Source organism: Ancylobacter sp. 3268 (assembly GCF_031456575.1).
GTDB lineage: Bacteria > Pseudomonadota > Alphaproteobacteria > Rhizobiales > Xanthobacteraceae > Ancylobacter.
This window is the reverse complement of record NZ_JAVDUX010000006.1, coordinates 217296-272526: the sequence shown is the minus strand read 5'-3', so window position 1 is coordinate 272526 and position 55231 is coordinate 217296. Positions and strand designations below refer to the sequence as shown.

Annotated in this window: 51 protein-coding genes and 2 riboswitches (2 of these 53 only partly in view); of the genes, 29 read left to right on the top strand and 22 right to left on the bottom strand. The window is 69.1% G+C overall.

What is annotated here, in order from left to right; all coding sequences use genetic code 11:
- A protein-coding gene (locus J2X65_RS11290) for a glutamine amidotransferase family protein (RefSeq protein ID WP_310201008.1) crosses the window boundary here: on the bottom strand, positions 1-495 show its 5' portion. It extends 387 nt beyond the left edge of the window; 495 of the gene's 882 nt are visible here — the first part of the coding sequence; the start codon lies at positions 493-495; the stop codon falls past the left edge of the window.
- A gap of 133 nt (positions 496-628) precedes the next feature.
- Entirely contained in the window at positions 629-1237 is a 609-nt protein-coding gene (locus J2X65_RS11285) for an XRE family transcriptional regulator (RefSeq protein ID WP_246547313.1), read from the bottom strand.
- A 212-nt stretch (positions 1238-1449) separates the two neighbouring features.
- Between J2X65_RS11285 and sthA the strand changes: the two genes are divergently transcribed.
- Positions 1450-2844 carry a Si-specific NAD(P)(+) transhydrogenase gene (gene sthA, locus J2X65_RS11280; protein ID WP_310201007.1) on the top strand — a complete coding sequence of 465 codons (1395 nt, stop codon included), beginning with the start codon at positions 1450-1452 and terminating at the stop codon, positions 2842-2844.
- 223 nt (positions 2845-3067) lie between these two features.
- Complete coding sequence (locus J2X65_RS11275) at positions 3068-4420, top strand: MFS transporter (protein WP_310201006.1); 1353 nt, start codon at positions 3068-3070, stop codon at positions 4418-4420.
- A 271-nt stretch (positions 4421-4691) separates the two neighbouring features.
- On the opposite strand, the gene folD is transcribed toward J2X65_RS11275, so the two are convergent.
- The 6 genes from folD to J2X65_RS11245 all read right to left on the bottom strand — a co-directional run bounded on the left by folD (position 4692) and on the right by J2X65_RS11245 (position 11727).
- Entirely contained in the window at positions 4692-5564 is an 873-nt protein-coding gene (gene folD, locus J2X65_RS11270) for a bifunctional methylenetetrahydrofolate dehydrogenase/methenyltetrahydrofolate cyclohydrolase FolD (RefSeq protein WP_310201005.1), read from the bottom strand.
- A 32-nt stretch (positions 5565-5596) separates the two neighbouring features.
- The gene (gene purU / locus J2X65_RS11265) at positions 5597-6472 is read right to left on the bottom strand and encodes a formyltetrahydrofolate deformylase (protein ID WP_310201004.1); all 876 of its coding nucleotides are present in this window, start codon (positions 6470-6472) and stop codon (positions 5597-5599) included.
- Between the two features lie 124 nt (positions 6473-6596).
- Complete coding sequence (locus J2X65_RS11260) at positions 6597-7193, bottom strand: sarcosine oxidase subunit gamma family protein (RefSeq protein WP_310201003.1); 597 nt, start codon at positions 7191-7193, stop codon at positions 6597-6599.
- Positions 7194-7244: 51 nt separating this feature from the next.
- Entirely contained in the window at positions 7245-10217 is a 2973-nt protein-coding gene (locus J2X65_RS11255; protein ID WP_310201002.1) for a sarcosine oxidase subunit alpha family protein, read from the bottom strand.
- Positions 10214-10477, bottom strand: a complete 264-nt coding sequence (locus J2X65_RS11250; RefSeq protein ID WP_310201001.1) for a sarcosine oxidase subunit delta — start codon at positions 10475-10477, stop codon at positions 10214-10216. Before J2X65_RS11250 ends, J2X65_RS11255 begins: the two co-directional genes overlap by 4 nt.
- Positions 10477-11727: a sarcosine oxidase subunit beta family protein gene (locus J2X65_RS11245; RefSeq protein WP_310201000.1), complete on the bottom strand. Its 1251-nt coding sequence runs from the start codon at positions 11725-11727 to the stop codon at positions 10477-10479. The genes J2X65_RS11250 and J2X65_RS11245 overlap by 1 nt, the downstream gene beginning before the upstream one ends.
- 390 nt (positions 11728-12117) lie before the next feature.
- On the opposite strand from J2X65_RS11245, the gene J2X65_RS11240 reads away from it, so the two are divergent.
- Positions 12118-13095, top strand: coding sequence for a LysR family transcriptional regulator (locus J2X65_RS11240; RefSeq protein WP_310200999.1), 978 nt, complete (start codon positions 12118-12120; stop codon positions 13093-13095).
- A gap of 11 nt (positions 13096-13106) precedes the next feature.
- Here the strand turns inward: J2X65_RS11240 and J2X65_RS11235 are convergent, their stop codons facing one another.
- The 4 genes from J2X65_RS11235 to J2X65_RS11220 form a co-directional block, all read right to left on the bottom strand.
- Positions 13107-14318 carry a beta-ketoacyl-[acyl-carrier-protein] synthase family protein gene (locus tag J2X65_RS11235; protein ID WP_310200998.1) on the bottom strand — a complete coding sequence of 404 codons (1212 nt, stop codon included), beginning with the start codon at positions 14316-14318 and terminating at the stop codon, positions 13107-13109.
- Positions 14318-14587, bottom strand: coding sequence for an acyl carrier protein (locus J2X65_RS11230; protein ID WP_310200997.1), 270 nt, complete (start codon positions 14585-14587; stop codon positions 14318-14320). Before J2X65_RS11230 ends, J2X65_RS11235 begins: the two co-directional genes overlap by 1 nt.
- A gap of 138 nt (positions 14588-14725) precedes the next feature.
- Positions 14726-16204: a GH1 family beta-glucosidase gene (locus tag J2X65_RS11225; protein WP_310200996.1), complete on the bottom strand. Its 1479-nt coding sequence runs from the start codon at positions 16202-16204 to the stop codon at positions 14726-14728.
- Between the two features lie 19 nt (positions 16205-16223).
- Positions 16224-17627: a GntP family permease gene (locus J2X65_RS11220; protein WP_310200995.1), complete on the bottom strand. Its 1404-nt coding sequence runs from the start codon at positions 17625-17627 to the stop codon at positions 16224-16226.
- A 107-nt stretch (positions 17628-17734) separates the two neighbouring features.
- Between J2X65_RS11220 and J2X65_RS11215 the strand changes: the two genes are divergently transcribed.
- Together J2X65_RS11215 and J2X65_RS11210 are read left to right on the top strand one after the other, a co-directional pair.
- Complete coding sequence (locus J2X65_RS11215) at positions 17735-19018, top strand: cellulase family glycosylhydrolase (protein WP_310200994.1); 1284 nt, start codon at positions 17735-17737, stop codon at positions 19016-19018.
- An 11-nt stretch (positions 19019-19029) separates the two neighbouring features.
- A complete protein-coding gene (locus tag J2X65_RS11210) occupies positions 19030-19560 on the top strand; it encodes a dihydrofolate reductase family protein (protein WP_310200993.1) in 531 nt (176 codons plus the stop codon).
- A gap of 69 nt (positions 19561-19629) precedes the next feature.
- Here the strand turns inward: J2X65_RS11210 and J2X65_RS11205 are convergent, their stop codons facing one another.
- Positions 19630-19905, bottom strand: a complete 276-nt coding sequence (locus J2X65_RS11205) for a metal-sensitive transcriptional regulator (RefSeq protein ID WP_310200992.1) — start codon at positions 19903-19905, stop codon at positions 19630-19632.
- A 72-nt stretch (positions 19906-19977) separates the two neighbouring features.
- Between J2X65_RS11205 and J2X65_RS11200 the strand changes: the two genes are divergently transcribed.
- A complete protein-coding gene (locus J2X65_RS11200; protein ID WP_404977690.1) occupies positions 19978-22488 on the top strand; it encodes a heavy metal translocating P-type ATPase in 2511 nt (836 codons plus the stop codon).
- A 49-nt stretch (positions 22489-22537) separates the two neighbouring features.
- Here J2X65_RS11200 and J2X65_RS11195 read toward each other — a convergent pair whose 3' ends face one another.
- The 3 genes from J2X65_RS11195 to J2X65_RS11185 form a co-directional block, all read right to left on the bottom strand.
- On the bottom strand, positions 22538-23293 hold the full coding sequence (locus J2X65_RS11195) for an SDR family NAD(P)-dependent oxidoreductase (protein WP_310200991.1): 756 nt from the start codon (positions 23291-23293) through the stop codon (positions 22538-22540).
- 340 nt (positions 23294-23633) lie between these two features.
- Positions 23634-24935 carry a D-amino acid dehydrogenase gene (locus J2X65_RS11190; protein WP_310200990.1) on the bottom strand — a complete coding sequence of 434 codons (1302 nt, stop codon included), beginning with the start codon at positions 24933-24935 and terminating at the stop codon, positions 23634-23636.
- Positions 24936-25015: 80 nt separating this feature from the next.
- Positions 25016-25141, bottom strand: a riboswitch (glycine riboswitch).
- A 1-nt stretch (position 25142) separates the two neighbouring features.
- Positions 25143-25246, bottom strand: a riboswitch (glycine riboswitch).
- 102 nt (positions 25247-25348) lie between these two features.
- On the bottom strand, positions 25349-26254 hold the full coding sequence (locus J2X65_RS11185; RefSeq protein WP_310200989.1) for a MipA/OmpV family protein: 906 nt from the start codon (positions 26252-26254) through the stop codon (positions 25349-25351).
- Positions 26255-26394: 140 nt separating this feature from the next.
- Here J2X65_RS11185 and J2X65_RS11180 point away from each other — a divergent pair, with 140 nt between their 5' ends.
- The gene (locus J2X65_RS11180; protein ID WP_310200988.1) at positions 26395-27273 is read left to right on the top strand and encodes a LytTR family DNA-binding domain-containing protein; all 879 of its coding nucleotides are present in this window, start codon (positions 26395-26397) and stop codon (positions 27271-27273) included.
- On the opposite strand, the gene nadC is transcribed toward J2X65_RS11180, so the two are convergent.
- From nadC to nadA, 3 genes are all read right to left on the bottom strand, one after another.
- Positions 27228-28154 carry a carboxylating nicotinate-nucleotide diphosphorylase gene (nadC, locus tag J2X65_RS11175; RefSeq protein ID WP_310200987.1) on the bottom strand — a complete coding sequence of 309 codons (927 nt, stop codon included), beginning with the start codon at positions 28152-28154 and terminating at the stop codon, positions 27228-27230. The genes J2X65_RS11180 and nadC overlap by 46 nt on opposite strands.
- A 115-nt stretch (positions 28155-28269) precedes the next feature.
- A complete protein-coding gene (locus tag J2X65_RS11170) occupies positions 28270-29829 on the bottom strand; it encodes an L-aspartate oxidase (protein ID WP_310200986.1) in 1560 nt (519 codons plus the stop codon).
- A gap of 153 nt (positions 29830-29982) precedes the next feature.
- On the bottom strand, positions 29983-31044 hold the full coding sequence (gene nadA, locus J2X65_RS11165) for a quinolinate synthase NadA (protein WP_310200985.1): 1062 nt from the start codon (positions 31042-31044) through the stop codon (positions 29983-29985).
- Positions 31045-31327: 283 nt separating this feature from the next.
- Here nadA and J2X65_RS11160 point away from each other — a divergent pair, with 283 nt between their 5' ends.
- Together J2X65_RS11160 and J2X65_RS11155 are read left to right on the top strand one after the other, a co-directional pair.
- Positions 31328-32545: a glycosyltransferase gene (locus J2X65_RS11160; protein WP_310200984.1), complete on the top strand. Its 1218-nt coding sequence runs from the start codon at positions 31328-31330 to the stop codon at positions 32543-32545.
- Between the two features lie 76 nt (positions 32546-32621).
- The gene (locus J2X65_RS11155) at positions 32622-33050 is read left to right on the top strand and encodes a GNAT family acetyltransferase (RefSeq protein ID WP_310200983.1); all 429 of its coding nucleotides are present in this window, start codon (positions 32622-32624) and stop codon (positions 33048-33050) included.
- Between the two features lie 294 nt (positions 33051-33344).
- Here the strand turns inward: J2X65_RS11155 and J2X65_RS11150 are convergent, their stop codons facing one another.
- Positions 33345-34364, bottom strand: coding sequence for an NrtR DNA-binding winged helix domain-containing protein (locus J2X65_RS11150; protein ID WP_310200982.1), 1020 nt, complete (start codon positions 34362-34364; stop codon positions 33345-33347).
- Between the two features lie 114 nt (positions 34365-34478).
- Between J2X65_RS11150 and J2X65_RS11145 the strand changes: the two genes are divergently transcribed.
- The 11 genes from J2X65_RS11145 to J2X65_RS11095 all read left to right on the top strand — a co-directional run bounded on the left by J2X65_RS11145 (position 34479) and on the right by J2X65_RS11095 (position 45133).
- Positions 34479-35312 (top strand): aldo/keto reductase, encoded by an 834-nt coding sequence (locus J2X65_RS11145; protein WP_310200981.1) that lies wholly within the window; start codon positions 34479-34481, stop codon positions 35310-35312.
- The gene (locus J2X65_RS11140; protein WP_310200980.1) at positions 35309-36079 is read left to right on the top strand and encodes an ABC transporter ATP-binding protein; all 771 of its coding nucleotides are present in this window, start codon (positions 35309-35311) and stop codon (positions 36077-36079) included. The genes J2X65_RS11145 and J2X65_RS11140 overlap by 4 nt, the downstream gene beginning before the upstream one ends.
- Positions 36076-36687, top strand: a complete 612-nt coding sequence (locus J2X65_RS11135) for an energy-coupling factor transporter transmembrane component T (protein WP_310200979.1) — start codon at positions 36076-36078, stop codon at positions 36685-36687. The genes J2X65_RS11140 and J2X65_RS11135 overlap by 4 nt, the downstream gene beginning before the upstream one ends.
- A 46-nt stretch (positions 36688-36733) precedes the next feature.
- Entirely contained in the window at positions 36734-37291 is a 558-nt protein-coding gene (locus J2X65_RS11130) for a biotin transporter BioY (RefSeq protein WP_310200978.1), read from the top strand.
- A 61-nt stretch (positions 37292-37352) separates the two neighbouring features.
- Positions 37353-38795, top strand: coding sequence for an AMP-binding protein (locus tag J2X65_RS11125; protein WP_310200977.1), 1443 nt, complete (start codon positions 37353-37355; stop codon positions 38793-38795).
- 110 nt (positions 38796-38905) lie between these two features.
- The gene (locus J2X65_RS11120; RefSeq protein ID WP_310200976.1) at positions 38906-39688 is read left to right on the top strand and encodes a DeoR/GlpR family DNA-binding transcription regulator; all 783 of its coding nucleotides are present in this window, start codon (positions 38906-38908) and stop codon (positions 39686-39688) included.
- Between the two features lie 189 nt (positions 39689-39877).
- The gene (locus tag J2X65_RS11115; RefSeq protein ID WP_310200975.1) at positions 39878-40828 is read left to right on the top strand and encodes an aldo/keto reductase; all 951 of its coding nucleotides are present in this window, start codon (positions 39878-39880) and stop codon (positions 40826-40828) included.
- 92 nt (positions 40829-40920) lie between these two features.
- Positions 40921-42648, top strand: a complete 1728-nt coding sequence (gene ade, locus J2X65_RS11110; RefSeq protein ID WP_310200974.1) for an adenine deaminase — start codon at positions 40921-40923, stop codon at positions 42646-42648.
- A gap of 25 nt (positions 42649-42673) precedes the next feature.
- Positions 42674-43081 carry a nuclear transport factor 2 family protein gene (locus J2X65_RS11105; protein WP_310200973.1) on the top strand — a complete coding sequence of 136 codons (408 nt, stop codon included), beginning with the start codon at positions 42674-42676 and terminating at the stop codon, positions 43079-43081.
- A gap of 112 nt (positions 43082-43193) precedes the next feature.
- The gene (locus J2X65_RS11100; RefSeq protein WP_310200972.1) at positions 43194-43919 is read left to right on the top strand and encodes a lysophospholipid acyltransferase family protein; all 726 of its coding nucleotides are present in this window, start codon (positions 43194-43196) and stop codon (positions 43917-43919) included.
- A complete protein-coding gene (locus J2X65_RS11095) occupies positions 43916-45133 on the top strand; it encodes an FAD-dependent oxidoreductase (protein ID WP_310200971.1) in 1218 nt (405 codons plus the stop codon). The genes J2X65_RS11100 and J2X65_RS11095 overlap by 4 nt, the downstream gene beginning before the upstream one ends.
- Before the next feature lie 6 nt (positions 45134-45139).
- Here J2X65_RS11095 and J2X65_RS11090 read toward each other — a convergent pair whose 3' ends face one another.
- Together J2X65_RS11090 and J2X65_RS11085 are read right to left on the bottom strand one after the other, a co-directional pair.
- Positions 45140-45541, bottom strand: coding sequence for a DUF1398 family protein (locus tag J2X65_RS11090; RefSeq protein WP_310200970.1), 402 nt, complete (start codon positions 45539-45541; stop codon positions 45140-45142).
- A gap of 30 nt (positions 45542-45571) precedes the next feature.
- Positions 45572-46033: a MarR family transcriptional regulator gene (locus tag J2X65_RS11085; protein ID WP_310200969.1), complete on the bottom strand. Its 462-nt coding sequence runs from the start codon at positions 46031-46033 to the stop codon at positions 45572-45574.
- A gap of 292 nt (positions 46034-46325) precedes the next feature.
- Between J2X65_RS11085 and J2X65_RS11080 the strand changes: the two genes are divergently transcribed.
- The 9 genes from J2X65_RS11080 to J2X65_RS11040 all read left to right on the top strand — a co-directional run.
- On the top strand, positions 46326-47255 hold the full coding sequence (locus tag J2X65_RS11080; RefSeq protein ID WP_310200968.1) for a LysR family transcriptional regulator: 930 nt from the start codon (positions 46326-46328) through the stop codon (positions 47253-47255).
- A gap of 147 nt (positions 47256-47402) precedes the next feature.
- The gene (locus J2X65_RS11075; RefSeq protein ID WP_310200967.1) at positions 47403-48572 is read left to right on the top strand and encodes an ABC transporter substrate-binding protein; all 1170 of its coding nucleotides are present in this window, start codon (positions 47403-47405) and stop codon (positions 48570-48572) included.
- A gap of 154 nt (positions 48573-48726) precedes the next feature.
- Positions 48727-49767 carry an ABC transporter ATP-binding protein gene (locus J2X65_RS11070; protein WP_310200966.1) on the top strand — a complete coding sequence of 347 codons (1041 nt, stop codon included), beginning with the start codon at positions 48727-48729 and terminating at the stop codon, positions 49765-49767.
- Entirely contained in the window at positions 49764-50711 is a 948-nt protein-coding gene (locus J2X65_RS11065) for an ABC transporter permease (protein ID WP_310200965.1), read from the top strand. Before J2X65_RS11070 ends, J2X65_RS11065 begins: the two co-directional genes overlap by 4 nt.
- A gap of 228 nt (positions 50712-50939) precedes the next feature.
- Complete coding sequence (locus J2X65_RS11060) at positions 50940-51746, top strand: ABC transporter permease (RefSeq protein ID WP_310200964.1); 807 nt, start codon at positions 50940-50942, stop codon at positions 51744-51746.
- 27 nt (positions 51747-51773) lie between these two features.
- Positions 51774-53213, top strand: coding sequence for a gamma-aminobutyraldehyde dehydrogenase (locus J2X65_RS11055; RefSeq protein ID WP_310200963.1), 1440 nt, complete (start codon positions 51774-51776; stop codon positions 53211-53213).
- Between the two features lie 95 nt (positions 53214-53308).
- Positions 53309-53896, top strand: a complete 588-nt coding sequence (locus J2X65_RS11050) for a 5'-methylthioadenosine/S-adenosylhomocysteine nucleosidase (protein WP_310200962.1) — start codon at positions 53309-53311, stop codon at positions 53894-53896.
- Complete coding sequence (locus J2X65_RS11045) at positions 53863-54237, top strand: hypothetical protein (protein ID WP_310200961.1); 375 nt, start codon at positions 53863-53865, stop codon at positions 54235-54237. Before J2X65_RS11050 ends, J2X65_RS11045 begins: the two co-directional genes overlap by 34 nt.
- A gap of 152 nt (positions 54238-54389) precedes the next feature.
- Positions 54390-55231 carry the 5' portion of an efflux RND transporter periplasmic adaptor subunit gene (locus J2X65_RS11040; RefSeq protein WP_310200960.1) on the top strand. 259 nt of this gene lie beyond the right edge of the window, so 842 of the gene's 1101 nt are visible here — the first part of the coding sequence; the start codon lies at positions 54390-54392; the stop codon falls past the right edge of the window.

The following is a 55231-nucleotide window of genomic DNA, read 5'->3' as shown; positions in this document are numbered from 1 at the left end:
GCACTGGTCGGGGCCGGTGGAGAAGGGGTGGGCGCCATCGGTGGTCACCGCGCTTTCGGTCGCCATGCGGGTGTGGCCGATGGCGTGGGTGCCGCTCATCGTCTCCAGCTTGAAGCGCTTCGCCACGTCGGCCGGCAGCCCGACCTCCTTGTAGAGCTCCATGCGGCTGCCGGCGCCGACCACGCTGATCTGCGGGAAGCGCGCGGCGATGGCAGCGCGGGCCGCAGCCTCGTCGGCCGTCGGCACGGTAAGCACCGCATGGGTATCGCGCGTCGTCGCCGGATAGCCGAGCGCCGTGCCGATGGCGGCGAAATCGCTGCCGGCCGGACCGCGCAAAGTGAGCTTCACCGTGCCGTCCGCACCCGCTCCATAGACGGCGAAGCCGGCCGAATCCGGCCCGCGACTGCACATGACGTCCAGCATTTCCGCCAGCATGGCGCCAAGCTGCGGCTCCAGCTTCGGATCCTTGATGAAGAGCCCGACAATCCCGCACATGAAGCGCGTCTCCCCGCAAACCATCTCGCTTGTTCGTGGCGGAGATGTACGAAGAAGTCGGACCGGCGTCAATGGATCGAGAATAAATTTTTCCTGTGAGGAAATCTTCGGCGGGGATGGCCGGCGCGGGCGTTCACAGCGGATCGCGCGGGTAGATGATGATCGACAGATAGGTCATCGGCCGCACCAGCAGTTCCTCCGGCCCATGGGTGGCGGCGCTGTCGAACATCAGCGAATCGCCCGGCCGCAGGTGATAGGTGCGGTCGCCGTGGCGGTAGTTCACCTCGCCGGAGAGCATGTGGATGAATTCCACCCCGGCATGGCGGAAGCCGGTATAGGGCACAGCTTCCTCGGAGAGGGTGATGAGATAGGGCTCGACCGCCACCTCGCCGCCCAGCGCATGGCCGAGCAGCTCATATTGATGCCCGACCTTGGTGCCGCGCCGCTCGATATGCACCCCCTGGCCGGCGGGCACGAAGGAACAGTCGCGCTTTTCCTCAAAGCCGGAGAACAGCGAGGAGATCGGCACGTTCAGCACCGAGGAAATCGCCTGCAGCGTGCCGAGCGAGGGCGAGATCAGCCCGTTCTCGATCTTGGAGAGCATGCCGACCGAGATGCCGGCGGCGCTGGCGAGATCGGAGACGGTGAGGTCCAGCTCGCGGCGGATGGCGCGCACCTGCAATCCGAGCGCCTGTTCCAGCGTGCGCTCATTGGTGGCCGGTGCCCCCGATCCGGTACGCAGATCCTCCCCGCCGACGGTCTCCGCTGCGGCAGCCTCCTTGCTGCCGTCGCCTTCCGCCTGCCGCCGCTGTCCCGCCAAGGCCTGTCTCCCTCACGCTCGTCCGGTCTCGTTTTTAGCCGGGAAATGTCGGCGCGAAAACGCGGAACGTCATACCGGCTTGGCATTCATCGTGCATTCACCGGAGGCGAGGCCTGCAGGAGCGGCGGTGAGCCATGCATGATTATGAGATGATCGTCATCGGCAGCGGCCCCTCGGGCCGTCGTGCCGCCGTGCAGGCCGCCAAGCTCGGCAAGTCGGTGCTGGTGGTCGAGAAGGGCCGCCGGGTCGGCGGCGTCTCGGTCCACACCGGCACCATACCGTCTAAGACGCTGCGCGAGACCGTGCTCAATCTTTCCGGCTGGCGCGAGCGCGGCTTCTACGGCCGTTCCTACCGGGTGAAGCAGGATATCGGGGCGTCCGATCTGCTGGCCCGGCTGCACAAGACCCTCGACCATGAGGTCGACGTGCTGGAGCATCAGTTCAGCCGCAACGGCGTGAAGACCGCTCGTGGCGCGGCGCGCTTCGTGTCGCCCTATGATATCGAGATCACCAGCGAGACCGGCGAGCACACCACCGTCTCCGGCGGGAATTTCCTCATCGCCGTCGGCACCCGCCCGTTCCGGCCGGACTACGTGCCGTTCGACGGCCTCAATGTCTTCGACAGCGACGAGATCGTCGAGCTGCCGCGCCTGCCGCGCAGTCTCGCGGTGATCGGCGCCGGGGTGATCGGCGTCGAATACGCCACCATCTTCAGCGCGCTCGACGTGCAGGTGACGCTGATCGAGCCGCGTAGCTCGTTCCTCGACTTCATCGACAAGGAACTGATCGAGGAATTCACCCACGAATTGCGCGACCGCAACGTCGCGCTGCGGCTCGGCTCGAAGGTCGCCGCCATCGAGTTCGGCAATGACGGCCGCCCGATCTGCCGGCTGGGCGACGGGCGCACCGTCATCACCGAGATGCTGCTGTTTGCCGCCGGCCGCGTCGGCGCCACCGACACGCTGAACCTCGGCGCGGCCGGCCTCGACGTCGATCATCGCGGCCGGCTGCAGGTCGATCCGAAGACCCTGCAGACCTCGGTGTCGCATATCTATGCCGCCGGCGATGTCATCGGCTTTCCCAGCCTCGCCTCCACCTCGATGGAGCAGGGGCGCGTCGCCGCCTGCCACGCCTTCGGGCTGGAGCCGCCGCCGCCGCCGGAATTCTTCCCCTACGGCATCTATTCGGTGCCGGAAATGTCGACGGTCGGCATGAGCGAGGAGGAGGTGCGCAAGCGGGCGATCCCGTATGAATGCGGCATCGCTCGCTTCCGCGAGACCTCGCGCGGCCACATTATGGGGCTCAACACCGGCATGATGAAGATGATCTTCTCGGTGAAAACCCGTCGGCTGCTCGGGGTGCATATCGTCGGCGAGGGGGCTACCGAGCTGATCCACATCGGCCAGGCGGTGCTGAACCTCAAGGGCACCATCGACTACTTCATCGAAAACACCTTCAACTATCCGACGCTGGCCGAGGCCTACAAGATCGCCGGCCTCGATGCCTGGAACCGCATGTCGCGGGCGTGACCGGCACGGGTGCATCGGGTGGGCGCAAGAATATGTCGTCCCTCTCGGCCTATTCGACCATAGAATTATAAGCGGAGCCGTGTCGGAGGTTCATTCCTCCGGCGGCTGGGTATATGACGGGCGTCAATCGCGTCGGGCGCGGATCGACGCCTGTCCCCCGCCCCGCTTTCGTCTGGCGCCGTGCCTCCTGATGGGCCGCGCCACCCACGGAGCCTTTTCGACCATGTCCCTAGCCGCTACCGCGGAGCGGGCCGATCCGGCCGTCGCCAATCCGCGCTCCCGCGTCATTCTCGCCAGCCTGATCGGCACCACGATCGAGTTCTATGATTTCTACGTCTACGCCACCGCGGCGGTGCTGGTATTCCCGCATCTGTTCTTCCCGGCCGGCGACGACACCGCAGCGCTGCTCGCGTCGCTCGGCATCTTCGGCGCGGCGATGGTCGCGCGTCCGCTCGGTGCGATCTTCTTCGGCCATCTCGGCGACAAGCGCGGCCGCAAGGCGACGCTGGTCGGCGCGCTGCTGACCATGGGCATCGCCACCTTCCTCATCGGCGCGCTGCCGACCTATGAGATGGCCGGTTGGATCGCCCCGGCGCTGCTGGTCGTCATGCGGCTTGCCCAGGGTTTTGCGCTCGGCGGCGAATGGAGCGGCGCGGCGCTGGTCGCCACCGAGAACGCCCCGCCCGGCAAGCGCGCCGTCTATGGCACCTTCCCGCAGCTCGGCGCGCCGATCGGCTTCATCGTCGCCAACGGCCTGTTCCTGATCATCGCGGCGCTGCTGCCCTCCGACGACCCATCGCGGCCCTCGCAGGCCTTCCTGGAATGGGGCTGGCGCATCCCGTTCCTGTTCTCGATCGTCATGGTGATCGTCGGCCTGTGGGTGCGGCTCAACCTTGTCGAGAGCGCCGCCTTCGAGAAGACCGTGCAGAAGGGCAAGGTCACCCGCCTGCCGCTCGCCAGCGCCTTCAAGAACCACTTCCGCGAGATCGTGCTCGGCACCTTCTACATGCTGGCGACCTATGTGCTCTTCTACCTGATGACCACCTTCTCGCTCAGCTATGGCCGCGCCGCTCCCGGCGGCCCGGTGCCGGGCCTCGGCTATGACTACACCACCTTCGTGCTGATGATGATCGGCGGCGTGGTGTTCTTCGGCATCTTCACCCTGCTCTCCGGCCCATGGGCCGATCGCTGGGGCCGCCGGCGCACGCTGATCTGGATCACGCTCGGCATCATCGCCTTCGGCTTCCTGTGGGTGCCGATGCTCGCCGCCGGCCCGGTCGGGGTGATGGCGTGGCTGATCCTCGGCTTCACGCTGATGGGCATGACCTTCGGCCCGATGGGCGCGCTGCTGCCGGAGCTGTTCCCGGCCAATGTGCGCTACACCGGCTCCGGCATCTCCTACAATGTGTCGTCGATCCTCGGCGCGGCGGTGGCGCCGTTCATCGCGGTGATGCTGTGGCGCTATGGCGGCGGCTCGCCGTTCTGGGTCGGCGTCTACCTGTCGTCGATGGCCTTCATCACGCTCATCGCGCTGCTGCTCGGCCCGGAGACCAAGGACGTCGACATCGAGTATTGAGGCGCCGCCCGCCGGAATGAGAACGCCCGCGCCGGGAAACCGTCGCGGGCGTTTTCATGGGGCTGGATACAGGCCGGCGATAGGTGGCCTGTCTTTCCTCTCCCCGGTGGGGAGAGGTGGCCCCGCAAAGCGGGGTCGGTGAGGCGGACGCCATCGGGAAGCTGAGAAGACCCCTTACCCCACCTTTCTCCCCACGCGGAGAGGGAGGCTTGGAACCCGGCGACGTGGTTCTGTGTGGGACCAGGAGAGGGGTCGTCTGTTCCGCTTCCCCTCAGTCCCCCACCAGCCGGCGCGCCGCCGTCAGCGTGTTCTGCAGCAGGCAGGCGATGGTCATCGGCCCGACGCCGCCCGGCACCGGGGTAATCAGCCCGGCGATGCCCTGCGCCTCGTCGAAGGCGACGTCGCCGACGAGGCGGGTCTTGCCGCCGCCGGCATCCACCCGGTTGATGCCGACATCGATCACCGTCGCCCCCGGCTTGATCCAGCTGCCGCGGATCATCTCCGGCCGCCCGACCGCCCCGACGAGGATGTCGGCGCGCCGGCATTCCTCGGGTAGATCCTTCGTGCGCGAATGGGCGATGGTGACGGTGCAGTCCTCGCGCAGCAGCAGTTGCGCCAGCGGCTTGCCGACGATGTTGGAGCGCCCCACCACCACCGCGCGCAGCCCGGCGAGGCTGCCGAGATGGTGCTTCAGCAGCATCACGCAGCCGAGCGGCGTGCAGGGCACCAGCGCGTCGAGCCCCACCGCGAGGCGGCCGGCATTCACCACATGGAAGCCATCGACGTCCTTTGCCGGGTCGATGGCGGAGAGTACCTTCTGCGCATCTATATGGGCAGGCAGCGGCAGTTGCACGAGGATGCCGTGCACCGCCGGATCGGCGTTCAACGACGCGACCAGCGCCAGCAGCTCCGCTTCGCCGGTGGCGGCGGGGAGCTTGTGCTCGAAGGAGGCCATGCCGGCCTCCAGCGTCTGCTTGCCCTTGTTGCGCACATAGACCGCGCTTGCCGGGTCCTCGCCGACCAGCACCACGGCGAGGCCGGGAGTGATGCCGGTGGCGGCGCGGAAGTCGGCGACCTCGCCGGCGATCCGTTTGCGCAGCTCTTCCGCGAAGCCCTTGCCGTCGATGATGCGGGTCTCGACCATGTCGTCCTCGTAAAGCGTCCGTCGCGCAACAATCAGTCCCGGAAGACCACGGTCTTGTGGCCGTTGGTCAGCACCCGGTCGTCGAGATGCCAGGCGAGCGCGCGGGCGAGCACCCGGCGCTCGATGTCGCGGCCCTTCCGCACCAGCGCCTCGGCCGAATCCTGGTGGGTGATACGCTCGACGTCCTGCTCGATGATCGGACCTTCGTCGAGGTCGGAGGTGACGTAATGCGCAGTCGCCCCGATCAGCTTGACCCCGCGCGCATGCGCCTGGTGATAGGGCTTGGCGCCCTTGAAGCCGGGCAGGAAGGAGTGGTGGATGTTGATGCAGCGTCCCGACAGCTTGGCCGACAGCCCGTCGGAGAGCACCTGCATGTAGCGGGCGAGCACCGCGACCTCCGAGCCGGTCTTCTGGAACAGCTCCCAGAGCTGGGCCTCCTGCTCCATCTTGGTCGCCTTGGTGATCGGCAGGTAATGGAACGGGATGCCGTCGAAATCGAGATGGGCGTACGTCTCGCGCGGGTAGTTGGCGGCGATGGCGGTGATCTCCATCGGGATTTCGCCGATGCGCCAGCGATAGAGCAGGTCGGCGAGGCAGTGGTCGAACTTGGAGACCAGCAGCATCACCTTCTGCTTCTGCGAGCGCGCGCGCAGCCGCCAGCTCAGGCTGAACGTATCGGCCACGGCAGCGAAATCGGCCTTCAGGCTGGCCAGGGTGCTCTCGCCCGCGACGCGCTCGAAGGAGACGCGCATGAAGAAGCGGCCGCTCTCGGTGTCGTCGAATTGCTGCGCCTCGAGGATGTTGCAGCCATGTTCGAACAGAAAATTGGCGACGCCGGCGACGATGCCGGGGCGGTCCGGGCAGGAGAGGGTGAGAATGTAGCTCTCGGCAGCGGTAGCGTCAGTCATGGCGGTTCTCGTCGGCTCGCCGTTCTGCGCCCGGCGCCGCGGGTTTCGGCGGCTCGGGCGAAGGCGTTTCGGCGCGGGTTTTAGGGGAGATGCGGCTGGGAGGGAAGCGCGCTTCGCGCCGCCCTCAACCTCGATGGACGAGTTCAAGCCCGAATTCGGCGCCGGAGGCGACGACGAAGCGGGCAAAGGCCACGGCGTAGCTGCGTCCGGCGAGGAAGACGAAGCGCTCGTCGCCCGGCTCGCGCCAGAAGGTGGTGTTGACATGCGCGACATTGCCGGTCGCCGCTGTGCCGGCCGGAAACACCGCCGGATCGAGGTCAAGGGTCACGCCCTTGGCGAGCAGGTCGCGCGCATGCGGGCCGGATAGCTCGAACCCGATCATGGCGTCGGTCTGCTCGGTGATCGCCGCATGCGCGGCGAGCGCCGCGAGGCGGGCCTGCAGGTCTTCCGGCGTCTCGGCGAGGAGAAGCCAGCGGCCCGGGCCGGTGCCGATGGCGCTGAGGCCATCGGCGCGGGAGAGGCGCGGCGCGTCGGCAAGGTCGAGGCCAAGCTCCACCCGCGCCGCCGCGCTCAGTGCCGCACCGGCGCCGTGGCGGGCGGCGAGGGTGGCGAGCGCCGGCGGATCGAAGAGCCGGGCGGTGACGCCATGCTTGCCGGCCGGGCCGTAATGGCCGTCCGGCGGCATCTGCGTGACCGGAAGGACGTCGAGCGCGGATGTCATGGACAGGGCCTCCGGACGGGCAGGAAGTCGGCGGGCGGAAGAGGGGCGAGGTCAGCCACGCAGCCGCTCCCCGTTCGGATCGATGAAGCCGGGCGCACAGACCTCCACCTCGAAATCGCCGCCGCGCACCGGGTCATAGGCCCGCACCCGCTCGCCGATCCGCGCCGGGCCGTTCTTCAGCAGCCCGAGGCCGATCCAGTGGCGCAGATGCGGCGAATGGGCGACCGAGGTCATGTAGCCCTCGTCATGCGCCATGTCGGCCGGCGCGCCGGGGGAGAGGAAGTGCGCCCCCGCCCGCAGCCGCTGCGACCGATCGACCGGCTTGAAGCCGACGAAGCCCGGCCGCTCGGGATCTTTGAGCCCGGGCCGCGCCGCCATGATGCGGCCGATATAGTCCTTCTTGGTCGAGGCCATCTTGCCGAAGCCGAGATCGGCGGCGCTGGTCTGGCCGGAGAGCTCGTTGCCCGAGACATGTCCCTTCTCGATGCGCATCACGCCCAGCGCCTCGATGCCATAGGGGGTGATGCCGAACTCCGCCCCCGCCGCCATCAGCGCCCGCGCCAGGGCCTCGCCCTGCCGGGCCGGCACCGCGATCTCATAGCCGAGCTCGCCGGAGAAGGAGAGGCGGAACAGCCGCGCCTTCACCCCGCCCATCGCCGTGCCCTCGATCGCGCCCATGAAGGGCAGCCCCTCATTGGAGACATCGACGCCGGCATCCACCACGCGCGCCAGCACCTCCCGCGCGCGGGGGCCGGCGAGGGCGATCTGCGCCCATTGCTCGGAGACAGAGGCCAGCGTCACATCGAGTTCCGGCCACAGCACCTGCAGGCAGAATTCGAGATGCTGGTACACCTTGGCGGCATTCGCCGTGGTGGTGGTCATCACATAGTGCTCGGGCGCGAGCCGCGCGGTGGTGCCGTCGTCCATGACGAGGCCGTCCTCGCGCAGCATCACGCCGTAGCGCGCCTTGCCGACCGCCAGCGTCGAGAAGGTGTTGATGTAGACGCGGTCGAGGAAGGCGCCGACATCCGGTCCCTGCAAGTCGATCTTGCCGAAGGTCGAGACGTCGATCAGCCCCACCGAGGCCCGCACCGCCAGCACCTCGCGGTTCACCGTGGTGAGCCAGTCGGTCTCGCCGGCCTTCGGGAAATACTGCGCCCGCAGCCATGCGCCGGTCTCGATGAACACCGCGCCCTGTTCAGCCGCCCATTGATGGGTGGGAGTGAGACGCGTCGGGCGGAAATCCTTGCCGCGATGGTGGCCGGCGAGCACGCCGAGCGACACCGGCGTGTAAGGCGGGCGGAAGATGGTGGTGCCGGTCTCCATGATGCTCGCGCCGGTCAGCTCGGCCATGATGGCGAGGCCGTTGACGTTGGAGGTGCGGCCCTGGTCGGTCGCCATGCCCAGCGTGGTGTAGCGCTTCATCAGCTCCACCGCGCGAAAGCCTTCCTTGTAGGCGATGCCGAGATCCTTGGCGGTGACGTCGTTCTGCTGGTCGACGAAGGCCGGCCCCCTGGAACCCTGCACATGCCAGAACGCGGTGATGCCGGCCGGGGTGTCCCCCGTGGCCGGCAGGTCGGGGAGGGCGGTCGCAAAGCCGAGGTCGCCGGCCGCCTCGGCACCCTGGCGCGCGCCCTCCGCGAGGATGTCGCCGAGCCCGTAGGTGCCGCGCGCGGCGCCGGCGACGCTCAGCCCCGGCGGGGTGCGGCCCGGCACGAAGGCGGCGATGTCGTCGCGCCACACCGGCTTGCCGCCGTGATGGCAGGTGAGGTGCACGCTCGGCGACCAGCCGCCGGACATGGCGAGCGTGTCGGCGGCAATTCGCCCGCCGCGCCCGCCGGTGCGGATGGCAAGGCCGGTCAGCGCGCCGCCAAGCGGCTGGCCGGTGGTGCCGGTGACCTGCGTGTCGGTCCGCACGTCGATGCCGAGCGCCTTCGCCCGCGCGGCCAGCGCCGGGGCGACCTCGCGGCGGATGTCGACGAGCGTGGTGACGTTGACCCCGGCCGCCTTCAGCTCGAAGGCCGAACTCCAGGCGGAATCGTTATTGGCGAAGAAGGCGACGCTCTTGCCCGCCGCCACGCCATAGCGATTGGCATAGGTGCGGGCCGCGCCAGCGAGCATGACGCCCGGCCGGTCATTGCCGCCGAACACGATCGGCCGCTCGGTGGCGCCGGCGCACAGGATGGCGCGCTTGGCGACGATCTTCCACAGACGCTGGCGCGGCTGGAACGGCGCGGGTGTGGGCAGGTGGTCCGACACCCGCTCCACCGCGCCATATTCGCCGTCATAGACGCCGAAGACGGTGGTGCGGGTCATGATCCGCACATTGGGCAGGCTCGCCAGTTCCGCCACGGTCTTCGCCGCGAACACATGGCCCGGCTGACTGTCGATGCCGACCGCCTCGGAATTGAGCTGGCCGCCGGGCAAGAAATCCTCGTCGGCGAGGATGACGCGGGCGCCCGCCCGGCCGGCGGCCAGCGCCGCCATCAGCCCCGCCGGGCCGGCGCCGATGACGAGCACGTCGCAGAAGGCATGGGCCTTCTCGTAATGGTCGGGGTCGTCGCCCTCGGCGGCGCGGCCGAGGCCGGCGGCGCGGCGGATCATCGGCTCGTAGACGCTCTCCCAGAGCTTCGCCGGCCACATGAAGGTCTTGTAGTAGAAGCCGGCGCCGAGGAACGGCGCCACCAGCCCGTTGAGGCTGAGCACGTCCAGCGCCAGCGAGGGCCAGCGGTTCTGGCTGGCGGCATCGAGTCCGTCATAGAGTTCGGCGACGGTGGCGCGGGTATTGGGCTCGCGCCGGGAGCCCGAGCGCAGCTCGACCAGCGCGTTCGGCTCCTCCGGCCCGGCGGTGAGAATGCCGCGCGGCCGGTGATATTTGAACGAACGGCCGACGAGGCGCACCCCGTTCGCCAGCAGCGCCGAGGCGAGGGTATCGCCGGCGAATCCCCGATAGGCCTTGCCGTCGAAGTGGAAGCCGAGCGTGCGGGAGCGGTCGACGAGACCGCCAGAGGGGAGGCGGCTCATGTCGCGCTTCCCGCCAGGTCGGCGCCGGCGATCGCATGGGTGACGGTGTCGCGCGCGACCTTCACCCAGCGGCGGCAGCCGGCCGAATGATACCACCATTCGCTGTGCGCCCCGGCGGGGTTGTCGCGCAGATAGACGTAGTTGTGGAAGCGGTCCTCCGCATCCGGCGCGGCGGGGTCGGGGCGGGTGAGCGTGGCGTCGCCGAGATAGGCGAATTCGCTGGCGTCGCGCGGGCCGCAATAGGGGCAGGGAATGCGCATCAGTGCAGGTTCGGCTGCGCGCCGACTCCCTTTTCGTCGATGAGATGGCCGGTACGGAAGCGGTCGAGCCGGAACGCCGTCGCGGTCTCGTGCGGCCGGTCGGTGGCGAGCAGATGCGCGAAGCACCAGCCGGAGGCCGGCGTCGCCTTGAAGCCGCCATAGCACCAGCCGGAATTGAGGTAGAGCCCCGGACGCGGCGTGCGGTCGATGATCGGCGAGCCGTCCATCGACATGTCCATGATGCCGCCCCACATGCGCAGGAGTCGCAGCCGGCCGATGCGCGGCATCAGCGCCATGCCGCCCTCGGCGACGTCCTCCACCACCGGCAGGTTGCCGCGCTGGGCATAGGAATTGTAGCCGTCTATGTCGCCGCCGAAGACCAGGCCGCCCTTGTCGGACTGGCTGATGTAGAAATGCCCGGCGCCGAAGGTGATGACGCCGTCGACCAGCGGCTTCAGCCCCTCGGAGACGAAGGCCTGCAGCACGTGGCTTTCCATCGGCAGCCGGAGCCCGGCCTGCTTCGCCACCCGCGAGGAGGAGCCGGCCACCGCGAGGCCGACCTTGCTGGCCCGGATGGGCCCCCGCGTGGTCTCCACCCCGATAATGGCGTCGTCCTCGGTGAGGAAGCCCGTCACCTCGCAGTTCTGCACGATGTCGACGCCGAGCCGGTCGGCGGCGCGGGCATAGCCCCACACCACGGCGTCGTGGCGGGCGGTGCCGGCGCGGCGCTGCATCAGCCCGCCCTGGATCGGGAATCGGGCATTGTCGAAGTCGAGGAACGGGTACATCGCCCGCACGCCCGTGCGGTCCAGCAATTCCGAGTCGGCCCCGGCGAGCCGCATGGCGTTGCCGCGCCGCGCATAGGCGTCGCGCTGGGCGTCGGAATGATAGAGGTTGAGGATGCCGCGCTGGCTCACCATGGCGTTGTAGTTCAGCGCCTGCTCCAGCCCTTCCCACAGCTTCATCGACCATTCGTAGAACAGCTCGTTGCCGGGCAGCAGGTAGTTGGAGCGGATGATGGTGGTGTTGCGCCCGGCATTGCCGGAGCCGATATGCCCCTTCTCGATCACCGCGACATTGCGGATGCCGTGCTCGCTGGCGAGGTAGAACGCGGTGGCGAGGCCATGTCCGCCGCCGCCGACGATGATCACGTCATAGGCGGGCTTCGGCGCGGCATCGCGCCAGGCGGGTGTCCACCCGGTCTGGCCTGTGAGGCAGTTCTTGAGAAGGCTGAGGAAGGAATAGCGCATCGGTCGGCTCGCTGGCTCTATGCGGATAGCTATAGAGCCCGCGCAGGATGGTGATAATATAAGTTTTTCTTATAGTGGAGGCAGGGCGTCTTTGGATGGGGCATTCGGCGATGAAGGCCCTTCTTCCCTGCCGGAGGGGCCGGCGTCTTTATCTTTCCTCTCCTCGCCCGAACCCGGCTGTTGCCGGGTTCGGTTCCGGCAAGGCCGAAGCCGGCAATAGCGGGCTTCGGCGGAGAGGTGGCCCGCGAAGCGGGTCGGTGAGGAGGAACGCGGCGGCGAGACCTTCGAGCGTCCTGCCCCCTCACCCCACCCCTCTCCCCACGGGAAGAGGACGCCGCGCCGGCTCGATCCTTACTTCGTCCCGGTCGACTGCCACCCGGAGAAGCACCCATGCCCCCCGACACCTTGCCCTTCGATCTGCGCGGCCTTGAGATCTTCCTCACCGTCTGCGACGCCGGCACCATGGCGGCGGCGGCGCGGCGCCTGGCGCTCACCCAGCCGGCGGTGTCGCAGGCCATTGCCGAGCTGGAACGTCGCATCGGCGTCGCGCTGTTCGATCGCGGCGCCCGCCCGCTGGCGCTCACCGCCGCCGGCGGCGCGCTGCGCCAGCGGGCGAGCGCGCTGATCTCGGAAGCCCGGCAGATCGCGCCGCTGCTGCGCGAGGCCGAGCATGCCCGCCTGCCGCTGCTGCGGGCCGGTCTCGTCGATTCGCTGTCGCGGGCGCTGATGGCGCCGCTGGCCGGCAAGCTCGGCGAGATGGCCGACCAGGCGTCGATCCTTTCCGGCCTCACCGCCTCGCATGCCGGGGCGCTGCTCACCCGCCAGCTCGATCTGCTGGTCGGTGCCGACGATCTCGACGAGATCGAGGGGCTGGAGCGCTGGCCGCTGCTGACCGAGCCCTATGTGCTGCTGATGCCGGCCGCCCTGCCGGCCCCGGCGCGCCCGGCCGATCTGGCGCAACTGGCGGCGGGGCTGCCGCTGGTGCGCTTTTCCGCCCGCTCCAAGACCGGCATGGAGGTGGAGCGGCATTTGCGCCGGCTGCGGCTCGATCTGCCGCGCCGGCTGGAATTCGATACCCCCTATGGAGTGACGGCGAGCATCGCCGCCGGTGGCGGCTTCGCCATCACCACCCCGCTCTGCCTCCTGGAGGCGGCGGTGGCGCTGGACGGGCTCGCCTGCCGGCCGATGCCCGGCCCGGCCTTCACCCGCCATCTGACGCTGATCGCCCGCCGGCAGGAGCTCGGCCGGCTGCCGAGGGAGATCGCCGGCTTCTGCCGCACGCATCTCGCCGGGCTGGCGGAAACGTTCGACCGGCTGGTCGGGCGCGAGATTGCCGCGACCTTCCGGGTCGAGGGGACGCAGGCTTAGCTATTGGAGGCTCAGCCGTTATAGCGCTTCAGCGCCAGCACGGCATTGAGCCCGCCAAAGGCGAAGCTGGAGGAAAGCGCCACCTGCGGCGCGGCGGCGCGGGCTGCGTTCGGCACGCAGTCGAGATCGCAATCGGGATCGGGCGTGGTGAACCCCATGGTGGGCGGCAGGAAGCCCTCGCGCAGTGCCAGCACCGTGGTGACGCAGTCCAGCGCTCCCGAGGCGTTCATCGTGTGGCCGTATTGCGATTTCGACGACGAGATCGGCAGCCGGTCGAGATGCGCGCCGAAGACCAGGCGCAGCGCCGCCGTCTCGGTCTTGTCGTTCAGCGCGGTGGCGGTGCCGTGGGCGCTGACATAGTCGACCGCCTCCGGCGCCAGCCCGGCATCCTCCAGTGCGAAACGCATCGAGGCCGCCGCGCTCGCCATGTCCGGCGCGGTGATGTCCATGCCGTCGGCGCTCATGCCGAAGCCGATCATCTCGGCGTGGATGGTGGCGCCGCGGGCGATGGCGCGGTCCATCTCCTCCAGTACGATCGCGCCGGCGCCCTCGCCGATGACGAGGCCGTTGCGGTCCTTGGAGAAGGGCCGGCAGCCGTCGGGCGACAGCACCCGCAAGGCTTCCCAGCTCTTCAGCATGCCGTAGGTGAGCTGCGATTCGCCGCCACCGGCCACGGCGACATCCAGCATGCCGGAGCGGATCATGTGGAAGGCGGTGCCGATGGAGTGCGAGGCGGAGGAGCAGGCCGAGGCGATGGAAAAGGAGGGGCCGTGAATGCCGAGATCCATGGTGACATGGCTCACCTGCCCGCTCGGCATGGCGCGCGGCACGGTGAAGGGATGCGGACGCGGCGCCTTGTCGAAATACAGCTTGTGGTAGCTGTCGTCGACGGCGTGGAAGCCGACGGAGGCGGCGAAGATGGCGCCGACGCGGTGGCGCGCCACGCCTTCCAGCGCCGGGCCGGCATCGGCCAGCGCCTGGCGGGCGACGGTGACGGCGAATTGCGAGGTGCGGTCGATAAGCCCGAGCTGGCGCGGCTCGAAATGCTCTTCCGGCTTGAAACCCTTCACCTCGGCGGAGATGCGGGTCTTCATCGAGGAGACGTCGACGCCCTGCGTCTGGCCGATGCCGACCGTGCCGGCCTTCAGCCCGGCGAGATGCGCCGCCACGTCGTTGCCGAGTGCCGAGAGCGAGCCGAGGCCGGTTATGGCGACGCGGCGCATCAGGCGGTGCCGGCCTGCTTGGCGTGGATCAGCGTCGCGACATGGTCGGCCAGCGTGCCGACGGTGACGTCGGTGCCGTTGAGCGGGCCGTCATTGGGGATCTCGATGCCGAAGCGGCCCTCGAGCTTGAAGATGGTCTCGATGAGATCGAGCGAGGAAATGCCGAGCTCCGAAACCGGCGTGTCCGGGGTCAGCAGGGACGAATCGACCCCTACCTCGGCGGAGATGAAATCGATGATCTCGGCAATAGCGGGGTCGTCTGTACGCATGCCACGGCTCGGTCTGTGAGGTCCGCGCGAAGCGGAGCTCGGGAGGGTGTTAGGTAGCACGAAGTTGGGCGGTTCGATCAATACGCGTCAATTGACCGAGATATGTGTCGGTTGCATGTCGAGGGCCGCCCGCCGCCCTCAGGGGCCGGTGACTATCCCGCCGGCTGGCGCGCCGCGCGCCACCGCCGCCAGATAAGCGAAGGAAGCCTTCGGCGTGCGCTGAAGCGTGGCGAAATCGACATGGATCACGCCGAAGCGGCGGCTGTAGCCTTCCGCCCATTCGAAATTGTCCAGCAGCGACCAGACATAGTAGCCCTTCAGCGCGCAGCCATCAGTGATCGCCTGCCGGCAGGCGATCAGATGCTCGCGGATGAAGGCCACGCGGGCGGGATCGTCGACGGTGCCGCGCTTGGGAGCCGGGTCGTCATAGGCGGCGCCGTTCTCGGTGACGAAGCTCTGCGGGTTGCCATAGTCGTCGCGCAGCCGGGCCAGCACCTCGACGAGGCCGTGCGGCTCGATCGGCCAGCCCATGGCGGTGGTGCGGGTACCCGGCGGGTGCGGCCCCCAGCCGGCGCCGGCAATGACGCCGTTCGGATCGTCGACCACATGGGCGCGGCCGTAATAGTTCACGCCGAGGAAGTCGACCGGCACCTTGATGGCCTCGAGGTCGCCGTCCCTGATCAGCGGCGCGAAGTCGGCGGCGCTGATCTGCGGGTAGCGGCCATGGAACAGCGGGTCGAGATTGTTGCCGTTCCACGCGGCGTCGAAACGCACCGCCGCCGCGGCGTCCTCCGGCTTGCCGGTGGCCGGCAGCACCGGCTGCAGCGAGAACACCGTGCCGAGGCCGAGCCTCGGATGGGAGGTCCGCAGGGCGCGGATGGCGCTGCCCTGGGCGAGGTTCATGTGGTGCTGGGCGGCGAGGTAGTTCTTCCAGCCGGTCATGCCCGGCGCATGGTTGCCGAAGGCGTGGCCGAAAATGGCGTGCACCGAGGGCTCGTTCAGCATCGCCCAGCGCGGCACCCGGTCGCCGAGTCGCGCCGCCACCAGCTGCGCGTACTCGGTAAAGCGCGGGACGATGTCGCGGCTGGTCCAGCCGCCCTTGTCCTGCAGCGCCTGCGGCAGGTCCCAATGGTAGAGGCAGGCGAAGGGCTTCACCCCGCGTGCCAGCAGCCGGTCGACGAGGCGGTCGTAGAAGTCGAGGCCCGGCACGTTGGGCGCGCCGGCGCCGGTGGGCTGCACGCGCGGCCAGGCGATCGAGAAGCGGTAGGAATCGAGCCCGGCCTGCGCCATCAACTCCACATCCTCGGCGAAGCGATGATAATGGTCGCAGGCGACGTCGCCATTGGAGCCGTCCTTGATGCGGCCCGGCGTATGGGAAAAGGTGTCCCAGACCGAGGGGCCGCGCCCGTCCTCGTTCACCGCGCCCTCGATCTGGTAGGACGAGGTCGAGGCGCCGAAGGTGAAGCCGGCGGGGAGCCGCGGTTCCGGCCCCGGGGCGGCCGGCGCGGCCTGGGGCTGGGGTTGGGGCTGGGCCTGGGCCTGGGCGAGGTCGCGCGGCAGCGCGCCGGCGGCCAGCCCGGCGGGCATGGCGAGCAGAAGGTCGCGGCGTCGGATCATGGAAGCTCTCCCCCGAGGCTCAGCTAAACAGCAATCGCAGCAAGATCAGGGCCGCGAGCACCACCGTTCCCTGCACCGCGGTGCCCAGCGAGAACCGTGCCACCGCGGCGGCCGGTGACAGGCGGGCCGCTTGCGCCACCAGCCAGAACAGCCCGTCATTGAGGTGTGAGACCGTCATCGCCCCGGCGCCGATGGCGAGCGCGGCGAGCGCCCGGCCGGCCGGATCGCCGAGGCCGAGCGGCACGGCAAGTTCCATCATCATGCCGGCCGCGGTGATGGCGGCGACCAGCGAAGAGCCCTGCAACGTCTTCATCACCGCCGCCAGCGCGAAGGGCAGCAGCAGCGCCAGCGCGCCGGCCGGATGCCAGCCCAGCAGCCGCTCGGCATTCATCTCCGCCATGCCGGTCTCCTGCGCCATCTTGGCGAGGCCGCCGGCGACGCCGATCAGCAGGATCAGCCCGGCGGCGCCGGCGAGGCCGCGCCCGACCCAGCCCTGTTCGCCAAAGCCGCCGGCCTCGCGATGCCAGCTCACCAGCAGCATCAGCGCCACGCCGGCTAGCAACAGCGCCGGCGGCCGGCCGAGCGCCAGCAGGAACTCGCGGTTGGAGCCGCCGCCCAGCGGCTCGGAGGCGATGTCGCCGAGCGACTGGGTGATCAGCAGCGCGATCAGCCCGACGCTCACCAGCACCAGCGCCAGCGCCGCCCGTTTCGGCGCGTGCAGGCTGTCGCCGTCCATCACCGCGCTGGTGTCGGCCTCGACCGGTCGGCCGGAGGCGGCGGCTCGGGCGAAGCCGAGCCCGACCAGCACCGCCAGCACCGCCACCGGCACGCCATAGGCGAGGGCGAGCGACCAGTCGGCGGCAAGGATGGTGGCGCTGGCCAGCATCACCGGGGCGGGGATGAGCAGGCCATGCGCGCCGGAGAGCGACAGGCCGAGGGCAAGCGCCGGGCGCGGCGCCCCGCCGCCCAGCGCCCGCAGCAGCGGGGTGAGCACGGCGAAGGCGGCGGCCGGCGTGGAGGCGACGCCGGAGACGAGGCCGACCGCTGCCAGCGGCAGCGAGCGGCTGCGCCAGCCTCGCGCCTTCTCCTTCAGCCAGGCGGTGGCGCCGGCGGCATCGGCGATGGCGGCGAGGAAGGCCGCCGCCAGCACGGTGAGGCCGAGCCCGTTCACGCTCTGCGCGAAGCCGAGCCCGAATGCCTTGGTGAAATGGCTGGTCGACATGCCCGCGGCGTAGCCGAAGCCGGTGGCGCCGACGAGCAGCGCCAGCAGCGGCAGCACCCGGCCACGGGCGGTAACGGCGAGCACGAAAAACAGGGCGAGGAGGAAGAAGGCGGCCTGGTAAAGCGACATGAACGGGAAGAACCGTGACGTTGCGCTGGGCAGCAGGGCGGGAAAGGCGGCGGGAAAAAGCGAAAGCTGCAATGGATTAGCCCGAGCGGGCAGCGCTGTCACCCCGCCGCGCCGCAACGCAGCAAATCCGGCGCGGCGGAGATTTCCCGCGTGCCGGACATGCGCTAGCTTGGCGCGCCATGATCGCTCGCCCCCGCTCCCGCTTCTGCATTTCCGCCGCCCTTGTCGCTTTCGCCGTCGCTTTCGTCGCGCCGGCCTCGGCGCAGCAGGCCGCTTCCACCCCGCCCTCGCCGAACGGGGCGCTGGCCGGCTTCGTGCGCGCCGAGGGCACGCGCTTCGTCCGGCCGGACGGCTCGACCTTCGCGGTCAAGGGCATGAGCTTCGGCAACTGGCTGCTGCCGGAAGGTTACATGTTCAAGTTCAAGGTCCAGCGCTCGCCGCGCGAGATCGAGGACGTGATCCAGTACCTCGCTGGCCCGGAGGAGGCGGCGCGGTTCTGGAAGGATTTCCGCGACGTGTATATCCGCGAGGACGACTTCGCCTTCCTGTCGGCGGCCGGCTTCACCACCGTCCGCGTGCCGCTGCACTGGAAATTCTTCCTCGATCCCGCCGATCCTTCGCGGGTCGATCCGCAGGGCGAGGGCTGGGCGCTGATCGACCGCGCCCTCGGCTGGGCGAAGGCGCACGGCATCAAGGTCATCCTCGATATCCACGCCGCGCCGGGCGGCCAGACCGGGGTGAACCATGACGACGGCGTCGGCTATCCGCTGACCTTCTACGTGCCGGAATTCAGGCGCCGCACCGTCGCCCTGTGGCGGGCGATCGCCGCGCGCTACAGGGACGAGACGGCGGTGCTCGCCTATGATCTGCTCAACGAGCCGATCTCGCCCTATCACGATATGGATTACCTCAATCCGCGGCTGGAGCCGCTCTATGCCGAGATCACCGCGGCGATCCGCTCGGTCGATCCCAACCACCCGGTCATCCTGGCGGCGGCGCAGTGGAGCACCAATTTCGGTGTGTTCGGGCCGCCCTTCGCGGACAATGTCGGCTACACCTACCACAAATTCTGGGCCAGCCCGGAGCGGCGCGAGGTGCAGGACTACGTCAATTTCGCCAATCGCTGGGGCGTGCCGATCTTCCTCGGCGAGACCGGCGAGCTTACCGACGAGTGGAACGCCAAGTACCGGGCGATGAACGAGAAATTCGGCATCGGCTGGAGCTTCTGGACCTATAAGAACCTCGATTCCCGCTCCACCGTGGCCTCGATCGCCAAGCCGGAGGGCTGGGACGCCATCGCCGCCTTCGGCTCGGTGCCGCGCGCGGAGTGGGACAGTATGCAGAGGCCGCCGCGCGAGCAGGTGGTGGCGACGCTGCGGGCCTATCTCGACAATGCCCGCTTCGCCAGGACGACGATCAATCGCGGCTATGTCACCTCGCTCGGTCTTACGGCGCCGGATTAGGGAGGTCCGTCATGGCGAAGCTCGTCTTCGGAATGAACCAGTCCCTCGATGGTTATGTCGACTATATGGCGTTCGGGCCCGGCCCTGCGCTGTTCCGTCACTTCATCGAGCAGGCGCGTGGTCAGGTCGGCAGCCTGTATGGCCGCCGCCTGTACGAGATCATGTCCTATTGGGACGAGGATCGTCCCGAATGGGACGCGGCGCGGCGCGACTTCGCGGCGGCGTGGCAGGCCCAGCTGAAATGGGTGGTGTCGCGCACCCTGACATCGGTGGGTCCCAACGCGACGCTCGTCGGCGGCGATATCGAGGCGGAGATCGGCGCGCTCAAGGCTCGGCTGATCGGGGAGATACAAGTGGGCGGTCCCGGCCTGGCACGAAGCCTGGCCGAGCTCGGTCTCATCGACGAGTATCGCCTCTATCTCCATCCCGTCGTGCTCGGTCGCGGCACGCCGTTCTTTGCTGGCCACCGGCCGCCGCTCCGCCTGACGGCCGCCGATCTCATCGACGGGGACGTGATCCGGCTGACCTATGTTCCCGCCTGACCGGCCTCGCTGACCACGCCGCATCGGCTTCGGCGTGCCCGACCGGCGGCTCGATACGCCGCCAGCGCCTCACCCGTTCACCTTGCCGAGCGTCGCGACCAGCTCGGTGATCTTGCGGCGCTGCTCGTCCGGGTCGCCGGAGGCAATGGCGTGCTCGACGCAATGGGCGACATGGTCGCGCAGCACCTCTTCCTCCACCCGCTTCAGCGCCGCCCGTACCGCCGCAACCTGGGTGACGATGTCGATGCAATAGCGGTTGTCCTCCACCATGCGGGAAATGCCCCGCACCTGACCCTCGATGCGGCTCAGGCGTTTCAGACAGGAACTGCGGGTATCGTTCTGCATGCTTGTCATATACCCTCGGGGGGTATATATCGCAAGCGTCGAATACCCGGGCGGGGTATAGGGAGGATGGCGATGGCTCACGGCGATCACGATCATGAGGCGCGTGTGTCGGGCGAGGGCGCGTCGTGCTGCGGCGGCCATACCGCCCCGAAGCCGAAGGAGCCGGCATCCGCCTGCTGCGGCGGCCATCATCATGATCATGACGATGCGCCCGTTCACGCCCATTCGCACTCCCATTCGCACCGCCACGATCACGGCCATCACCCGGCCGGCGCCGCCGGCGAGGCGTCCCACATGGCCAAGGATCCGGTCTGCGGCATGGACGTCGATCCGCACACCGCGACGCTGAAGGCCGACCATAACGGCCTGACCTATTATTTCTGCTCGGCCGGCTGCCGCACGAAGTTCATCGCCGACCCCGCGAAATATCTCGGCGACCGCGCGCCGGCCGAGCCTGTGCCGGAGGGCACCGAATACACCTGCCCGATGCACCCGGAGATCCGCCAGATCGGCCCCGGCTCCTGCCCGATCTGCGGCATGGCGCTGGAGCCGGTGCTGGTCAGCCTCGACGACGGCCCCAACCACGAACTGATCGACATGACCCGGCGGTTCTGGATCGGCCTCGCGCTGACGCTGCCGGTGTTCGCGCTGGAGATGGGCGCGCATCTCGTGCCGGCGCTGCATCACCTGGTGCCGCCGGAGCTGTCGAGCTGGATCCAGCTGGCGCTCGCCACCCCGGTGGTGCTGTGGGCCGGCTGGCCGTTCTTCCAGCGCGGCTGGGAGTCGCTCGTCTCCCGCAACCTCAACATGTTCACGCTGATCGCGCTCGGGACCGGCGTCGCCTATCTCTATAGCCTCGTCGCCGTGCTGGCGCCCGGCCTGTTCCCGGCCGCCTTCCGCGGCGCCGACGGCACGGTGGCGGTGTATTTCGAAGCGGCCGCCGTCATCACCGTGCTCGTCCTGCTCGGCCAGGTGCTGGAGCTGCGCGCCCGCGAGCAGACCTCCGGCGCGCTGAAGGCACTGCTCGATCTCGCGCCCAAGACCGCCCGCCGCCTCAATGCGGACGACTCGGAGGAGGAGGTGCCGCTCGACGCCATTGCCGTCGGCGACCGGCTGCGGGTGCGGCCGGGCGAGAAGGTGCCGGTCGACGGCACGGTGGAGGAGGGCCGCTCGGCGCTCGACGAGAGCCTCGTCACCGGCGAATCCATGCCGGTCAGCAAGGATGTCGGCGACAAGCTGATCGGCGGCACGCTGAACCGCTCCGGCGGCCTCGTCATGGTGGCGCGGAAGGTCGGCCGCGACACCATGCTGGCGCGTATCGTGCAGATGGTGGCGGAAGCGCAGCGCTCGCGCGCGCCGATCCAGCGCCTTGCCGACCGCGTCGCCGGCTGGTTCGTGCCGCTCGTCGTGCTCTGCGCGCTGCTTGCCTTCGCCGCTTGGGCAATCTTCGGGCCGGACCCGAAATTCGCCCATGGCCTGATCGCCGCGGTGGCGGTGCTGATCATCGCCTGCCCCTGCGCGCTGGGGCTGGCGACGCCGATGTCGATCATGGTCGGGGTGGGGCGCGGCGCGCAGATGGGCGTGCTGATCAGGAACGCCGAGGCGCTGGAACGTCTCGCCTCGGTGGACACCGTCGTGGTCGACAAGACCGGCACGCTCACCGAGGGGTGTCCCAGCCTCGTCGCCCTTGAGCCGGCGGAGGGCTTCGACGAGGCCGGCGCGCTGCTCCTTGCCGCGGCGGTGGAGGCGCCGTCCGAGCATCCGCTCGCCCACGCGATCGTCGAGGCGGCGAAGGCGCGCGGTCTCGATCTGCCCAAGGTGCGCGGCTTCGATTCGCCGGTCGGCAAGGGCGCCTATGGCCTCGTCGAGGGCAAGCGGGTGATGATCGGCTCGGCCGGCTTCCTGTCCGGCCTCGGCATCGACGTGTCGTCGCTCAAGGCCCGCGCCGACATGCTGCGCGCCGATGGCGCCAGCGCCATCTATCTGGCGGTGAACGGCAAGCCGGCCGCCATCCTCGCCATCGCCGACAAGGTGAAGGATACCACCCCCGAGGCGCTGGCCGCGCTCAAAGCGGACGGCGTGCGCGTCGTCATGCTCACCGGCGACAACCGCGTGACCGCGCAGGCGGTGGCGAAGCGGCTCGGCATTGCCGAGGTCGAGGCCGAGGTGTCGCCGGAGGACAAGGCGGCGGTGGTCGCGCGGCTGAAGGGCGAGGGCCGCGTCGTCGCCATGGCCGGCGACGGGGTGAACGACGCCCCCGCGCTGGCGGCGGCCGATGTCGGCATCGCCATGGGCCACGGCACCGATGTCGCCATCGAGAGCGCCGGGGTGACGCTGCTCAAGGGCGACCTGATGGGCATCGTGCGGGCGCGGCGGCTGTCGGCGGCGACCATGGCAAACATCCGGCAGAACCTGTTCTTCGCCTTCGTCTACAATGCCGCCGGCGTGCCGATCGCGGCGGGCGTGCTCTATCCGATCTTCGGCCTGCTGCTGTCGCCGATGGTGGCGGCGCTCGCCATGTCGCTGTCCTCGGTGAGCGTCATCGGCAATGCGCTGAGGTTGAGGGCGGCGCGGCTCGGCTGACGAGGCGTGCCGCGCCGCCGGCTTGTCCGTCGTCAGATGGCCTATCGGCTCAGGCTGGATTCATGGCGGCAAAGATCGCGTCGTAGCGTCCGTTACGTTCGGCCCAGCGCCTGGCATGGTCACGATCCAGCAGCACTTCGCCCCTCGGATGATCGCCGCGTTCAAGCCGATGCATCACCTCGTCGACATAGGCGTCGAGCGGCATGGCGCGCGGATCGGTTGCCTGCGCGCGGCCCGTGAGTTCCGTCTGCACATAAGGGGGCGACAGCTCCAGCACCTCGACGGGCACGCGCCTGAGTTGATGGCGCAGCGATACGAGCCAGGAGTGCAGGAACGCCTTGGTGGCGCAGTAGGTTGGAAAGTCGGCGCGCGGCAGAAAGGCGAGGGCGGAACTCGTCGCCATGAACGTTGCGTCCGTGCGACGCTTCAGTATGGGAAGAAGCGCGGCGGTGACACGCAGAACACCGAGGATATTGGTTTCGACCATCGCCTCTGCATTCGAGACGTCCCAGTCGTCCGCCGTCATGTCCTCGCTCGTCGAAATGCCGGCATTGGCGATAAGCACGTTGAGCTGGGGAAATCCCGCAGTGATCTCGCGCGAGAGATCGCGAACCGAGGCGGGGTTGTCGAGATCAAGTTCCAGGCCGGCAAAACAAGGCCGTCCCGCGACGATGTCGTCGAGCACAGATTGCCGCCGGCCCGTGATGACAACATGGTTGCCACGCGCGTGGAACGCTTCGGCGAGGGCTCTGCCGATGCCACGGCTTCCGCCAGTGATGAGGATGGTGTTGTTCGTCATTTTCATAGGTGCCGTCCATGCGCCGCGAATGTCGAGCCCTTCCCAGCTGGGATCCTCTCGACAACAGGACGCGTTGGATGACGGTAACGCCTACGGCAGCCCCGAAGGAGCGACTGCACCACGACGATTAGAGATGCAGAACGACCTGGTCAAGCCGTGGCGACGGCGAAGGTCGGCCGGTGCCATGCATGAGATGAGCTGCCATCCCTCACGCGGACATGCCCGGCATCATACCGGGTATGTCCGGCCGTTCGTGCGGGCGACGAACGCGCCTCTGCACACACGCCCCGCCCATTGGATTGTCTTCGCTTGCGCGCCGCGCGTCCCAAAAGATGCGCGGCCCCCCTCACTCCGCCGCCACCGCGAACGTCGCCCCCGCCGCCGGCGCCTCGACCGGCAGCGCGGCAGCGATCTTCTCGCCCACCATCTCGGCGGTGACCGCCGACAGCGTCCAGCCGAGATGGCCGTGGCCGGTGTTGTAGAAAACGCCCGGCAGCTTGCCGGCGCCGACGCGCGGCAGCATGCTCGGCAGCATCGGCCGCAGGCCGGCCCACGGCACGCAGCGGCTGGTGTTCACGTCCGGGAACAGCCGGCGCGTCCAGTCGATCAGCGGCCGCACCCGGTCGTCGCGGATGTCGCGGTTCTCGCCGTTGAACTCGGCGGTGCCGGCGACGCGGAAGCGCTCCTTGCCGAGGCGCGAGGTGACGATCTTGGTCTTGTCGTCGAGCAGGCTCACCCAGGGGGCGCCGTTCTGGCTCTTCTCGTCGTCGAGCATCACGGTGATCGAATAGCCCTTCACCGGATAGATGTTCACCCGGTCGCCGAGCTTGGCGGCGAGGGCGCGCGAGCCGACGCCGGCGCACACCACCACACCGTCGAAGGAGCGGGTCTCATGGGTGACGAGGCCGCTCTCGTCGCCGGCTGCGAAGGAAAAGGCGATGTCGATCCCCGTGCCGTCCCGGCCCTTGCCGGTATGGGTCACGCTCTCCACGGTGGCTTCGTTGACGAAGCTGACGCCGAGCCGCTTGCAGGCATCGGCGAGGCCGCGGGTGAATTTGTGGATGTCGCCGGTGGAATCGGACTCGGTGAAGTAACCGCCATAGTAATTGCCGTGCAGCGTCGGCTCGATCGTGCGCATCTCGTCCGGCGTCACCGCACGGCGGGCGAGGCCGCCCTCGGCATACATCTGGCTGACGCGGCCGGCGGTCTCGAAGCTCGCCTTGTCGCGGTAGATGTGCAGGATGCCGCGCTTCTCGAGATTGAAGTCGATCTTCTCGCGCTCGGCGATCTCGAACATGTATTTGCGCGAGGCGATGGCGAGGCGGGTGGTCTCCACCGTGTTGGCGCGGTAGCTCGGGATGTTGGCGAGGAACTCGGCCATCCAGCTGTATTTGTGCCAGGAGGGCATGGGGTTCATCAGCAGCGGCGCGTCCGGGGTCAGCATCCATTTGATGCCCTTGAACACGGTCGCCCAGGAGTTCCATACCTCGGCATTGGAGGCCGAGAGCTGGCCGCCATTGGCGAAGGAGGTCTCCATCGCCGGATAGCGCTGGCGGTCGATGACGGTGACGTCATAACCTTTGCGGATGAGGGAATAGGCGGTGGTGATACCGGTGATGCCGGCACCGATGACGGCGAAGCTGCGCATGGGGCTCTCCCGCGCTTGAGGACGACGAAGCTGCCTCGCCCATGCCGCTAGGCATGTTTGGCGTTTCAGCCGACTGTCCCCAATCTGTCGCGGATACCTGAGAGCTCGCCCCGAGATCGACGGACAGGCCGCCGTATTCCCGGGCTTCCCCTTCGGTGGGCGACTGGCGCGCCTTCAGCGATGCGCCGCCGCCTCTCTCCAGATTGTCCTGACCATGCGGTCCTTTTGCCTGAGAGTTTCCTGGGGGGTTGCTCCGTCGGCGCCGGCACGCGTCCCGAGAGAGGACTGTCGGTCTCTCCCGCATGATCATTAGCAGACGCTATATGCATCGCACAAAAGCATGCCGCTTTCAAGGGCAGGGCGTGGCGGAGACGGTATGAAGATGCATGGCAGCCGCGCCGCCGGCGCGGCCGTCAGAACCTGTAGCCGATGGCGATGAGACCCGAGGGCTGGAACGCCTCCTGCACGATCGGGCTGTCGGCGGCATCGCCCAGCAGGTATCCCAGCCCTGCCTGCCCGCGCACCAGCCAGTGTTCGTCGAAGGCATAGGTGACGGCGAGCGAGAGGTCGACCCGCTTCAGCCCGGCATCGGCCTGGTATTGCGGCAGGCCCGACGCCGCCGATTGCAGGGCGGTAACGCCGAAATAGCTCTGCATGTAGGTCTCATCCGCCCAGGTGGCGGAGAGGTCGGCGGTGAAGATGAAGCGATCGACCTGATGGTTCAGGTCGACGCCGAACTGGATCTGCGTGCCCTCGCTGCCGCCGACGATGCGCTCGAAGGTGGCGTAGAATTCGGCCGGCCCCATCTCGTAGGCGACCGTGCCGCCCAGCACCGCCCCGGCGTCGATGTCGCCGAGCCCGCGCAGATACGCATCGTCGTCTTCCTTGCGTCCGAGGTCGTAGCCGAGCTTGGCGCTGAAATAGAGGTTGCCGAGGCTGTAGACGTCGACCGAGAGGCCGGTCGGGTCGAACTTCACATGCTCGCCGAAGGTGGCCATGACGAAGGGGACCGGGCTGACCTCGAAGCTGCTGGAGCCCTCATAGCTCGGCTGGATCATCGCGCCGCCGCCCAGCACCACCTGCCAGTCGATGAGCGTCCGGTGGAGGGTGTCGAGCCCGCCGGCAAGGGAAGGCTGCAGCACCGAAGCCGGCACGTCGGAAGACGGGGGCGTCGTTGACGGAACTGCCGAGGGCTGCGCCCCGGACGGCGACACATCGGCCGCCTGCGCGCGCTCGGAGGCGGCCAGAAGCAGGACGGCGGTCAGGCCGGCGGCGGCCGGCCGGGTGGAAAATTTTCGACGGAACTCTCGAGGGAACATGCGGACGCTCGCGATCAACGCTGGAGACCTGTCCAGCTTCGAGCGCATTCACATCGTGCCATCACGTTGCGGCCAGACGGTTTTCGCAAATGCGCCCGAATCTTCGCCAATGGTGCGGCGCAGTATCCGGAGACCGCCGAATGATGCGCTGTTTCGCGAAATTGCAGGGTGTTGCGCGGCGCGATTTCGCGCAGCCGGCGCGCCGCGGGCTGGACGTCGCGTGGCTGCAGGTCCGCGCCGCCGAGTCCTGCTTTTCCTTCGCCCTCGCCCCGGTGCTGGCGTGGATGCGTCCGTTCGGCGTCGACGAGCAGAGTTTCATCGTGCGGATGGGCTACTGGTCGACCCTGCTGGTCGTGTGGTTCGCGCTTGTGGCGGGCGCAAGGTTGGCGCTGGCGGAGCGGCGCGGCTTTGAAGCGCCGCGCCCGGTCCGGCGGGAGGTGGCGGCGGTGCTGCTCGCCGCCGTGCCGATGGTCGTCATCGCCGGCGCGGCGACGCATGCGCTGACCGGCTGGCAGGCGACCCTGCCCGAGGTGCTGGAGATGTATCTGCAGATCCTCGTTCTCGGCGGCACCGCTCTCCTGCTGTCGAGGCTGCTGACGCTCGGCCCGCCGCCGGCCACGGCGGCGCCCGGCCCGCCGCCCGCCGCGCTCGCTCCGCCTTCGCCGGTGGACATCGCTGCACCTGCCGTGTCGCGGCTCGTTCCCCCGCTGGTCGAGCGCCTGCCGCCGGAGCTGCGCGGCCCCCTCGTCTGCCTGCAGATGGAAGACCATTATGTGCGCGTGCACACCATGCGCGGCTCGGCGCTGCTGCTGATGCGGCTCACCGACGCCATCGCCGGCACGCAGCCGGTGGCGGGCCGGCAGGTGCACCGCTCCTGGTGGGTGAGCGATCAGGCGGTGGAGGCCTATGAGCGGGCCGGGCGGGTCGGCGTGCTGCTCCTCAGCAATGGCTGTCGCGTGCCGGTGTCGCAGCGCTATCTCGCCGAGGTGGAGGCGGCGTTCGGCCCGCCCGGCGCCTGAACCACCTCCAGCGCGTCGAGCCCGAGGTCGAGCACCGGGGCGCTGTGGGTGATCCAGCCCACCGAGATCAGGTCCACCCCGCTCGCCGCCACCGCGCCGATGGTCTCGCGATTGATGCGCCCGGACGCCTCGGTGATCGCCCGCCCGCCGACCATCCGCACCGCCTCGGCGAGCGTGGCGGGCGACATGTTGTCGAGCAGCACCGCGTCGACGCCGGCCGTCATCGCCTCGTCGAGTTGGGCCAGCGTGTCGACCTCCACCTCGATCTTCACCATGTGGCCGGCATGGGCGCGGGCACGGGCGATGGCGGTGGCGACGCCGCCGGCCACCGCGATGTGGTTGTCCTTGATCAGCACGGCGTCGTCGAGGCCGAAGCGGTGGTTGGAGCCGCCGCCGGCCTTCACCGCGTGCTTTTCCAGCGCCCTGAGGCCCGGCGTGGTCTTGCGGGTGCACACCACCTGCGCCTTGCCGGGGCTCGGGGCATGCGCGCGGGCGACGCTGACCAGCGATTGGGTGGCGGTGGCGATGCCGGAGAGATGGCTGGCGAAGTTGAGCGCCACCCGCTCGGCGGTCAGGATGGAGCGGGCCGCGCCCTCCACTTTCAGCACCACGTCGCCGGGCGCCATCGGCGCGCCGTCGCCGCGGACGGTCTCGATCCGCAACGCCGGGTCGATCAGCTCGAAGGCCAGCGCCGCGACATCGATGCCGGCGAGCACGCCCGGCTGGCGACTGCCGATCACCGCCGAAAACCGCAGCTCGGCCGGGATCACCGCATCGGTGGTGATGTCGCCGGCGCGGCCGAGATCCTCCAGGAAGGCGGCGCGGACCAGCGGCTCGATCATCAGGCGGGGAAGCGGGGACAGGGACATGGCACGGGTCATGGCAGGGGGCATGGCAGGGGCATGGCACGGGTCTCGGGGCGGGAAGCGGATCGGGCGGGCCTTGGGGGCACCCCCGGCGGTCGGCGTCGGGCAGCGTCGCTTGAGGCGGTCGCTCTCAGGCGACCTGCCGCTCGGCATCGTCGGCCGCGCGCCGCACGCGGCCGGGCTCCGGTTCGATCCCCGGTTCGGCCATCCGGCCGAGCGTCTGGCGGCTGTGCCATGTCGGGGTGGCCGGATGCGGATGGTCGGCGCGGAAATGCCCGCCGCGGCTTTCGGTGCGGGCCAGCGCGGCGCGGGCGACCATGAGCGCCACCTGCGCCGCGTCCCCGTCGCCGGCGAGGGTGGCGACGGCGTCGGCGAGGCCAGCCTTGTCGCGCACCACGCCGACCTGCCGGTCCATCAACTGCCGCAACGCCGGGGGAGGCGGCGCGGGGAGCGCCGGCACCGCGCCCGGCAGCGGCGTGCCGGCAGGGGTGGCGGCGGCGATATCGGCGGCGATCCAGCCGGCATAGGCGAGCGCTTCGAGCAGCGAGTTGCTGGCCAGCCGGTTGGCGCCGTGCAGGCCGGTGGAGGCGACCTCGCCGCAGGCCCACAGGCCGGGCAGGCCGGTGCGGCCCTGCGCGTCCACCTCGACGCCGCCCATATGGTAATGCGCCGCCGGCCGCACCGGTATCGGCTCGCGGACCGGATCGAGCCCATTGGCGCGGCACAGTGCCACCACGCCGGGAAAGCGTGTCTCGACATGCCTGAGCCGGGCATCCAGCACCACGCGGCGGCCGGCCGCCAGCTCGGCGAAGATGGCGCGTGCCACCACGTCGCGCGGCGCGAGCTCGGCGCCGGGAATATCGGCCATGAAGCGTTCGCCGCGATCGTTGAACAGGCGGGCGCCTTCGCCGCGCAGCGCCTCGGTGGCGAGCGGCATCGGCAGGCCCTTTTCCATCGCGCCGCAGGCGATGGCGGTGGGATGAAACTGCACGAACTCCATGTCGCGCATCACCGCGCCCGCACGGGCGGCCAATGCCAGCCCGGAGCCGGTGGCGCCGAGCGGATTGGTGGTGGAGGCGTAGAGCGCGCCCAGCCCGCCGGTCGCCAGCACCACCGCCCGTCCCGCCAGCTCGGCGGCACGGCCTTCCGGGTCCCGCACCGCGACGCCGGCGATGCCGCCGCGCGCGTCGGTGCGCAGCGCGGTGGCTCTCGTGCCTTCCAACAGGGTCACCAGAGGATTGGAGCGGACGGCGGCGATCAGCGTCTGCAGCACCACCCGGCCGGTGCCGTCGCCCTCGGCATGCACGATGCGCCGGCGCGAATGCGCCGCCTCCAGTCCCAGTGCCAGGGCGCCGCCGGCCGCGCGATCGAAGGGCGCGCCGATCGACACCAGCCAGTCGATCGCCGCCGGGGCCGCGCTCGCGACGCGCCGCGCCGCCTCGGGCTCTGCGAGCCCGGCGCCGGCGGTCAGTGTGTCGATGGCGTGCAGGTCCGGCCGGTCGTCGGCGCCGAGCGCGGCGGCGATGCCGCCCTGCGCCCAGAAGGTCGCCGCTCCCGCCCCCAGCGGGCCCGCGACCAGCAGCGTCACCGGCAGCCGTGCGGCGGCGAGGTGCAGCGCGGTGGCCAGCCCGGCAATGCCACCGCCGATGACGATGGCGCCATCGGTCCGTCCGCGGTCGGTATGCGTCATGACGTGGGTCCTGATGGTCTCGCCCGGGGCGAGCGGCTGGAGCATTTTCGAACGACGTGGGTGCCGGTTCGCGTGGACCACTTCACCTGGAGCGCTTCCGGTGAACGGGATTCACCGCAACCGCCTGCCCGCAAAGTGCCCGCCCGCAACCACCTACCGGATGGCGATCATGCGCTCGACCGCCGCGCGGGCGCGCTCGGCCAGCGCCGGGTCGATCTCCACCGCGCCCTCCATGGTCTCCAGCGCCCGGCGGATGTTGGGCAGGGTGATGCGCCGCATGTGCGGGCAGAGATTGCACGGCCGCACGAACTCGATGTCGGGATGGCCCACCGCGACATTGTCGGCCATCGAGCATTCGGTGATCAGCACCACCCGGCCCGGCTTGTGGCTGCCGACATAATTGGCCATGTCGGCGGTGGAGCCGGCATAGTCGGCCTCCGCCACCACCTCGGGCGGGCATTCGGGATGGGCGAGCACCACCACGCCGGGATGGTTCTCGCGCAGGTCGCGTATGTCCTGCGGGGTGAAGCGCTCATGGACCTCGCAATGGCCCTTCCAGGCGATCAGCTCGATCTCCGGCACCTGCTTCTGCACGTTCTGGGCGAGGTATTCGTCCGGCAGCATCAGGATGCGGTTGACGCCCCATTCCTTCGCCACATGGCGCACCACCTTGGCGGCGTTGCCGGAGGTGCAGCAATAGTCGCTCTCGGCCTTCACCTCGGCGGAAGTGTTGACATAGGTCACCACCGGCACGCCGGGATAATGCCGGCGCAGCAGGCGGATATCGGCGCCGGTGATGCTGTCGGCGAGCGAGCAGCCGGCCGCCATGTCCGGCATCAGCACGGTCTTGGAAGGGTTCAGCAGCTTCGCCGTCTCGGCCATGAAATGCACGCCGGCCATGACGATGACGTCGGCCTCGACATTCACCGCCTCGCGCGCCAGCGCCAGGCTGTCGCCGACGATATCGGCCACGGTGTTGAAGATCTCCGGCGCCTGGTAGTTGTGGCCGAGGATCACCGCGTTGCGCTCGCGCTTCAGCCGCTGGATCGCCTCGACCTCGCGGGCGTGGAGCGGCCATTCCGCCGGGGTGATGTGGCGGGCGACCCGCGCATAGAGATCCGGCAGCGGCAGGCCTGCCGTCCCGCCATCGCGGCGCGGCAGGGCGGAGGTGGGGATGGCGGCGTCCTCACGGGCGGTGATGGCGGCGTCGAGCATCGCGACCTCCCTTATGCTCGGATTGAGTATAATTAGGGTCAAGAAGAACCGGGCCAAAGGCCCGGCATCCATTCCTAAGCTGGCTTATGCTAGGACTGAGTATAAGTCGCTGTCAACATGTCGTCACACATCGGACGATGGAACTTCCCTATCGTCGCGGCGATTTGTCCGGATTCGCCCGGCGGCCGCGGCGGCAACCCGCAGAACCGCTGGCGCGGGCTTGACTTGCCGGACCGCTGCGGGCTCTAGGAACGAGGGGCAGGGGAGCCTCGGGGAACCGCGCATGCCTAGCTTCAGACCGCCTTTTCCGTCGCAGAGCGACTGGATGTCGGCCGCGACGGCGGGGGGCCGGGTGGCGGTCATCACCCGCACCCGCGACCGCAATCTTCTGCTCGGGCGGGCGCTGTCGAGCGTGCTCGGCCAGAGCCACGCCGATTGGCACCTCTACCTCGTCAATGATGGCGGCGATGCCGAGTCGGTGGAGGCGACGCTGGCGCCGCATCGCGAGGCGTTCGCCGGACGGCTCACCGCGATCCACAATCCGGTCAGCCTCGGCATGGAGGCGGCCTCGAACCGGGCACTGGCGGCGGCGGAGGCCGGCGGCGACGCGCCCTGCGATTTCATCGTCGTGCATGACGATGACGACGCCTGGCACCCGGATTTCCTGAAAGAGACGGTCGGCTTCCTCCAGCGCGAGGAGAACCGCCGCTACGCCGCCGTCCTCACCCGGATGATCCGCGTTTATGAGCGACTGGAGCCGGACCGGGTCATCGAGCTGAGCCGCGAGCCCTGGCATGACTGGCAGCCCAATCTCGACGGCATCCAGCTGTTGTCGCGCAACGTCTTCTCTCCCATCGCCTTCGTCATCCGCATGGCGGTGGTGCGGCAGATCGGCCTTTATAACGATGCGCTGCCGGTGGTCGGCGACTGGGACTACAATCTGCGCGTTTTCGCGGTGGGCGATATCGGCACTCTCGACCAGCCGCTGGCCTATTACCACCTGCGGCCGGAGGCGACCGGCTCCTACGGCAATTCGGTCGAGGCGGGCCGCCAGCTGCACGCGCGCTATAACGTGCTCTACCGCAATGCGCTGCTGCGCACGCATCTCAATGCGGATCCCGGCGCCGGCGGCGCGGTGATGGCGCTGCTGCACGTCATTGCCGACTACCGCGAAATGGTGTCGCGCCGGCTGGACGCCATCGAGGCGGCGGCGCCGACCCTGGCGCGGCTTCGGGAGATCGCCGAGGGGCAGGCGGCGCTGGCCGGTCGGCTCGGGGCGCTCTTGCCCGAGGGCTCGGTCATGGCGGCGCTACGGGAGGTCGCCGACACCCAATCGGCGCTCGCCGCGCAGGTCGAAGCCCTCGGCCCGGCCATCGCGCGGCAGGCGGAAGGCCAGGCGCAGCTGGCGCGCCGCCTCGACGCCATCGAGGCGCGGCTGGCCAATATCGGCTTCCGGGCGTGGTGGCGCAAACGCTGGCGGCGGCTGCGCGGGCGCTTGTGATCGGGTGCCGGTGCCTTGCAGGCCGCGACCGCCTGCGGCACAGGCGGGCAGCAGCAGGAAACGGGAGTGGCGGCGAGTGAGTGTACCCATCGAGGCGGCGCGGGCGACGGACGAGGCCGCGGTGGTGGCGCTGTGGAGCGCCTGCGGTCTCACCGTGCCCTATAACGACCCGGCGACGGATTTCCGCTTCGCCCGCGCCGGCGCGGCGTCCGATGTGCTGGTGGCGCGGGCGGCGGACGGGGCGGTGGCCGGCACCGTCATGGTCGGGCATGACGGCCATCGCGGCTGGCTCTATTACCTTGCCGCCGCGCCCTCGCGGCAGGGCGAGGGCATCGGCCGGCTCCTGGTCGCGGCGGCGGAGCGCTGGCTGCAGGCGCGCGGCATCGCGAAGGTGCAGCTGCTCGTCCGCGAGACCAACACCCAGGTGGTCGGCTTCTACCGGCATCTCGGCTTCGAGGTGGCGCCGCGCACCGTCATGTCGAAATGGCTCGACGGGAGGGATTGAAGGCCCTCCAAGCGTCGCCATCCCGGCCGCAGGGCGGACCCGACGCGCCCTGGTGCGCCCGCACGCCCACGCGATTCCGGAATCAGCCCTGTGGCCATCTGGCATGACGACGGCGGAGCCAGCTTCTCCCCGTCGGGGAGAGGTGGCCCACGCAGCGGGTCGGTGAAGGGCGGCGCGGTTGCGGAACCAAGGAAGGCCCCTCAACCCCGACCCTCGTCATTGGGGAGAGGAGAAACAAGCCGCCGCGCCATCCCGCCGCAACCGGGCCGCCGCGTCACCGCCGTCCGCCGCGCATCACCGTCGTCCGCCGCTCGGCAGGCGCACGCCCGGCGCCGGGCGCTCCAGCAGCACCTCGCGGCGGAAGCGAACCAGCCGCGCCGGCCGGCCTCCGGTTTCGGAGGTGGCCTCGCCGGTCTCCTCGACCAGGCGCTGCTGTTCGATCAGCCGGCGGAAATTGCCCTTGTGCAGCCGCACGCCCGATAAGGCCTCCACCGTGCGCTGCAATTGCAGCAGGGTGAAGCTCGGCGGCATCAGCTCGAACACCACCGGGCGGTATTTGATCTTGCCGCGCAGCCGGGCGATGGCGAGCGCCAGCATGCGCCGGTGGTCGACGGTCATCTCGACGCCGGCGGCGGCCGGGGCGGCGTGGGTACCGTGTCCGGTACCGCGCTCGCGCAGCGCCCCGTTCTCGCGCAGCGACTCCTGCACCAGACCGGCCTCGTAGAGCAGCTCATAGCGCTCCAGCACCCGTTCCTCGTTCCAGCCGGCTTCCTGCGGGCCGCCGAAGCACAGGGTGATGCGGTCGGCGCGGATGTCGGCGAGGCGCCGCTCGGCCGCCGCCGCCCAGGCACGCAGCCCGCACAGCAGCACGTCGAGCACCGCCGGCCGCCCGCCGCGCCAGTCCTCCCACGGGAAATAGCGGTACCAGCTCTGCCAGGAGGCGTCGGCATCGCCGGCCGGGCGGGCCTCGCGCACCAGGGCGAGATAGGCGAGGGACAGCGAGCGCCGCCCGTCCTCGCCGCGCGCGCGGTCGCCGAAGGTGTAGAGCTGCTCGACATGGCCGAGATGCTGCAGGGTCTGCCGTTCCACCCAGGAGCGCAGGCCGATCTCCAGCGTGCGGTGGCCGCGCTCCAGCGGGCCGGAAGGCAGCCCCTCCCGCCCGTGCGTGTCGCGTGCCTCGCCGTGGCGGATGGCGAGCACCTTGGGGTCGTCGCCCGTGACCGCGAAGATCACCGCGCTGAGCTCGATGCCGAGCTCGTTGTCCTGCTCGGCGGCGGGCGGCGGGGCAAGGCTCTGGGACGGCGCGCTGGACATGGGACTCCGGAAGAAACCGACGGCACCGCTATAAATAGCATGCTTGCGCAGCGGCGGCGGCGATGGCATGCCGGTCCGGACGCAAAAGGTGAGGCAAAGGTTAGGAAACGTGTGATGAAGACGGTTCAGCTTCCCGGCGGCGAGAAGGTCCCCGCGCTCGGCATCGGCACCTGGATGATGGGCGAGCGCCCGGCGGCCCGCAAGGACGAGACCGAATCGGTGCGCCTCGGCGTCGAACTCGGCATGAAGCTGGTCGACACCGCCGAAATGTATGGCGAAGGCGCCTGCGAGAGCTTCCTCGGCGAGGCGCTGGCCGGGCTGCGCGACCAGGTGTTCCTGGTCTCGAAGGTCTATCCGCACAATGCCAGCCGCGCCGGCGTCGTCGCCGCCTGCGAGCGCAGCCTCAAGCGGCTGAAGACCGATCAGCTCGACCTCTATCTGCTGCATTGGCGCGGCGGCGTGCCGCTGGCCGAGACCATCATCGGCTTCGAGCACCTGAAGAGCCAGGGCAAGATCCGCCATTGGGGCGTGTCGAACTTCGATACCGACGATATGAACGAGCTCTATGAGACGCCGGGCGGCGAGGGCTGTTCCACCAATCAGGTGCTCTACAACCTCACCCGCCGTGGCCCGGAATGGGACCTGCTGCCGTGGTTGCAGCAGCACGAGATGCCGCTGATGGCCTATAGCCCGATTGAGCAGGGCCGCATCAAGACCGCCGGGGCGCTCGCCGCCATCGCCGCCAAGCATGGGGCGAAGCCGTTCCAGGTCGCTCTCGCCTGGGCGCTGCGCGATCCCGGCAACATCGTCATCCCCAAGGCTTCGCGGCCCGAGCACATGCGCGAGAACGCCGCCGCCCGCGACATCAAGCTCGATGCCGACGACCTCGCCGCGCTCGACGCCGCCTTCCCGCCGCCGAGCCGCAGGCGCTCGCTGGAAATGCTGTGAGACACGTCGAGCGCCCGGTCGCCGTCGAAGCGGCTGCGGCTGCGGCCGGGGCGCCGGCGATCCGCCTCGATCAGGTCACGCTGCGCCGTGGCGGGCGAACGGTGCTGGACGGCGTCTCGCTCACCCTCGCCGAGCGGCGCATCGGGCTGATCGGCGCCAACGGCTCCGGCAAGAGCTCGCTGGCCCGCCTGCTCAACGGCCTGCTGACGCCCGACGCGGGCCGGGTGGCGGTGCACGGCCTCGACACGCGCGAACACGCCGCCGAGCTGCCGCGCAAGGTCGGCTTCATCTTCCAGAACCCCGACCACCAGATCATCTTCCCCACCGTGGCCGAGGAGATCGGCTTCAGCCTGGAACAGGCCGGGCGCCCGCGGCGCGCGGCGCGGGAGGAGGCGAAGGCGGTGCTGGCCCGCCATGGCCGCGCGCATTGGGCCGAGCGGCCGGTGCACGCGCTCTCGGAGGGCGAGAAGCAGCTTTTGTGCATCATCGCCGTGCTGGTGATGCAGCCGGCGGTGCTGGTGCTCGACGAGCCGTTCTCCAGCCTCGACCTCACCACCCGCCGCCGGCTGGAGGCGCTGATCGCTTCCCTGCCGCAGCAGGTGATCCTGGTCGCGCACGAGCTCGACGCCTTTGCCGGCTATGACCGGGTGGTGTGGCTGCATGAGGGCCGGGTGCGGATGGACGGCACGCCGGAAGCGGTGGTCGCCGCCTATCGTCTCTTCGCCGAGGCGGCCGCCGGCGCGGCGCAGGACGGGGGCACACCGTGATCTCGCTCTATCTCGCCGAGCGCAGCTGGGCGCATGGCGTCCCCGCCGGCTGGAAGCTGCTGGCGCTGGCGCTGATCAGCCTCGCCATCACGCCGTTCGACAGCGTGCCGCTGATGGCGGGCCTGCTGATTGGCGTCCTCCTCCTCTATGCCAGCCTCGGCCGGGCGGCGCTGCGGCAGGTCGCGCTCCTGCGCCCGCTGCTGCCGCTGCTGGCGATCCTGCTCGGCCTGCATTGGTGGACCGGCAGCCTCATGAGCGGCATCGCCATGGTGCTGCGCCTGCTGGCGATGATCCTGCTCGCCAATGCGGTGACCATGACCACCCGCATGGACGACATGATGGACGCCGTCGAGCCGCTCCTGCGCCCGCTGGCCATTTTCGGCCTGTCGCCGCGGGCGCTGGCGCTGATGGTGGCGATGATGCTGCGCTTCGTGCCGCTGCTCTTCGCCTTGTGGGAGGCGCTGGGGGAGAGCTACCGCGCCCGCACCGGCAAGCGCGGCGGCTGGCGCCTGCTCGCGCCCTTCTGTATTCAGACGCTCAGGCTGTCGCACCACACCGCCGAGGCGCTCACCGCCCGCGGCGGTGCTCCGCGAGGCAGGCGCGGATGAAAAAAGCCAAGATGAACACCCCGCCGACGAACCGAGGAAACCGCCGATGAAGGACCGCTCGCTCGTGCAGATCGCCCTCTATGCCGCGATCTTCGCCGTACTCGGGCTGTTGCCCAAATTCGACATTCCGATCGCCGGCGGCGTGCCGATCACCGCGCAGAGCATGGGCGCGATGCTGGCCGGCGTCATGCTCGGGGCCAAGCGCGGCGCGCTCGCCATGCTGCTGGTGCTGTTCGTCGTCGCCCTCGGGGCGCCGCTCCTGGCCGGCGGGCGCGGCGGCCTCGGCGTGTTCTTCACCCCCTCGGCCGGTTTCATCTTCGGCTGGGTGGCGGCGGCTTTCGTCGCCGGCGGCCTGATGAGCCTGCTGCGCCGGCAGGCGGTGTTCGCCTCGGCGCTGATCGCCTCGGTCATCGGCGGCATCGTCGTGCTCTACGCGTTCGGCATTGCCGGCATGGCGCTGAAGACCGACCTGTCTCTCGTCGACGCCGCCAAGGCGTGCCTGATCTTCATCCCCGGCGACGCCATCAAGGCGGTGCTCACCGCGCTGGTCGCCCAGACGGTGGCGCGCGGCATGCCGGAGGCGTTGCTCTCGCGCGCCCGCTGAGCATTTTCGAGCAAGGCGGCTTCCGGCTCGCGTGAAGAAGATGCGCACAAGCGAACGCCGCGTGACCCGCACCATCGGCGACCGCCTCGCGGAGCTGGCGCGGCTGGCGCCGGACCGGCTGGCGCTGGTCTGCGGCGAGGAGCAGCTGAGCCGCGCCGCTTTCGCCGACGCGGTGGCGCGCCGTGCCGCGATCCTGGCCGGGCGGACCCCGGAAGGGGCCGGCATCGCCCTCGCCATGGGCAACAGCCCGGCGCTGGCCGCCGCCTTCTTCGCCTGCGCGGTGAGCGGCCGGCAGGCGCTAGTCTATGATCCGGCCTGGCCGGCCGGCTACCGCGCCGCCGTCGATGCCGCGCTGGCGCCGGCGCTGACGCTGGCGGACGAGGCGGGGCCGATGCAGGTGGAGCCGGGCGCCCCGTTGCCCGGCCCGCACCCCGACGCGCCCTTCTATGTCGGCTTCACCTCCGGCTCCACCGGCCTGCCCAAGGGCTACCGGCGCGGCCACCGCTCGTGGATCGCCAGCTTCGCGGTCAGCGAGCAGGCCTTCGGCCTCACCGCGGACGACGTGATCCTGGCGCCGGGCGGCTTGTCCGCCTCGCTGCATCTCTACGGCGTGGTGCATGCGCTGCATATCGGCGCCGTGGCGGTGATGCTGCGGCTGTTCCACCCGCAGCGCGCGCTGGAAGTCATCGCCCGGCACGGCGTCACCGCGCTCTACGCCACCCCGACCCAGTTGCAGATGCTGGCACGCGCCGCCGCCGAGCAGGGCGTCGCGCTTCCCAGCGTGCGGCTGATCCTGATCAGCGGCGCCAAATGGCGGCCGCAGACCCGCGCGGCGGTGGCCGCCGCCTTTCCCCATGCCGGCATCGCCGAGTTCTATGGCGCGTCGGAAACCAGCTTCATCAGCCTCACCCGTCCGGGCGAGGCGGTGCCGCCGGGCTCGGTCGGCCGCGCCGCGCCGGGTGTCGATCTCGTCATCCGCGACGCTGCCGGGCAGGATCTGCCGCCCGGCAGCACCGGCACCATCTGGGTGGCGAGCCCGATGCTGTTCGAGGGCTATGCCTGCGGCGGCGGTGAGGAGACCCGCCGCGAGCACGGCTATCTCACCATCGGCGATCATGGGCGGCTGGACGCCGGCGGCTATCTCACCCTTGCCGGACGCGAGAAGCGGATGCTGCTGACCTCCGGCCTCAACGTCTATCCGGAGGAGATCGAGACGGTGCTGGCGAGCGCGCCGGGTATCGTCGAGGCGGCGGTGTTCGGCCTGCCGGACCCGTTGCGCGGCGTCGAGCTGGTGGCGGTGCTGCGCGGGCCGGGAGCGGGCGACCATGCCGGCCTCAGGGCGCATTGCCGCCGCCTGCTGCCGGCCGGCAAGCTGCCGCGCCGCTTCGTCGTCCTCGACGATTGGCCGCGCACCGCGGGCGGCAAGGTGGACCTGCCGGCGCTGGAGGCCCGCCTCGCCGCGTGGGCAGCGGCGGAGCGCGGGCAAATGTTGCAGCGCAGCTAAGGGTTTGTTTGCGGTCGGGGCGCCCGATGGTGCAGGATCGCCGCGAATCCTCTCCGGGCGCCTTTCGCCGCCCCGGCGGCGAGCGGGACGACGACGCGGGGCCAACGACAATGAACATCTCCTCCCGTCAGCAGGACATATTGATGCTTGCCCGCGCCCAGGGGCGGGTCAGCGTCGAGGACCTTTCCTCCCGCTACGAGGTGTCGCCGCAGACCATCCGCAAGGATCTCAACGATCTGTGCGTGCGGCGGCTGATGTCGCGCGTGCATGGCGGCGCCGTGGTCGCCTCGGGAGTCGAGAACCTCGCCTATGAGGCGCGCCGGGTGATGGCGCAGGGCGCCAAGCGCGCCATCGCCGAGGCGGCGGCCAATATCGTGCCGAACCGGGCCTCGCTGTTCATCAATATCGGCACCACCACCGAGGAGGTCGCCCGTGCGCTGGGCAGTCACGAGGACCTGCTGGTGATCACCAACAACCTCAATGTCGCCACCGAGCTCTACCGCCACCCGACCATCGAGCTGATCATGGCCGGCGGTCCGGTGCGCCATGCCGACGGCGCGGTGATCGGCTCCTCGGCGGTCGATTTCGTGCGCCAGTTCCGCGTCGACTACGCCGTGATCGGTGCCTCCGCCATCGAGGAGGACGGCACGCTGCTCGATTTCGACTATCGCGAGGTGCAGGTGGCCCGCGCCATCATCGACAATGCCCGGCAGGTGATCCTGGTCGCCGACCGCTCCAAGCTGGAGCGCTCCGCGCCGGTGCGCATCGGCGAGATGAAGGAGATCGACACCTTCGTCACCGATGCCGTCTCCTCGCCGCTGCTGCGCGAGGTCTGCGCCCGCGATCAGGTCGAGCTGATCGAAGTCGGCGGCGCCGAGGACGAGGCGTTCTGATCCCTTGCCGGTCTTCCGGCACAGGAGCGGCGGCATTCCCCTCCGACATTTTCCCGTGATGCTCCGCCGTCTAAAGAACAATCGGCAGGTGGTTCGCGCATCCGCGCGTCTTGTCTAAACTCCGGCCGGGAATCCGCCGCCGGATTCGCGCCGCAAATCTGTCCTTGCCGCGTCCGCAGGAGAACACGCATGGAACTTCGCCGTCTCGGTCGCTCCGACCTCCTCGTGCCGCCGCTGTGCTTCGGCGGCAATGTATTCGGCTGGACCGCCGACGAGGCGACGAGCTTCCGCCTGCTCGACGAGCTCCTGGCCGCCGGCTTCAACTTCATCGACACCGCCGACGTCTATTCCCGCTGGGCGCCCGGCCATGTCGGCGGCGAATCCGAGACCATCATCGGCAAATGGATAAAGGCGCGCGGCAATCGCGACAGGATCGTGCTCGCCACCAAGGTCGGCGCCGATATGGGGCGCGGCAAGGTCTGCCTGAAGGCGGACTATATCGCCGAGGCGGTGGAGGCCTCGCTGAAGCGCCTGCAGACCGACCGCATCGACCTCTACCAGTCGCATTGGGACGACGCAGAGACCCCCTTCGAGGAGGTGCTCCACGCCTATGACACGCTGATCAAGGCCGGCAAGGTCCGGATCATCGGCGCCTCCAACCTCACCGGCCAGCGCCTGTTCGACGCGCTGGCGGTGAGCACCCGCGAGCACCTGCCGCGCTACGAGACCATCCAGCCGGAATACAATCTCTGCGAACGCGCCGCCTACGAGACCGACATCGAGCCGGTGGCCCGCGCCAACGGCCTCGGCGTCATCACCTATTTCTCGCTGGCGGCCGGCTTCCTTACCGGCAAGTACCGTTCGCCGGAGGACGCCGGCAAGAGCGTGCGCGGCGGCGAGAACGTCCGCAAATACCTCAATCCGCGCGGCCTCGGCATTCTCGCCGCCCTCGACGCGGTGGCCGCCGAGCACGGCGCCAACCCGACGCAGGTGGCGCTCGCCTGGGTGATGGCGCGTCCCTCCGTCACCGCCGCCATCGCCAGCGCCTCGAAGCCCGAGCAGCTCGGCGACCTGATCGCCGCCGCCGAGCTCGGCTTGACGGCAGGCGACATCGACCGGCTGAATGCCGCCAGCGCGTGAGGGAGGTCACCTTCCTCGGACAGGCATGAGCGATTTCTCCTCTCCCTGTCGGGGGGAGGGAATCCAAGCGACAGCTCTTCAGGAGAACCCGCATGACTCCCGCCGGCCGCGACGAGATCGCCCGCTTCATCGACCAGGGGCGCGGCGTCGCGCCGGCCGATCTCGTCATCAAGGGCGTGCGGCTGCTCGACGTCATCACCGGCGCGGTGACCGAAACCGACATCGCTATCTGCGGCGATCGCATCGTCGGCACCTATGGCAGCTATGAGGGCGCCACGGTCATCGACGGCGCCGGCCTCACGGCGGTGCCGGGCTTCATCGATACGCATCTGCATGTCGAATCCTCGCTGGTCACGCCGCTGGAGTTCGATCGCTGCGTGCTGCCGCACGGCGTCACCACGGCGATCTGCGACCCGCACGAGATCGCCAATGTGCTGGGCGCCGAGGGCATCCGCTATTTCCAGGCCTGCGCCCGCCACACGGTGATGGACCTGCGGGTGCAGCTCTCCTCCTGCGTGCCGGCCACCCGGTTCGAGACCGCCGGCGCCGAGCTGACCGCCGCCGACCTCGTCGCGCTGAGGGGCGACCCCTCCGGCATCGGCCTCGCCGAGTTCATGAATTTTCCCGGCGTGCTGTTCAAGGACGAGGGCTGCCTGGACAAGCTCGCCGCCTTCTCGGGCGGGCACATAGACGGCCACGCGCCGCTGCTCTCCGGGCGGGACCTCAACGGCTACATCGCCGCCGGCATCCGCACCGAGCATGAGGCGACGACGCTGGAGGAGGCGCGCGAGAAGCTGATGAAGGGCATGAACGTCCTCATCCGCGAGGGCTCGGTGTCGAAGGACCTCCACGCGCTGATCCCGCTGATCTCCGCCGATACCTCCGCCTATCTCGCCTTCTGCACGGATGACCGCAACCCGCTCGACATCGCCGAGGAAGGCCATCTCGACTACATGATCCGCACCGCCATCGCCAATGGCGCGCCGCTGCACCATGTCTACCGCGTCGCCAGCCTCTCGGCGGCCAACGCCTTCGGGCTGACCGACCGCGGGCTGATCGCGCCGGGGCGGCGGGCCGACATCGTACTGGTGGATGATCTCGCGCGGTGCACCGTGCGCCATGTCGTCTCCGCCGGCCGGCTGGTGACGCCGGAATTGTTCGCCGCGCGCGGGCAGGTGAACCCGGTCGGTCTCGATTCCGTGAAGCTGAAGCCGACCACCGCCGACAATTTCCGCATTCCCGCCAATCGCGCGGCGACGCGGGTGATCGGCGTGGTGCCCGGCCGCATCATCACCGAGGACCTCGCCATGGAGATGCCCATCGAAGGCGGCGCCAAGCAGGTGGACCTGGCGCAGGACGCCGTGAAGGTTTGCGTCGTCGAGCGCCACGGACGCTCCGGCGATGGCCGCACCGGCAATATCGGCCGCGGCTTCGTGTGTGGCTTCGGCATGAAGCGCGGCGCCATCGCCTCCTCGGTCGGCCATGACAGCCACAATATCTGCGTCGTCGGCGTCGACGACGGCGACATGGCGGTGGCGGTGAATCGTCTCATCGAGCTGCGCGGCGGCTTCGCGGTGGCCGAGGGCGGCGTGGTCACCGCCGAGCTCGCCCTGCCGGTGGCCGGGCTGATGTCCGACCGGGCCTTCGAGGAGGTGCATGACGCGCTGATCGCCCTGCGCGCCGCCGCCAGGGCGCTCGGCGTGGTGCTGCCCGAGCCGTTCCTGCAGGTGGCCTTCCTGCCGCTGCCGGTGATCCCGCATCTGAAGATCACCGATTTCGGCATGTTCGACGTCAACCGCTTCGAGCTCGTCGAGGGATGAGTTTTGGCCGAAGGAGGGCCTGCGCATGAGCGAAACCCCAACATCTTCATCCGGTCCCGCCATGGGCGATCACGATGCACTGCTGCGCTCCAATCTCGACGGCGTCTTCAACGAGCGCGAAGCGGGGCGTCGCGCCGCCGGGGTCGCGGCTCTCTATGTGGCCGATCCCGTGATGTACGAGCCCGATGCCGTCGTCTCCGGGCGCACGGCCATCGCCGAGGTCGCCGGTCGCCTTCAGGTGCAGTTCGGGCCGGACTTCCGGTTTGTTCCCGTCGGGCGCGCGACCGGCCATCACGGCATCGCCTGCCTGCGATGGCAGGCCGGCCCCGCCGCTGGCCCGGTGGTGGTCACCGGCGCGGACGTGGCCGAGATTGTCGAGGGTCGGATCGCACGTCTCTGGGTGCTGCTCGATCCGCCGCCTGCCGCGGATTGAGCTGAAGCGCGGGCCGCCCGGCTTCTGGTAAAGGAAGCCGGGCGGCCCCGTCGCCCGTCGCGCTTTCATCTGCTACTAGCAGCGGCACCTCTCAGCTCCCGCCGGAAGCCGCATGCTGCGCCCGTTGTCGATCCTGTTCCTGCCGCTGCTCGTCCTGTGGACGCTGCTCCTCGCGCCCGCCGCGCCGGTGCTGGCGCTGATGAAGAGCCCCGTAAGGGTGCGCACGTTCTCCCGCTTCTGGGCCCGCGGCGTGCTGGCGATCCTGCGCGGTGCCGGCGGGCTCGGCTATCGCGAGATCGGCCGCGGCAACCGTCCGTCCGGGCCGTCGCTTTATGTCGCCAACCACCAGTCCGCCTGGGAGACCATCGCCTTCGCCGTGCTGGTGCCGGATGTCGCCATCGTGCTGAAGGAGGAGCTTTACCGCATCCCGGTATTCGGCTGGTTCCTGCGCCACTCGCCGATGATCGCCATCGACCGCGCCGGCGGCGCTTCCTCGCTCAAGAAGATGCTGCGCGAGGGCCGCGAGGCGGTGGCCGCCGGCCGCAGCATCCTCATCTTCCCGGAGGGCACCCGGCGCGGGCCGCATGAGCGCGCCGAGTTCCAGCGTGGCGTCGTTCTGCTCTACAAGGCGCTCGGCCTGCCGGCGGTGCCGGTCGCCCATAATGCCGGGCTGTTCTGGAAGGGGCGCAGCTTCACCCTGAACCCGGGTACGGTTACCGTCAGCTACCTGCCGGCGCTGCCGCCGGGGCTGCCGGATGAGGAATTCCTGCGTCGCGCTCCCGAGGCGATCTATGCCGAGCGCGACAGATTGGTGGCTGAGGTGGAGGCACATCGATGAGCGTCGTCGTCATCGGCAGCGGACAGGCGGGATTCCAGCTTGCCGCCAGCCTGCGCGAGGCCGGCTATGAGGAGCCGGTCACCCTGGTCGGCGATGAGCCGGGCCTGCCCTATCAGCGCCCGCCGCTGTCCAAGGCCTATCTCAAGGGAGAGGTCGGCGCCGATCACCTCGAATTGCGCCCGGCCGCCTTCTTCGCCGATCATCGCATCGGCCTCGCCCATGGCCGTATCGTCGCGGTGGACCGCGTCGCGCGGCGGGTGACGCTGGAAGGCGACGGCACGCTGCCCTATGGCCATCTCGTCTTCGCCACCGGCGCCCGCAACCGCGTGCTGCCGGTGCCGGGTGCCGAGCTTGACGGCGTGTTCTATCTGCGCGGCCTTGCCGATGCCGATGCCGTCAAGGCGGCGCTGCCGGCGGCCGGGCGGGTGGTGGTGGTCGGTGCCGGCTTTATCGGGCTGGAGTTCGCCGCCGTCGCCCGCAAGCTCGGCCATGAGGTGGTCGTCATCGAGGCCGCCCCGCGCGTGCTCGGCCGCGCTGTCGGCGCCGCGATGTCGGAATTCTTCGCGGCGGAGCACCGCGCCATGGGCACCACGCTGACCCTCGGCGCCGGCGTTGCCCGGCTGATCGGCGAGGGCGGGCGGGTGGTGGCGGTGGAGACCGCCGAGGGCGAGCGCATCGCCGCCGATCTGGTGATGGTCGGTATCGGCGTGGTGCCGAATGTCGAGCTCGCCGCCGCTTCGGGCCTCGCGGTCGACAACGGCATCGCCGTCGATGCGCATCTCCTCACCGAGGACGGCGCGGTCTCGGCCATTGGCGACGTCGCTTCCTATCCGAGCCACCATGCCGACAATGTCCGGGTGCGGCTGGAATCGGTGCAGAACGCCGCCGACCACGGCCGCTGCGTCGCCGCCCGCCTCACCGGCAGGCCGCATGCCTATGAGGCGGTGCCGTGGTTCTGGAGCGACCAGGCCGACCTCAAGCTGCAGATGGTCGGTCTCGCCCGGCCGGGCGACGAGGAGGTGGTGCGCGGCGATCCGGCGGCGCGGCGCTTCTCGGTGTTCCGCTTCCGCGAGGGGCGGCTGGTGGCGATCGAAAGCCTCAATCGCCCCGCCGACCACATGCTCGGCCGCCGCCTGCTCGCCGGTATCCCGACGCTGACCCCGGAACAGGCCGGCGACGAGGGCTTCGAGCTGAAAAGCCTGCTGGCTCGGTGACGGGCGCTAATCCGGGAACGCCTCGACATGCGTCTCGGCGGTGCGCCCGATATACAGTGCCCGCCGGCCGCTGAACGAGACGAGATAGAACCCGCAGCCGGCGGTCGCCGCCTTCTCGCAGAAGCCTTTATAGCTATAGCCCGGCACCTGGTGCTGCGCCTCGCGGATCGCCGCCTGCAGCAGGCGGGCATCGAAGGCGGGCGCGACCGGGGTCGCCGGCCGGTGCGCCGGCAATTCCAGGTTGTCGCCGTCCGGCAGGTAATAGGTCGCCGTCGCCCGCCGGAAATCGACGGCATAACCCTCGAAGCCGGCCGCGCTCAGCGCGCCGACGATCTGCGGGAAACTCATGGCGTCGTTCCACGATGCCGCTAGGCAGGCGCGGGCTGTCTCCGTCTGGTGGTCGGTCATGGAATCGCTCCGCGACAGAGTTGCTTCGGGTCAGTCGAGCGGCGGTGTTGTCATGCGACCGCGTTCAACCATGCGCATCAGCAGGTCTCTCAGCGTCTGCCGCTCCTCGGCCGTCAGCAGGTCGAAGAACGCGGCATCGTTACGGTCGGCGAGCGCGGCGAGCTCTGGCACCAGCGCAACCCCCGCCGTTGTCAGGGCGAGCGTCTGCGTCCGCCCGTCCGCCTCGCTCGGCCGCCGGGCGAGCAGCGCCTTGCCGATCAGCCGGTCGGCGAGCTTGGTGACCGCGCCGCGCGTCAACCCCATCGCATCGGCGAGGCGGCTCGGCGGCGTCGGCTCGCGGTCGTAGAGCGCGCGCATCAGGCTCCACTCGGCGACCGTCACCCCCTTGTCGGCCAGCTGGGCGGCGAATGCGTGCGAGACATGGTTGGATACCATCCGCAACCAGAAGCCGAGATGGGTGGTGAGTTCTGAAACCGGAGGCGTCGGGGTCATGGCTTCCCTTTTGATTGACAAGGAAACTATCTCGAGATGGTTTCCTTGTCAATCAATTCGATAGAGCGATCTTTGGGCGGGCAGGGGCCGGCTGGGCAACCACGCTCGGACCGTCTTATCGGCAACATCGCCGGGACGGCCGGGACGATGTCTGGCCTCATCGGCCTTGGTCGGTCGTTTTCGTTCCCATCATACACCGCATCAGACTGGCTTCTCGGCCTGTCCGGCAGTCTATCCAGCCGGTGGGGGCCGATGTTACCATCGGCCATTGACAGTCATATCGGGTTTTCCGATGGCCTTCTCGTTGCGCCAGTTGCAATATTTCGTCGCCGTCGCCGAGAACGGCTCGGTATCGTCGGCCGCGCATATCCTCTCCATCTCGCAATCGACCGTCACCGAGGCGTTGCGCGAGCTGGAACTCGACCTCGGCTTCAAGCTGCTGGAACGCCATGCCCGCGGCGCCGACCTGACGCTGAAGGGCCACCATTTCCTGCGTCACGCGCGAAAAATCCTCGGCGATGTCGCCGATGCCCGCCGCGCGCTCTCCGGCTCGGAAGGCGCGGCGCTGGAAGGCCGGCTGGCGCTCGGCGTGACGCCCTTGGTCGCCGGCTACGTCTTCTCCGACCTTCTGGCCCGCTTCCGCCGGGCGTTCCCCGGCGTGGCGGTGGAGGCGGTCGAGGACGCCGGCGACTATCTCGAACATCTCCTCGTCGGCGGCGAACTGGATGTCGCGGTGATGGTGCTGCCGCCCGGGCGGCGTTCCGCCGCCTTGCAGACCGAGCCGGTGCAGGTCTCGCCCTACCGGGTGTGGATGCCGCTCGGCCATCCGGCGCTCGCCGAGGAGAGAGTCAGCCTGCGCGATCTCGCCGAGGAACCGCATGTGCTTCTCACCATTGACGAAATCGCCGAGGCGTCCGAGATCGTCTGGCGCCGGCTCGGCATCCGCCCGCCGGTCGCCTTCCGCACCCGCTCGGTGGAGGCGGTGCGCTCGCTGGTGGCGACCGGGGCCGGCGTGGCGGTGCTGCCGGACCTCACCTACCGTCCCTGGTCGCTGGAGGGCGACAAGATCGAGGCGCGCCAGCTCGCCGAGGAACTGCCGGCCATCGAGGTCGCCACTGCCTGGCGGCGCGGCTCGCCGCTTTCGCCCGCCGCTGCCGGCTTCCTGTCCGTCGCCGGCACCCGCCAGCCGGCCCGCATCCGCCATGGCGGTGCCATCGCCTGACGCCATCCTCTGTCTTGGGAATGCCGCAATATAACTCATCGGTTTTTCCGATGCCTGCGTTCTTTTCTTTGGTGTGGCGAGCGGGCGGACGCAGCGGCACACTTCCCTCAAAGGGTCCGCAAGGCCCGCAGAACAGAGGGAACAAGCATGCGCACGTACACCCGTTTTCTGCAGCTGCCGGCGCTGGTCGCCTGTGCCTCGCTCACCGTGCAACCCCTTGTCGCCGCTGAATTAAAAGAGCTCGGAAAGGGCGAGGGGCAAGTGGATATCGTCGCCTGGGCCGGCTATATCGAGCGCGGCGAGACCGACAAGGCCTATGATTGGGTCACCGATTTCGAGAAGAAGACCGGCTGCAAGGTCAATGTGAAGACCGCCGGCACCTCCGACGAGATGGTGGCGCTGATGAACGAGGGCGGCTTCGACCTCGTCACCGCCTCCGGCGACGCTTCGCAGCGGCTGATCGCCGGCAAGAAGGTCGCCCCGATCAACACCAAGCTGATCCCGAGCTGGGCAAGCGTCGACGACCGGCTGCAGAGCGCGCCCTGGCACACGGTGAACGGCGTGCATTACGGCGTGCCCTATCAATGGGGTTCCAACGTATTGATGTACAATACGGAAGCCTTCAAGGGCGAAGCGCCGAAGAGCTGGAGCGTGGTTTTCGAGGAGCAAACCCTGCCGGACGGCAAGTCCAACAAGGGGCGCATCCAGGCCTTTGACGGGCCGATCTACATTGCCGATGCCGCGCTCTATCTGATGGCGCACAAGCCCGAGCTCGGCATCAAGGACCCGTATGAGCTGACCGAGGCGCAGTACAAGGCGGCCCTCGATCTGCTGCGCCAGCAGCGCAAGATCGTGCAGCGCTACTGGCACGATGCGATGATCCAGGTCGACGACTTCACCAATGAGGGCGTGGTCGCCTCCTCTTCCTGGCCGTTCCAGGTCAACCTTTTGGTGAGCCAGAAGAAGCCGGTCGCCTCGACCATTCCCGCCGAGGGGGCCACCGGCTGGGCCGACACCACCATGATGCATGTCGACGCCGCGCATCCCAACTGCGCCTATATGTGGATGGAGCATTCGATCTCCCCGAAGGTCCAGGGCGATCTCGCCGCCTGGTTCGGCTCGGTGCCGGCGGTGCCGGCGGCCTGCAAGGGCAATGAATTGCTGGGTGCTGAGGGATGCGCGACCAATGGCGCCGGCAACTTCGAGAAGACGCATTTCTGGCGCACGCCGGTCGCCAAGTGTCCGACCCAGGCCGAGGGTTGCGTGCCCTATTATCGCTGGGTGTCGGACTACATCGCCGTGCTCGGCGGGCGGTAGCCGCGCCATTCTCGAACACCCTCATCCTGAGGGGCCCGGACGAAAGCCCGTGCCTCGAGGATGCTGAAACCGAAGACGCTCGGACGGGTATCCTTCGAGGCTCGCTTCGCCTGCACCTCGGGATGAGGTTGCGCGCGTTGAACTGGACCGTCACATGCACGCCTTCACCGCCAGCACCGCCATCCCCGCCGTCCGTTTCGCCGGTGTAGCCCGGCATTTCGGGGCGGTGAGAGCGGTGGATGGCGTCGATCTCTCCATCGCGCCGGGCGAGTTCTTCGCCATGCTCGGTCCGTCCGGCTCGGGCAAGACGACCTGCCTGCGCCTCATCGCCGGCTTCGAGCAGCCCGACGCCGGGCATATCGAGATCTTCGGCGAGACGGTGGAAGGTCTGCCGCCCTATCGCCGGCCGGTGAACACCGTGTTTCAGGATTACGCGCTGTTTCCGCATCTCTCGGTCGGCGAGAACGTCGCCTATGGGCTGAAAGTGCGCGGCGTTGCCCGTGCCGAGCGTGAAAGGCTCGCACGCGAAGCCCTCGCCCTCGTCAAGCTAGCCGGCCTGGAGACGCGCCGGCCGGCGCAGCTGTCCGGCGGCCAGCGCCAGCGCGTCGCGCTCGCCCGCGCGCTGGTGGTGCGCCCCAAGGTGCTGCTGCTGGACGAGCCGCTGGGCGCGCTCGATCTCAAGCTGCGCGAGGAGATGCAGGTCGAATTAAAGAGCCTGCAACGGGCGCTGGGCCTTTCTTTCGTGTTCGTCACTCACGACCAGGGCGAGGCACTTTCCATGGCCGACCGGGTGGCGGTGTTCAATGAAGGCCGCATCGTGCAGGTCGGCCCGCCGGAGGAGGTCTATGAGCGTCCGGCCAATCGCTTCGTCGCGGCCTTCGTCGGCGCGGCGAATGTGATCGAATCCGAGATGGCGGTCACGCTCGGCGCCGCCGGCGGCCTCTACAGCCTGCGGCCGGAGAAGATCGCGCTGCTGGCTGCCGGCGCGCCGGTGCCGGACCACGCCGCCGCGATCGAGGCGCACGTCGTCGATGTCTCCTATCAGGGGCCGGTGCGGCGCCTCGCGGTCCGCACCTCTGCCGGGGTGGCGCTCACCGCCGCCGTGCCGGCCGCCCATCGTGCGCCCGCATCCGGGGAGAGTGTGCGCCTTGCCATTCCGCTGGCGGCGCTCATGCCGATGGAGGGTGAGCGATGAGCCTCGCCAGCCTCGATTTGCCGGCGCCGCGCGAGGGCGTTCTCCGCCGCCTCTCCGACGCGCTGTTGCGCCATAGGCAGCTCATCGTGCTGCTGCTGCTCGCGCCGCCGCTCATCTGGCTCGGCCTGGTCTATCTCGGCAGCCTGTTCGTCTTCCTCGGCCAGGCGATCTTCTCGATCGACGAATTCTCCGGCACCATCGTGCGCGAGCCGACCACGGCGACGCTGCTGGAACTGTTCCGCCCGGCCAATTTCGACATTCTGATGCGCACGGTCGGCATCGCCACGGCGGTTACGCTGCTGTGCGCGCTCATCGCCTTTCCCATCGCCTATTATGCCGCGCGCTATGCCGGGCCGCGCGCCAAGGCGGCGTTCTACCTCGCGGTGATGATGCCGCTGTGGTCGAGCTACCTCGTCAAGGTCTATGGCTGGAAGCTGCTGCTGGCGAAGGAGGGCGCCATCTCCTGGTTCGCCGGCCGCCTCGGCCTCGACGGCGCGCTGAACGCGTGGCTGGCGCTGCCGCTGGTCGGCGGGCCGTCGCTGTCGGTCTCCTATACCGGCATGGTGCTCACCTTCACCTATCTCTGGTTGCCCTTCATGATCCTGCCGGTGCAGTCGGCGCTGGAGCGGGTACCGTCGAGCCTCATCGAGGCCGCTGGCGATCTCGGCGCCGGCCCCGGCTACACGTTCCGAAGCGTGATTCTGCCGCTCGCCATGCCCGGCGTGGTGGCGGGGGCGGTGTTCACCTTCTCGCTGACGCTCGGCGACTACATCGTGCCGCAGATCATCGGCACCTCGGCCCTGGTGCTCGGGCAAGCAGTCTACACGCTGCAGGGAACCGCCGGGAACATCCCGCTCGCCGCCGCCTTCTCGCTGGTGCCGATCCTCGTGATGGCGCTGTTCCTGACGCTCGCCAAGCGGACGGGAGCCTTCGATGCGATGTGAACGACGCGACCACGCGGACGGTGCGGCATCCTCTCCCCGCGCCGAACCCGGTTGTTACCGCGTTCGGCCTCTCATGAGGCCGACCTCGGATATGTCCGGTGGCGGCGCGGTGGGATGGGGTGAGGGAGCGTTCGGCCTCGATGTTTCCGCGCGCTCCTCCTCGCGCGTCCGCGGCGCGGCCGACCTCTCCCCAACCGGGAGAGGCAAGGAAAACGGGAGCGCCGCCCGATGACCCGCCCCTCGCTCGGCCTGAAGATCGCGGCGCTCGGCGGGCTCGCCTTCCTGCATGTGCCGCTGCTGTTCATCCTGCTCTATGCCTTCACCACCGAGGAGAAGAGCTACGCCTTTCCCCCGCCGGGCTACACGCTGAAATGGTTCGGCGTGGTGTGGGGGCGGGCCGATATCTGGGCGGCGGTGGGGCTTTCGTTGAAAGTGGCGGCAATTGCGACCCTCATCGCCCTGGTGCTCGGCACGCTGGCGGCCGGGGCACTGGCACGGGCGAAGTTCTTCGGCCGGGAGCCGATCTCGCTGCTGTTCGTGCTGCCGATCGCCCTGCCGGGCATCGTGACCGGTATCGCGCTGCGCCAGGCTTTCGGGCTGATGGAGATCCCTTTCTCCTTTTGGACCATCGTGCTCGGCCACGCGACCTTCTGCATCGTCGTCGTCTACAACAATGCGGTCGCCCGGCTACGGCGGCTGTCGCCCTCGCTGATCGAGGCGTCGATGGACCTCGGCGCCGACGCATTCCAGACCTTCCGCCTCGTCGTACTGCCGAATATCGGCACCGCGCTGCTCGCCGGCGGCATGCTCGCCTTCGCGCTTAGCTTCGATGAGGTGATCGTCACCACCTTCACCGCCGGCCAGCAATCGACCCTGCCGATCTGGATGCTGTCGGAGCTGATCCGCCCGCGCCAGCGGCCGGTCACCAATGTCGTCGCCGTCCTCGTCATCCTCGTCACCTTCCTGCCCATCCTCGCTGCCTACTACCTCGCCCGCGAGGGAGGGCAGGCAAGGGGTGCGGCGAGGGGGCGATAACTGCCGGCAAATAGGGAGAAGCCCGATATGACCGCCACTTTCGACACCGAGATGCTGATCGGCTCCGCCTTCCTCGCCGGTACCGAGACGCCGGAGACGGTGCTCAATCCCAAGACCGAAGAGACGCTGATCGAATTGCCGGAAGCTTCCGTCGACCAGATCGACGCGGCGGTGAATGCCGCCGAGGCGGCATTCAGGAACTGGGCCCGCACCACGCCGGTCGAGCGGTCCTACCTGCTGCTCAAGCTTGCGGACCGCATCGAGGCCGAGGCGGAAGCCTTCGCGACGCTGGAAGCGTTGAACTGCGGCAAGCCGCGCCACGCGGTGCTGCGCGACGAAATCCCCGGCGTGGTCGATTGCTTCCGCTTTTTCGCCGGCGCGGTGCGCACCCAGCACGGCATGGTGGCGGGCGAGTACCTTGCCGGGCATACCTCGATGATCCGCCGCGACCCGATCGGCGTCGTCGCCTCCATCGCGCCGTGGAACTACCCGCTAATGATGGCGGCGTGGAAGCTCGCCCCGGCCCTGGCCGGCGGCAACACCGTAGTGATAAAGCCCTCCGAGCAGACGCCGCTGACCACGCTCAAGCTCGCCAGGCTGATCGCCGACATCTTCCCGGAAGGGGTGGTGAATGTGGTGGTTGGGCGCGGCGAGAGCGTCGGCAATGCGCTGATCAACCATCCCAAGGTGGCGATGGTTTCGCTCACCGGCGACATCGCCACCGGCAAGAAGGTGCTCACTGCCGCTGCAAGGAGCGTGAAGCGGACCCATCTCGAACTCGGCGGCAAGGCGCCGGTGATCGTGTTCGATGATGCCGATCTCGCCGAGGTGGTCGAGGGCGTGAAGAGCTTCGGCTATTACAATGCCGGACAGGACTGCACCGCCGCCTGCCGCATCTATGCGGCGGACAGGATCTACGACAACCTCGTCGCCGACCTCGCCTCGGCAGTCTCCGGGCTGAAATTCGCGTCGCCGAACGACGAGGAGAACGACATCGGCCCGCTGATCTCCGCCCGCCAACGCGCCCGCGTCGCCTCCTTCGTCGAGCGGGCCTCGGAACTCGACCATATCGAGGTGGCGACGGGCGGCAAGCCGGCTTCCGGCCGAGGCTTCTTCTACGAGCCGACCGTGGTTGCCGGTGCGTTGCAGTCGGACGAGATCGTGCGGCGCGAGGTGTTCGGGCCGGTGGTGTCGGTCACTCGCTTTTCCGATGTCGACGATGCGGTGGCCTGGGCGAATGACAGTGACTATGGCCTGGCCTCGTCGGTCTGGACCAGGGACATCTCCCGGGGCATGGCGACCGCCGCCCGGCTGCAATATGGCTGCACCTGGGTGAACTGCCATTTCATGCTGGTGAGCGAGATGCCGCATGGCGGGCTCAAGCAGTCCGGCTACGGCAAGGACCTCTCCGCCTATGCGCTGGAGGATTACACCGTGGTGCGGCACGTGATGGTGAGGAACGGCTGAGGGCGCTTAGCCGGCTGGTGCGCCGGTGCCGCCCGCCCTGTAGGATCGTCGGCGCGCCATTGTGATGGCGCGCCGTTTCTATTCCTGGGGGCATCATGTCGTCTGCCGTCTCGCCGCTGCGCTTTTTTCTCGCCGCAATGGTTCTGCTGATCTCTCTGCTGCCGGCGGCGGCGGAGCCGGTGGATGCGACGCCCCGCATCGCCGTGCTGTGTGCCTTCGAACCCGAATGGAAGGCCTTGCGTGCCGTCGCCACTCATATGGAGGAGCGCGATTATAAGGGCGTTCCCATCGTCACCGGCGAGATCGAGGGCAAGCCGGTAGTGCTGGTGATGACCGGGGTGAGCATGGTCAATGCCGCGATGACCACCCAGATGACGCTGGATCGCTATAATGTGACCCGCATCGTGGTCTCGGGCATCGCTGGCGGCGTCGATCCCTCGCTGAACATCGGCGACATCGCGGTGCCGGAGCGCTGGGGGCAATATCTCGAGGTGATCCTGGCCCGCGAGACGCCGCAGGGCTTTCGGCTGCCCTCCGATGACACGCCGGATTTCGCCAATTTCGGCATGATGTTTCCTCGTGGCGTGCGGGTGTTCCGCGAGGCCAGGCCTCCTCGCCCCGGCAGTTCTGGTTCGATGTCGATCCCGCCATGCTGGAGGTGGCGCGCAAGAGCGAGGCCGTGACCGACAGCGAACTCCAGCGTTGCAGCGCCGACAAGGTGTGCCTGCTGAAGGCGCCGCGGGTGCGGGTCGGCGGCCACGGCGTCTCGGGCCCCGCCTTCGTCGACAATGCCGCCTTCCGCAGCTTCACCTTCGACACGTTCAAGGCCCAGGTGCTGGATATGGAAAGCGCCGCCATCGCCCATGTGGCGACGACCAACGGCGTGCCGTTCATCGTCTTCCGGGCGCTGTCGGATCTCGCCGGCGGCGGGCCGGGCGAGAACGAGATGCTCGTTTTCATGGATCTCGCGGCGAATAATTCCGTAGCGGTGATGCGTACCTTCCTCAAGGCATTGCCGGATTGAACCGGCTGTCTGTGATAGGATGACCATGACCAGCGCCGATGTGATCGCCGGCTGGCCTTTATGACAAAGTTTTAAGTTGGAACTTTTCAGGAGTTCTGCACTGTCGCACCCTGGGCGCTTTTTGCAGCGCGGCGATAGGCGAGGAAATGTGTATGCGACGCGTGACGGGCCTGCTTCTCTGTCTGGCCGTGCTGGCGGGAGCTGGAATGCTCGCCCATCGGCAGGGCTGGATCGCGGGTGGCCTGTCCGCCGTGAAGGGCGAGGCGCGTGCCGCACCGGAAGCCCGTCAGGCGCCTCGCATCCCCGTCGAGGTGGCGGTTGCCCGGCAGGAACAGGTCACCTCCGACATCCGTTCCATCGGCACGCTGCAATCCGACGAATCGGTCAAGGTCGCGTCCGAGGTCGCCGGCCGGATCGAGCGGCTGGCCTTCAAGGAAGGCGAACAGGTGCAGGCCGGCGCCGTGCTCGTCCAGCTCGATGCGGCGCTAGTTAAGGCCTCGTTGGAAGAGAGCGAGGCGCGGCTTGAACTCGCCAAGGCCAATTACGATCGCGCCCAGCGTCTGCAGCAGTCGGGTTCCGGTACCGCGCGCGCGCTCGACGAGGCGAAGGCCGAGCTCAACACCGCTTCCGCGCTGATCGATTCCCAGCGCGTGCAAATCTCCAAGCATACGATCAGCGCCCCGTTCGACGGCGTCGTCGGTCTGCGTTCCATATCCGTCGGCGCGTATATCCCGATTGGTACCGCCCTGGTGAACCTCGAAAAGATCGACGTGCTCAAGGTCGACTTCAAGGTACCGGAGATTTTCCTGCGGCAGATCGGCCCCGGCCAGAATGTCGAGATTGCCGTGGATGCGATGCCGGACCGCCATTTCACCGGCACTGTCTACGCCATCGATCCCATGGTCGATGTCAATGGTCGCTCGATCAGCGTGCGCGCTAATCTGCCCAATCCGGATCTGGTGCTGCGGCCCGGCCTGTTCGTGCGGGTGGTGGT

What these genes read in the sequence shown, in the direction of transcription:
- sthA (WP_310201007.1), top strand. Translation starts at nt 1,450, where the DNA reads ATGCATGATTATGAGATGATCGTCATCGGCAGCGGCCCCTCGGGCCGT.
- J2X65_RS11275 (WP_310201006.1), top strand. Translation starts at nt 3,068, where the DNA reads ATGTCCCTAGCCGCTACCGCGGAGCGGGCCGATCCGGCCGTCGCCAAT.
- folD (WP_310201005.1), bottom strand. Translation starts at nt 5,564, where the DNA reads ATGGTCGAGACCCGCATCATCGACGGCAAGGGCTTCGCGGAAGAGCTG.
- purU (WP_310201004.1), bottom strand. Translation starts at nt 6,472, where the DNA reads ATGACTGACGCTACCGCTGCCGAGAGCTACATTCTCACCCTCTCCTGC.
- J2X65_RS11260 (WP_310201003.1), bottom strand. Translation starts at nt 7,193, where the DNA reads ATGACATCCGCGCTCGACGTCCTTCCGGTCACGCAGATGCCGCCGGAC.
- J2X65_RS11255 (WP_310201002.1), bottom strand. Translation starts at nt 10,217, where the DNA reads ATGAGCCGCCTCCCCTCTGGCGGTCTCGTCGACCGCTCCCGCACGCTC.
- J2X65_RS11250 (WP_310201001.1), bottom strand. Translation starts at nt 10,477, where the DNA reads ATGCGCATTCCCTGCCCCTATTGCGGCCCGCGCGACGCCAGCGAATTC.
- J2X65_RS11245 (WP_310201000.1), bottom strand. Translation starts at nt 11,727, where the DNA reads ATGCGCTATTCCTTCCTCAGCCTTCTCAAGAACTGCCTCACAGGCCAG.
- J2X65_RS11240 (WP_310200999.1), top strand. Translation starts at nt 12,118, where the DNA reads ATGCCCCCCGACACCTTGCCCTTCGATCTGCGCGGCCTTGAGATCTTC.
- J2X65_RS11235 (WP_310200998.1), bottom strand. Translation starts at nt 14,318, where the DNA reads ATGCGCCGCGTCGCCATAACCGGCCTCGGCTCGCTCTCGGCACTCGGC.
- J2X65_RS11230 (WP_310200997.1), bottom strand. Translation starts at nt 14,587, where the DNA reads ATGCGTACAGACGACCCCGCTATTGCCGAGATCATCGATTTCATCTCC.
- J2X65_RS11225 (WP_310200996.1), bottom strand. Translation starts at nt 16,204, where the DNA reads ATGATCCGACGCCGCGACCTTCTGCTCGCCATGCCCGCCGGGCTGGCC.
- J2X65_RS11215 (WP_310200994.1), top strand. Translation starts at nt 17,735, where the DNA reads ATGATCGCTCGCCCCCGCTCCCGCTTCTGCATTTCCGCCGCCCTTGTC.
- J2X65_RS11210 (WP_310200993.1), top strand. Translation starts at nt 19,030, where the DNA reads ATGGCGAAGCTCGTCTTCGGAATGAACCAGTCCCTCGATGGTTATGTC.
- J2X65_RS11205 (WP_310200992.1), bottom strand. Translation starts at nt 19,905, where the DNA reads ATGCAGAACGATACCCGCAGTTCCTGTCTGAAACGCCTGAGCCGCATC.
- J2X65_RS11200 (WP_404977690.1), top strand. Translation starts at nt 19,978, where the DNA reads ATGGCTCACGGCGATCACGATCATGAGGCGCGTGTGTCGGGCGAGGGC.
- J2X65_RS11195 (WP_310200991.1), bottom strand. Translation starts at nt 23,293, where the DNA reads ATGAAAATGACGAACAACACCATCCTCATCACTGGCGGAAGCCGTGGC.
- J2X65_RS11190 (WP_310200990.1), bottom strand. Translation starts at nt 24,935, where the DNA reads ATGCGCAGCTTCGCCGTCATCGGTGCCGGCATCACCGGTATCACCACC.
- J2X65_RS11185 (WP_310200989.1), bottom strand. Translation starts at nt 26,254, where the DNA reads ATGTTCCCTCGAGAGTTCCGTCGAAAATTTTCCACCCGGCCGGCCGCC.
- J2X65_RS11180 (WP_310200988.1), top strand. Translation starts at nt 26,395, where the DNA reads ATGATGCGCTGTTTCGCGAAATTGCAGGGTGTTGCGCGGCGCGATTTC.
- nadC (WP_310200987.1), bottom strand. Translation starts at nt 28,154, where the DNA reads ATGACCCGTGCCATGTCCCTGTCCCCGCTTCCCCGCCTGATGATCGAG.
- J2X65_RS11170 (WP_310200986.1), bottom strand. Translation starts at nt 29,829, where the DNA reads ATGACGCATACCGACCGCGGACGGACCGATGGCGCCATCGTCATCGGC.
- nadA (WP_310200985.1), bottom strand. Translation starts at nt 31,044, where the DNA reads ATGCTCGACGCCGCCATCACCGCCCGTGAGGACGCCGCCATCCCCACC.
- J2X65_RS11160 (WP_310200984.1), top strand. Translation starts at nt 31,328, where the DNA reads ATGCCTAGCTTCAGACCGCCTTTTCCGTCGCAGAGCGACTGGATGTCG.
- J2X65_RS11150 (WP_310200982.1), bottom strand. Translation starts at nt 34,364, where the DNA reads ATGTCCAGCGCGCCGTCCCAGAGCCTTGCCCCGCCGCCCGCCGCCGAG.
- J2X65_RS11145 (WP_310200981.1), top strand. Translation starts at nt 34,479, where the DNA reads ATGAAGACGGTTCAGCTTCCCGGCGGCGAGAAGGTCCCCGCGCTCGGC.
- J2X65_RS11130 (WP_310200978.1), top strand. Translation starts at nt 36,734, where the DNA reads ATGAAGGACCGCTCGCTCGTGCAGATCGCCCTCTATGCCGCGATCTTC.
- J2X65_RS11120 (WP_310200976.1), top strand. Translation starts at nt 38,906, where the DNA reads ATGAACATCTCCTCCCGTCAGCAGGACATATTGATGCTTGCCCGCGCC.
- J2X65_RS11115 (WP_310200975.1), top strand. Translation starts at nt 39,878, where the DNA reads ATGGAACTTCGCCGTCTCGGTCGCTCCGACCTCCTCGTGCCGCCGCTG.
- ade (WP_310200974.1), top strand. Translation starts at nt 40,921, where the DNA reads ATGACTCCCGCCGGCCGCGACGAGATCGCCCGCTTCATCGACCAGGGG.
- J2X65_RS11105 (WP_310200973.1), top strand. Translation starts at nt 42,674, where the DNA reads ATGAGCGAAACCCCAACATCTTCATCCGGTCCCGCCATGGGCGATCAC.
- J2X65_RS11100 (WP_310200972.1), top strand. Translation starts at nt 43,194, where the DNA reads ATGCTGCGCCCGTTGTCGATCCTGTTCCTGCCGCTGCTCGTCCTGTGG.
- J2X65_RS11095 (WP_310200971.1), top strand. Translation starts at nt 43,916, where the DNA reads ATGAGCGTCGTCGTCATCGGCAGCGGACAGGCGGGATTCCAGCTTGCC.
- J2X65_RS11090 (WP_310200970.1), bottom strand. Translation starts at nt 45,541, where the DNA reads ATGACCGACCACCAGACGGAGACAGCCCGCGCCTGCCTAGCGGCATCG.
- J2X65_RS11085 (WP_310200969.1), bottom strand. Translation starts at nt 46,033, where the DNA reads ATGACCCCGACGCCTCCGGTTTCAGAACTCACCACCCATCTCGGCTTC.
- J2X65_RS11080 (WP_310200968.1), top strand. Translation starts at nt 46,326, where the DNA reads ATGGCCTTCTCGTTGCGCCAGTTGCAATATTTCGTCGCCGTCGCCGAG.
- J2X65_RS11075 (WP_310200967.1), top strand. Translation starts at nt 47,403, where the DNA reads ATGCGCACGTACACCCGTTTTCTGCAGCTGCCGGCGCTGGTCGCCTGT.
- J2X65_RS11070 (WP_310200966.1), top strand. Translation starts at nt 48,727, where the DNA reads ATGCACGCCTTCACCGCCAGCACCGCCATCCCCGCCGTCCGTTTCGCC.
- J2X65_RS11065 (WP_310200965.1), top strand. Translation starts at nt 49,764, where the DNA reads ATGAGCCTCGCCAGCCTCGATTTGCCGGCGCCGCGCGAGGGCGTTCTC.
- J2X65_RS11060 (WP_310200964.1), top strand. Translation starts at nt 50,940, where the DNA reads ATGACCCGCCCCTCGCTCGGCCTGAAGATCGCGGCGCTCGGCGGGCTC.
- J2X65_RS11055 (WP_310200963.1), top strand. Translation starts at nt 51,774, where the DNA reads ATGACCGCCACTTTCGACACCGAGATGCTGATCGGCTCCGCCTTCCTC.
- J2X65_RS11050 (WP_310200962.1), top strand. Translation starts at nt 53,309, where the DNA reads ATGTCGTCTGCCGTCTCGCCGCTGCGCTTTTTTCTCGCCGCAATGGTT.
- J2X65_RS11045 (WP_310200961.1), top strand. Translation starts at nt 53,863, where the DNA reads ATGCTGGAGGTGGCGCGCAAGAGCGAGGCCGTGACCGACAGCGAACTC.